This window comes from Roseivivax sp., assembly GCF_054552075.1.
In genome coordinates, this window is the sequence record NZ_JBTOLZ010000015.1 from 55079 (window position 1) to 107995 (window position 52917).

The following is a 52917-nucleotide window of genomic DNA, read 5'->3' on the forward strand; positions in this document are numbered from 1 at the left end:
AAGCGCTCGAGACCAAGCAGGCCGAGATCATGCAGGTCTGAGACCTGCGCGAGGGTTCCGCTACGGCCGAGGAGGCGACGCGATGTCCAGGACAGACACAAACGACGCTCCGCCGCGGCATGTGGCCATCATCATGGACGGCAACGGCCGCTGGGCCCAGGGCCGCGGGAGGCCGCGGCTTTTCGGGCACCAGGCCGGCGCCCGCCGCGTCCGCGAGATCGTCGAGGCCTGCCCCGATTGCGGCGTCGAATATCTGACCATCTTCGCCTTCTCGACCGAGAACTGGAAACGCACCCAGGACGAGGTGGCGGGGCTGATGAGCCTCTTCCGCCTCTACATCGCGCGCGAGGCGCGGGCCTTGCGCGAAAACGACGTGCGGGTGCGCTTCATCGGCGACCGGCTCCGGCTTGACGCCAAGCTGCGCGGGCTCATGGACGAGCTCGAGACCATGACCGCGCATTGCACCGGCACCAATCTCACCATCGCGCTGAACTACGGCGGCCGCGACGAGGTCGCCCGCGCCACCCGGCGCCTGGCCGAGGACGTGGCCCAGGGCAAGCTCGCCCCCGAGGAGGTCGGCGAGGAGACGCTGCCGCGCTACCTCGACACCTGCCTGCTGCCCGACCCCGACCTGGTGATCCGCACCAGCGGCGAGGCGCGGATCTCGAACTTCCTGCTCTGGCAGTCGGCTTACTCCGAATACGAGTTCGTCGACACGCTCTGGCCGGATTTCACCGCCGAGGAATTCGCCGGGCTGACGCGCTCCTTCGGCAAGCGCGAAAGACGCTACGGCGCGGTGCCTGCATGAGCCCCAGGGCGCGCTGGAACGATCTTGGCGAACGCTTTGTCTCGGGGGTCGTGCTGGTCGCGGTCGGCCTGGCCGCCGTCTGGATCGGCGGCTTCACCTTTCACGTCCTGATCGCCCTGGTCTCCGGGGTGATGATCTGGGAGCTGGTCGGCATGCTCGACAGCGACCGGGTGCGGACCCCGCGCGTCCTGGGCGCCGCGGCGGGCATCGCGGTGCTGGTCGCCGGAGAGGTGCCCGCGACCACCGCCATGCCGCTGCTGCTCGCGCCGGCCATGCTGGGCTTCGGCCAGATGCAGCGCGGCGGGGTGACCTATGCGGTCTTCGCGGCGCTGATCCTGCTGGCGGGCTACGGCATGATGGCCCATCGCGACGACTTCGGGCTGATCTGGATGCTCTGGCTGGTGCTGGTGGTCGTGGCCACCGACATCGCGGGCTATTTCGCCGGGCGGATGATCGGTGGGCCGAAGTTCTGGCCGCGCGTCAGTCCCAAGAAGACCTGGTCGGGCACCGTCGCGGGCTGGATCGCCGCGGGCGCGCTGGGGGCCGTCTTCGCGGCCCTGACCGAGGCGCATTACGGGCTCGTGCCGCTCTCCATCGCGATCTCCATGGCCAGCCAGTTGGGCGACATCGCCGAAAGCGCGATCAAGCGCCGCGCGGGCGTGAAGGACAGCTCCAACCTCATTCCCGGGCACGGCGGGCTTTTCGACCGTTTCGACGGGATGCTCGGGGCGGCGCTCTTCATCCTGCTCGCCGGGCAGATCGTCGATTTCCCGCCGGGGCTGGCGGGGCCCGGCTGAGATGACTGAGCGGCGGCGCATCTCGATCCTGGGCGCGACGGGCTCGATCGGGCAGAACACCATCGACCTGATCGCCCGCGACCCCGAGGCCTACGACGTGGTGGCGCTGACCGGCGGGCGCAACGTCGCGCGGCTGGCCCATGACGCCGCCCGGCTCGGCGCCGAGGTCGCGGTGACCGCGCATGACGACCAGCTGCCCGCGCTGCGCGATGCGCTGGCGGGCACCGGGGTCGAGGCCGCCGCGGGCGAGGCCGCGCTGATCGAGGCCGCGCGCCGGCCCGCCGACTGGGTGATGTCGGCCATCGTCTGTGCCGCCGGGCTCGCGCCGGGGCTCGCGGCCCTCGAGGGCGGGGCGAAACTGGCGCTCGCCAACAAGGAAAGCATGGTCTGCGCGGGCCCCCTGGTCATGGCGACCGCCCGCGCCAGCGGCGGCAGCGTGATCCCGGTCGACAGCGAACACTCCGCGGTGTTCCAGGCGCTCCTGGGCGAGGACATCGCGGCCGTCGAACGGGTGGTCATCACCGCCTCGGGCGGCGCCTTCCGCGACTGGCCGCTGGAGAAGCTGGCCGGTGCCACACCCGAGGAGGCCGCCACCCATCCCAATTGGGACATGGGCCAGCGGATCACCATCGACAGCGCCTCGATGTTCAATAAGGCGCTTGAACTTATTGAAACACGGGAATTTTTCGGCCTGGAGCCGGGGCAGATCGAAACCGTGGTGCATCCTGAGTCGATGATCCATGCGCTGGTGGGCTTCTGCGACGGCGGACTCATGGCCCATGTCGGCCCGCCGGACATGCGCCATGCCATCGGCTTCGCGCTGCATTATCCCGAACGCCGCCCGGTGCCGGTCGAACGGCTCGACCTGGTGCGCCTGGGCCAGCTGACCTTCCGGCCCGCCGACGAGGCGCGCTGGCCCGCGCTCAGGCTCGCGCGCGAGGTGATGGAGACCGGCGGCCTTGCCGGCGCGGTCTTCAACGCCGCCAAGGAACGCGCGCTCGACGCCTTCATCGAACGGCGGATCGGATTTCTCGAGATGGCCGCCGTCGTCGAACGCGTGCTGGAGCGGATGTCGGCGGAGGGCGGGCTACATCTCGACACGGTAACACTTGATAAGGTGCGTCAGGCTGACGATCTCGCCCGTAGAGCGGCGGATGAGGCCATAGGCTGAGGGAGCTCGCGGTTTTGGATTTCTTGACTTTGATTCCGCAGTTCGGCGGGCTGCTCTGGACGCTCCTGGCATTTGTCGTGGCGCTCTCGGTGATCGTGGCGATCCACGAATACGGCCATTACATCGTCGGGCGCTGGTCGGGGATCGACGCCGATGTCTTCTCGCTGGGCTTCGGGCCGGTGATCTACGCGCGCGAGGACAAGCGCGGAACCCGTTGGCAAGTTGCGCTTTTCCCGCTTGGCGGCTATGTGAAGTTCCGCGGTGACGCCAATGCCTCGGGCGGCAAGGACGATGCTGCCATGCAGGAGCTGAGCGAGGCCGAGAAGCGCCGCACCATGAACGGCGCGCCGCTCTGGGCGCGGGCGGCCACGGTGGCGGCGGGGCCGGTCTTCAACTTCATCCTGTCGATCCTGGTCTTCACCGGCGTCTTCATGGCGCGCGGGGTGGTCTCCGAGCCGATCACCGTGGGCGACCTGCGCCCGCTGCCTTCGGTGCAACAGCTCGAACCCGGCGACGAGATCGTCGAGATCGCGGGCAATGTGCCGCCGAGCTTCGACAGCTCCACCACCTTCGAGAGCTTCCTGGACGAACTGCCGCTCGAGCCGGTGCTCGATTACACCGTGCAGCGTGGCGGTGAGCGGCTGGTGGTCGACGGGCCCTACGTCTACCCGCCGATCGCGACCTCGGTGGTGCCGCGCTCGGCCGCTGACGACGCGGGCTTCCGGCAGGGCGACGTGATCCTGACGATCGACGGCACCGAGGTCTTCGCCTTCGAGCAGCTCCGCGAGCGGGTCGAGGGCTCCGAGGGCGCGCCGCTCGACCTCGAGATCTGGCGCGACGGCGAGGTGATCGAGACCACGCTGACCCCGCGCCGCACCGACGAGCCGCAGCCCGACAATTCCTTCCGCACGGTCTACCGCATCGGCATCGTCGGCGGGATGTTCTTCGAGCCCGCGACCGAGGCGCCGGGGCCGGGCACCGCCTTCCTGTCAGGCGTGAGCCAGACCGGCGCGATCATCCAGGGCTCGATCTCGGGGCTCTGGCACATGATCACCGGGGCGATCTCGACCTGCAATCTCTCGGGGCCGATCGGCATCGCCGAGACCAGCGGCTCCATGGCGAGCCAAGGCACCACCAACTTCATCTGGTTCATCGCGGTTCTGTCGACGGCGGTGGGGCTTCTGAACCTCTTCCCGGTGCCGGTGCTCGACGGCGGGCACCTGTGTTTCTACGCCTACGAGGCGGTCGCCGGGAAGCCGCCCTCGGACCGGGCGCTGCGGGTGCTGATGTCGGTGGGGCTCGCGATCATCCTGTCGATCATGGTCCTGGGCATCACCAACGACCTCTTCTGCCCCTGAGCGGGGGCCGGCCGCGGCCCCCGCGGAACGCCCCGCGCGCTTCGCCCAATTTATGCCAAAATGCGCCCCTAGGGTCGGTGCCCGAGTTTCGACCGGCCCGGGGGCCGGCATCACCAAGGGCATCAAGGCGCCGACATGCAGGCCATACACGACGGATATCGCGGATTGGGACTGATCCTGAACCTCAATTGGGACCGGATTCTCTACGTGCTGACCATCGTCGTCGCGCTTGGCTTCGGCACGCTCCTGGGCTCGCTCCTGCAATGACTTTCGAAGCCCGCGCAGGCTTTTGACAAGGCCCGGCAATCCCGATACTGACGATCCGAGGGATGTCTGAAGGGAACGAGGCGGGATGTCGATCACGACGAACGCGCGCTGCTTTGGTGTGGCGCTGAGCGAACTAGCGAGAACCTCGACCGTCGCACTTTTTGCGCTGACCGCCTCGACCGCAATGGTCGCGGTGCCGCAAGTGGCCGTGGCGCAGAGTTTCGTCTTCAATTCTGTGCAGATCGAGGGCGCCCAGAGAATCGAGTCGGGCACGATCCTGAGCTACGCGGGCATTCCCCGCGGTGAGCCGGTGTCGGCTGCCCAGCTCAACAGTGCCTTCCAGAACCTGCAGAACTCGGGGCTTTTCGAAAGCGTCGAGATCGTGCCCCAGGGCAGCACTCTGGTGATCCGGGTGGTGGAATATCCCACGATCAACCGCATCGCCATCGAGGGCAATCGCCGCATCGACGACGAGGACCTGCAGCCGATCCTGCAGTCGCAGTCGCGCCGGGTCTATTCGCCGACCACCGCCGAGGCCGACGCCAACACCATCGCCGATGCCTACCTCGAGCAGGGCCGCATCGCCGCGCGGGTCCAGCCGCGGGTGATCCGCCGCTCCGACAACCGCGTCGACCTTGTCTTCGAGGTCTTCGAAGGCGGCGTCGCCGAGGTCGAGCGCATCGCCTTCGTCGGCAACCAGACCTATTCCGACCGCCGGCTGCGCCGGGTGCTCGAGACCAAGCAGGCGGGCCTCCTGCGGGCGATCATCTCGAGCGACACCTTCATCGAGGACCGTATCCAGTTCGACCGCCAGCTGCTCGAGGATTTCTACGCCTCGCGCGGCTATGTCGACTTCCGCATCACCGGGGTGAACGCCGAGCTCTCGCAGGAGCGCGACGGCTACTTCGTGACCTTCAACGTCGAGGAAGGCCAGAAATTCTCCTTCGGCGAGATCAGCGTGACCTCGGACCTGCCCGAGGTGGACATCGACGCCTTCCGCCGCGCTGTGACCGTGCGCACCGGCAAGACCTATGCGCCGACGCTGGTCGACCGTGACATCGAGCGGCTCGAGCGCCGCGCCGTCGAGGAGGGCCTCGACTTCGTGCGCGTGGAGCCCCGCGTCACCCGTAACGACCGCGACCTGACGCTGGACGTGGAATTCGTGCTGACCCGCGGCCCGCGCGTCTTCGTCGAGCGCATCGACATCGAGGGCAACACCACCACGCTCGACCGCGTGGTGCGCCGCCAGTTCGAGATCGTCGAGGGCGACCCCTTCAACCCGCGCGAGATCCGCAACGCCGCGGAGCGCATCCGCGCGCTGGGGTATTTCGCCGACGCCGATGTCGAGGCGCGGGAAGGCTCCTCGCCGCAGCAGGTCATCGTCGACGTGGACGTCGAAGAGCAGCCCACCGGCTCGATCAGCATCGGCGGCAGCTATTCGACCTCTTCGGGCTTCGGTCTGAACCTCTCCTTCGCCGAGCAGAACTTCCTCGGCCGGGGGCAGCAGCTCAGCCTCGGGGTGACCACCACCGCCGACACCGAACGTTATTTCTTCAACTTCACCGAGCCGGCGCTGCTGGGCCGCGACCTCGCGCTGGGGCTGGGGCTGTCCTACGCCCGCACCACCGAGGACGATTCCGACTACAACACCGAGGTGGCGCGCTTCTCGCCCTCGCTGACCTTCCCGGTGTCGGACAACACCCGGCTGCAGCTCAGCTACGACATCGAGAGCACCGACATCTCGATCCCCGATGCCTCCGAAGTGGGCGGCATCGTCCGCGCCGAGGCGGGCGAAGGGCAGATCCTGAAAAGCTCGCTCGGCTACCGGCTGAGCTACGACACCCGCCGCACCGGGCTGAACCCCGACGCGGGCGTGCTTCTGGAGTTCGGTCAGGACTTCGGCGGCGTCGGCGGCGACGTGGCCTTCGTCGAGACCCGCGCCCGGGCCGTGGCCCAGCGGCTGGCCTTCAGCGAAGAGATCACCCTGCGCGCCACCGTCGAGGCGGGCGCGCTGAACTACCTCGGCGACGACAGCAGCCGGGTGACCGACCGCTTCTTCATGGGCTCCTCGGTGATGCGCGGCTTCGAGCCGGGCGGCATCGGCCCGCGCGAAGTGGGCGCCGGCGTGGATGATGCACTTGGCGGCGATTACTTCGCCGTGGCCCGCTTCGAGGCGGAGTTTCCGCTCGGCCTGCCCGAGGAATACGGGGTCTCCGGCGGTGTCTTCTACGACGTCGGCTCGCTCTGGGGGCTCAGCAACAGCGATGACGCCACCGGCACGGTGCTTTATGAGGACGGTTCGCTGCGCCAGGTGGTCGGCGTCTCGCTCTTCTGGGACACGCCGCTCGGGCCGCTGCGGTTCAACTTCTCCGACGCGCTCCAGCGCGAGGACAAGGACCGCGAGCAGAACTTCGAGCTGACGATCTCCACCGACTTCTGATGCGACGCCGCGGCTTCCTTCTGACGGGGCTGGCCGCGGCGGCGCTTTTGCCCGCAGGTGGGGTCTTCGCGCAGGAGGCTTCGCGCGAAGTGGTGCGCTCGCCCATCCTGACGATCGAATCCGACCGCTTCTTCAACCAAAGCGCCTATGGCCAACGCCTTCTCGACCAGATCGAGGAGGAGGGCCGGGCGCTTGCCGCCGAGAACCGCCGCTTCGAGGCCGAGCTGACCGCCGAGGAGCAGCGCCTGACCGAGATCCGGCCCGAGACCGATCCGGTCGAGTTCCGCGCCATGGCCGATGCCTTCGACGCCCGCGTTGAGGAGCTGCGCCGCCAGCAGGACGCCAAGGCGCGCGAGCTGTCGAACCGCGACGAGACCGCGCGGCGCACCTTCTTCAGCCAGGCCCAGCCGGTTCTCGCCGACATCCTGCGCGAGGCGGGCGCGGCGCTGATCCTCGAACGCGGCAACGTGCTCCTGAGCGCCAATGCCATCGACATCACCGAGCTGGCGATCCGCCGGCTCGACGCGGCGATCGGCGACGGCGCCGAGCTGGAGATGTCCGCGCCCGGCGCCTCCGACGAGGGCGGGGCGGCCCCCGAGGGCGCGCCTGCGCCCGAGGCGCCTGAAGCCGAAGTGCCCGCCCCCGAGCCCGGCTCCGGCACCGCGCCGCTCTTCGACATGGGCGAGGGCGAGCCCACCCCAGTGGAGTGACGCGCTTGCCACCGCGGCGTGGCATTGCTACCGAACGCAGACCCGACAGCTAAGGCGAGGAAGCGCATGTCCGACGATCTCAAGAGCGCCGATATCCAGCTCATCCAGCGGATTCTGCCGCATCGCTATCCCTTCCTCCTGGTCGACCGGGTGGTGGATATCGACGGTTACAGCTCGGCCCTGGGGCTCAAGAACGTCTCCATGAACGAGCCGCATTTCCAGGGGCATTTCCCCGGCACGCCGATCATGCCGGGCGTGACCATCGTCGAGGCCATGGCCCAGACCGCGGGCGTCATGGTGGGCGTGGCGCTCGATCTCGCCGACAAGAACATGCTGATCTATTTCATGGGCATCGACGGCTGCAAGTTCCGCCGCAAGGTGGTCCCGGGCGACCAGTTGCAGATGCGGCTCGAGACGCTGCGCGGCAAGCCCGGCGGCAAGGTCTGGAAGTTCAAGGGCACCGCCACCGTCGAGGGCGAGCTGGCCGCCGAGGCCGAATTCACCGCGATGATGGACCTCTCCGCGTGAGCGAGGCAAAGATCCACCCCAGCGCCGTGATCGAGGAAGGGGCCGTGATCGGCCCCGGCTGCGAGATCGGCCCGTTCTGCCACATCGGCCCCGAGGTACATCTCGGCGCGGACAACGTGCTGAAAAGCCACGTCATCCTCACCGGCGACACAGAGATCGGCCCGGGCAATACCTTCTTCTCCTTCGGTGTGATCGGCGAGATCCCCCAGGATAAGAAGTTCCAGGGCGAGAAGACCCGCCTCGAGATCGGCGCGCGCAACCGCTTCCGCGAACATGTCACCGTGAACGCCGGCACCGAGGGCGGCGGCGGCGTCACAAGGATCGGCGACGACGGGCTTTTCATGGCGGGCTGCCATGTCGCCCACGACGTGCAGATCGGCAATCACGTCATCCTGGTGAACAACTGCGCCGTCGCGGGCCACTGCGTGATCGAGGACGAGGTCATCGTCGGCGGGCTCTCGGGCGTGCACCAGTTCGTCCGCATCGGGCGTGGCGCGATCATCGGCGCGGTGACCATGGTGACGAACGACGTCATTCCCTACGGCCTCGTGCAGGCCCCGCGCGGGGTGCTCGACGGGCTGAACCTCGTCGGGCTGAAGCGCCGGGGCGTGGCGCGCAAGGACATCACCGCGCTGCGGGCCGCCTTCCAGATGCTGGCCCAGGGCGAGGGCGCCTTCCAGGACCGCGCCCGGCGGCTCGGCGAAGAGACGGAGAGCGCCTATGTGCGCGAGATCGTCGACTTCGTGCTGAGCGAGACCGACCGCCACTTCCTGACCCCGGGCTGAGCCGGTGCTGGCGCTGATCGCCGGACGGGGCGCGCTGCCGGGCGCCGTGGTCTCTGCCGCGCAGGGCCCGGTCGTCGTGGCGGCCCTGGCCGACAGCCCGCCCGAGAGCCTCACCCCCGACCTCAGCTTCCGGCTCGAGACGCTGGGCACGCTGATCGCCGATCTGAAGGCGCGCGGCGTGACCGCGCTTTGCCTCTGCGGCGGCATCGACCGGCCAGTGATCGACCCCGCCCGCATCGACGCCGCGACCGCGCCGCTGGTGCCGCGTCTGACGGAGGCCCTGGCGCTTGGCGACGACGGCGCGCTGCGCATCGTGCTGGCGCTCTTCGAAGAGGCGGGCTTTGCCATCCTGCCCGCCCACGAGGCCGCGCCCGAACTGCTCCTGCCCGAGGGCGTGCCGACCACGCGCCACCCCGACGACAGCCATGCCGAGGCGGCGCTCCTTGGGGATGCCGCGCTCTCAGAGATGGCTGAAGCCGACCTCGGCCAGGCCTGCGTGATCGCGGGCGGCAAGGTGATCGCACGCGAGGATGAGGCCGGGACCGACGCGCTGCTGGCGGGGCTCCCCGGGGCGGCGCGCGGCGGGCTCCTCTACAAGGCGCCGAAGCCCGGGCAGGACCGCCGCGCCGATCTGCCCACCGTCGGCCCCGAGACCCTGCGCGGCGCCGCCCGCGCGGGCCTCTCCGGGCTGATCCTCGAGGCGGGCGGCGTTCTCGTCCTCGATCAGCCGCGGACCATGGCCGAGGCCGAGGCGGCGGGGCTCTTCCTCTGGTCGCGCCGGAGGCCCGGCTGATGCGCGTCTTCCTTATTGCGGGCGAGGCCTCGGGCGACCGCCTGGGCGCGGCGCTCATGCGCGGGCTTTCCGAGGCGTCCCCCGAACCGGTGAGCTTCACCGGCATCGGCGGCACCGGCATGACCGCCGCGGGGCTCGAGAGCCTGTTTCCCATGGACGAGATTTCGATCATGGGCATCGGCGAGATCCTGAAGGAATACCGCGCCCTCAAGCGCCGCATCCGCGAGACCGCCGAGGCGATCCTGGCCCAGAAGCCCGACGTGGTGGTCACCATCGACCTGCCCGAGTTCAACCTGCGGGTGGCCGAACTGGTCAAGGCCCGGAGCGACATCCGCATCGTGCATTACGTGGCCCCCACGGTCTGGGCCTGGCGGCCGAAGCGGGCGGTGAAGATGGCGCGCCACATCGACCAGGTGCTGGCGCTCTTGCCCTTCGAGCCGCCCTACATGGAGGCCGCGGGCATGCGCTGCGACTTCGTCGGCCACCCGGTGGTGACCGATGCGCAGGCGGATGCCGCCGAGGTCGCGGCCTTCCGCGAGGCGCGCGGGCTGGGCGATGCGCCGCTCTGCCTGGTGCTGCCGGGCTCGCGCCGCTCCGAGATCGCGCGGCTCCTGCCGGTCTTCGGCGAGGTCGTCGCCCGGATGGCCGAGAAGCGGCCCGATCTGCGTTTCGTGCTGCCCGCCGCGCACGGCGTCGCGGGCGCGGTGGAGGCGGCTGTGGCCGATTGGCCGGTGGCGCCGCTGGTGCTCGATCCCCGGGCCGAGGACGGCAGCGGCGGGCCCGAGGCCAAGCGCGCGGCCTTCGCGGCGGCCGATGTGGCGCTGGCGGCCTCGGGCACGGTCTCGCTGGAGCTGGCGGCTTCGGCGACGCCCATGGTGATCGCCTACGACATGAACTGGCTCTCGCGGCAGATCATCGGACGGATGCTGCTGACCGACACGGTGACGCTGGTGAACCTGGTCTCCGAGACCCGCAGCGTGCCCGAGTTCATCGGCAAGGACTGCCGCCCGGGCCCGGTCGCCGAGGCCGCGCTGGCGGTGCTGGAGGCGCCCAAGGCGCAGGATGCCGCCATGGCGCTGACGATGGAGCGGCTCGGCAAGGGCGGGGCGCACCCGGGCCTGCGCGCCGCGCGCGCGGTGCTCGACGGTCTGGGGCAGGCGGCGCGCTGAGGCGCGGGGCAGGGCGTTTGCAGAACGGGGCGTGATGCGCCTTTACGCGAAAGCTGGGCTCGGCAGATGCACCAACCGGGTTTTTCCTTAGAAAAGACAATCGGCGAAGCGGCACACTCTAAGGCCTCGCGCCCATTAACTCTCGCGCCCCGCCGTCAAACCCAGACCACCCCACGAAAAACGCCGCCGGACAAACCCGACGGCGCTTCTCAAATCCAGCCGATCCGCAGCGCTTACTGCGCCGGGGTCACCGAGTCGTAGCTGTCGGTGAAGCCCGAGAGCGACATGCCCACGGTCACCTCCTGCTCGGGCGCCGCGGCGGGCACGATGGTCACATTCGCCACCCGGCCGCGCTTGAAGCTCGCGATGTCGTCACCGGTGAAGCCGACCCGCGCCACGCAGCCCAGCTGCGCGCAGAAGGCGAAGTCATAGCGCTTGGCCTGGCCGCCATCGACCGAGATGGTCAGCTTCTGCGTCAGGAGCGTCTCGAGCGGCACGATGAAATTCGCGCCGGCCACCGCCTGGCCCTGGCCCTCGACCTTGAAGAGGCTGACCTCGGCGACGGAATTGCCGTCCTCGTCCTGCAGCAGCTGATAGAGCTGGCAGGGGTCTTCGCCCTCCTGCGCGCGCAGGCACTGGATGTCCCAGTCGCCGATCGTCTCGCGCACGTAGCTCGAGGAATCCTCGCCGCCTTGCCCGGTTGCATCGCCCACCGCTTCGCCGGTGTCGAAAAGCTCGCTCGCGGCGCCGCCCGAGGGCGCGGTCTCGGCCTCGCTCTGGGTCTCGGCCTCGGTGCCCTCGGAGGAGGTCTCTGCCTCGCCCTCGGTCGCCGTGGCGTCGTCCTGCGCCAGCGCGGGGGTCGCGGCAAGCAGGGCGATCAGGGAAAGATGGGTCAGCGATGTCTTCATGTCCAAAGCTCCATGGAACTGGCCTAAAGTCTGTTCGAACACGCGCTTAACACGAGGGCGCGGGACTGTCAGGGGGAAACCGGAGGCCCATTGGGCGGTTCCTGGCCACCGGGGCGGCCGGGAGAGAAAAGAAAAGAGAGCCCGCAGGCTCTCTTTTCAGATCTCTCCCTGTCGGACTGGCCGACTTTGTCATTGGTTGGGACGCTACGATGCGAATCCGGACCCGTCAACAGCCAATATCGCGGGTTTCCGCCCATTTATCCTTTTGTAATCTCCGCACAAAAATTACCGCGCCAGGGGCGCGGCCAGTTTGACAGGGAGGATGTCCGTCCCACGCCGGAGATGAGCCCCGGCAGGGACGAAATTCACACTGACAGCAAATAGTTAAGCAAGTATGGTCAGCCCGAACGGTGCAGTGCGAGGGCAGGGACATGGGCGAGGGCGTGTTCGTCGGCGACGGCGGTGAAGGCTACGGGGAGAAGCAGGTCCTCGATCTCGGCTACGCCAACCGGCACGGGTTGATCGCGGGGGCCACGGGCACCGGCAAGACCGTGACCCTGCAGATCCTGGCCGAGGGCTTTTCCAAGGCCGGCGTGCCGGTCTTTCTGTCCGATGTGAAGGGCGATCTTTCCGGCCTCGCCGAGCCCGGCAGCGCCGCCTTCAAGTTGCACGAGCCATTCACCAGCCGCGCCGCGACCATCGGGTTCACGGACTACGCCTACGAGGGATTTCCCGTCACCTTCTGGGATCTCTTCGGCGACCAGGGCCACCCGGTGCGCACCACCGTGGCCGAGATGGGGCCGCTTCTGATCTCGCGCATGCTCGAGCTGACCGAGGCGCAGGAGGGCATCGTCAACATCGCCTTCAGGGTCGCCGACGAAGAGGGGCTGCCGCTGCTCGACCTCAAGGACCTGCAGGCGCTCCTGGTCTGGGTCGGGCAGAACCGCGAGGCGCTGTCGCTGCGCTATGGCAATATCGCGGTGCAATCGGTGGGCGCGATCCAGCGGCGGCTCCTGGTGCTCGACAACCAGGGCGGCACGCGGCTTTTCGGAGAGCCGGCGCTGATGCTTGCGGACCTCATGCGCCTGCGTGAGGGCGGGCGCGGACAGATCAACATCCTGGCCGCCGACAAGCTCATGGCGGCGCCCCGGCTCTACGCGACCTTCCTGCTGTGGCTGCTTTCCGAGCTTTTCGAGGAGCTGCCCGAGGTCGGCGACCCCGAGAAGCCGCGGCTGGTCTTCTTCTTCGACGAGGCGCACCTGTTGTTCGAGGACGCCCCCAAGGCGCTGATCGAAAAGGTCGAACAGGTCGCCCGGCTGATCCGCTCCAAGGGGGTGGGCGTCTATTTCATCACCCAGAACCCCGACGACGTGCCCGAGGACATCCTCGGCCAGCTCGGCAACCGGGTGCAGCACGCGCTGCGCGCCTTCACTGCGCGCGACCGCAAGGCCCTGCGCATGGCCGCCGAGACCTACCGCGAGAACCCGCGCTTCGACATCGAAAGCGCGATCCGCGAGGTCGGCGTCGGCGAGGCGGTGACCTCCATGCTCGAGAAGAAGGGCGTGCCGGGCGTGGCCGAGCGCACGCTGATCCGCCCGCCGTCCTCGCGGCTGGGGCCGATTTCTCCCGAGGCGCGCCGTGCCGTGCTGGATGCCAGCGACCTGGGGCTCAAATACGACAAGGCGATCGACCGCGCCTCGGCCTACGAGATGCTGACGGCCCGCGCCGAACGCGCCGCGGCGGAAGCCGAGGCCGAGGAACGCCAGGCCGAGGAGGCCGCGCCCGCGCGCCGCGACTACAGCGCCGGGCGGCGCTACACCGGGCCCCGCGTCGGCCGCTCCAGCGCGCGCAGTGTGCCGCGTCCCTCCAAGGGGGACAGCATCGGCGGCGCGCTGGCGCAGGCAGTGGTCAAGGAGCTGAAGGGCACCACGGGGCGGCGCATCGTGCGCGGCATCCTCGGGGGTCTCTTCAAGGGCCGCTGATGCTGAGCCTCGATCATATCGCGGTGCTGGGCGAGACGCTGGAGGCGGCCCATGCCCATGCCGAGGCCGCCCTGGGGGAGCCCCTGGGCCCCGGCGGGGCGCATGCCGCTTTCGCCACCCACAACCGGCTCCTGGGGCTGGAAGAGGGCCTCTACCTCGAGGCCATCGCCGCCGACCCCGAGGCCCCGCCGCCCGGGCGGGCGCGCTGGTTCGGGCTCGATGCCTTCGCGGGGCCGCCGCGGCTCGACAAGTGGATTTGCCGGGTGCCCGACATGGATGCGGCGCTGGCGGCCTTCCCCGAGGCCGGGCGCCCGGTGCCGATCACGCGCGGCGATCTTCACTGGATCATGGCGGTGCCCGAGGACGGGATGCTGCCCTACGACGGGCTCTTCCCGGCCTTCATCGAGTGGAAAAGCCCGGTGCCCGCGGGGGATCGGCTGACCTCCTCCGGCTGGCGGCTGACCGAGCTGGTCATCGCCCACCCCGATGCCGAGGCGCTGGCGGCAAGGCTCGCGGGCGTCCTCGACAGCCCGCTGCCGCGCTTCACGCCCGCCGCGCAGGCCGGGCTTTCGGCGCGGCTCGAACGCTCCGGGGTTACGCGATGGCTGAGCTGACCCTGCGGCCCGCCAGCGCCGGTGACGCCGAGGCGATCGCAGCGATCTGGAACCCCTTCGTGCGCGACAGCACCATCACCTTCACCACCGAGGAGAAGACCCCCGAGGCCGTAGCGCACATGATCGCCGAGCGGGGCCGCGCCTTCCTCGTGGCCGAAGCCGCAAACGAGCTCTCTGGCTTCGCCACCTACGGCGCCTTCCGGGGCGGGCCGGGCTATGCCCGCACGCAGGAGCACAGCGTCTTCACCGCGCCGGGGACCGCCGGGCAGGGCCTGGGCCGGGCGCTCATGCAGGCGCTCGAAGGTGAGGCCCGGCAGGCGGGCCATCATTCGCTGATCGGCGGCATCAGCGCCGAGAACACCGGCGCGCTGGCCTTCCACGCGCGGCTCGGCTTTGCCGAGGTCGGCCGCATCCGCGAGGCCGGGCGCAAGTTCGATCGGTGGATTGACCTTGTGCTCGTGCAAAAAATGCTGTTCCCGGCAGCCTGACACCTTGAAAGGATTGCCCTAGGTTCCCGTCCATGTCGATCTGGTCCCGCATCTCCCAGGCGCTCGCGGCGCTTCGTCAGGGCGAAAGCCTGGCGACGGTCTTCGAGCATCTGCGCGCCCCGCCCGAGCGTTCGGTCGCCTTCACAATCGCGGTCATCGCGCTGGCGGCGAAGATGGCCAAGGCCGACGGGCAGGTAACGCGCTCGGAGGTGGCCGCCTTCCGCGAGGTCTTCCACATCGCCCCCGAGGACGAGCCCGGCGCGGCGCGGGTCTTCAACCTCGCGCGGACCGACGTGGCGGGCTACGAGGTCTACGCCGGGCGCATCGCGGCGATGTTCCGCTCGGACAAGACGGTGCTTTGCGACCTGATGGAGGGGCTCTTCCACATCGCCATCGCCGACGGCACCTATCACCCGAAGGAAGACGCCTTCCTGAACGACGTGGCGCGGATCTTCGGGATCGAGGGCACGCGCTTCCGGGCGCTGCGGACCCGCTACGTGCCCGATGCCGAGCCCGACCCCTACGCGGTGCTGGGCGTCGCTCCCGAGACGCCGCTGCCGGAGATCCGCAAGGCCTGGCGGGCGCTGGTGCGCGACAGCCATCCCGACCGCATGGTCGCGCGCGGCCTGCCGGAAGAGGCGGTGAAGATGAGCGAGAAGCGCTTGATTGCGATCAACCGCGCCTGGGAAGAGATCCAGGGCAAGGCCCCGGCCTGAGCCCCTGCGCCCGGGCCTTGGGCGCGGGGTCTGAGGGGGCTATATTTGGCCTCATGAGACTCACGCCCACCGCCGCCGCCCTCTGCCTGTTTCTCAGCCCCGCCGCCGCGCAGGATACGGACGGGGAGGAGGAAGGCTTTTCCCTGATGGAACGCGGGATGCAGCTTTTCTTCGACGGGCTGATGGACGAGGCCGAACCCGCCTTCGAAGAGCTGCGCCGGATCATGGAGGGCATCGAGCCGGCGCTGTCGGACTTCGTGGCCGAGATGGGCCCGGCGCTGCGCGAGGTGCTGGAAGAGGTCGAGGACTGGTCGGATTACCACCCGCCCGAGATCCTGGAGAACGGCGACATCATCATCCGCCGGAAAGCGCCGCTGGAGCCGGAGACCGGGCCGGAGACGGACCCGGAGACCCCCGCGCCCGAGGGCTCGATCGACCTTTAAGCGGCGTGGCCTGCGCGGGGCTCGGTCATCGCCGCGCCGTGTGCAGGTCAGGATAAGTGCTGCGCTGTGCGGTGGTTCGGGAAAGCGCCACGCCGCGCGCGGGCCCGGGTTTTTGCGGCGGCGTGCGCTGGCACCCGGACGGCGCCACACTCTGCGCGGGCCCGGGCCAGCACCACGCCACGCGCCCCACCTCAGCCGATCTTCACCTCGAACTCCGCGCCCAGCGATTTCACCAGGCTCTCGAAGCGCGCCGCGGCGACCTCGCCGTAGAGCGGCGCGGCGGCTTCGGTCAGACGCAGGATCAGGAGCCGCTTGCGCGGATGCCAGGTCAGCCGCGCGCCCAGGTCGCCCTCTGACATCCAGAGCATCGCGCCGAAGCGCATGGCCTTGCCGAGGATCTCGGCCTCCTGCACCTCGGCGGCGCTGAGGATCGGCGCCAGCGCCTCGAAGCGGGTGCCCTCGCGCTTGTTGCGGTAGCGATGCAGGAGCGCGAGGCCCAGGAAGACCCGTTCCTCGTGCTTCAGCCCGCCGAGGTTGGCGCGGGTGGCATTGTCGAAGACCGTCTCGGCCCGGTAGTCGGGATGCGCGCGCCAGCTCACGTCGTGCAGAAGGCAGGCCGCCTTGACGATGCGGATGCGCGCCGGGCGCGCGCCGTTGAAGAGCGGCTCGACGAAATGGAAGAGCTTGCGCCCGAAGCCGGGCAGGCGGGCGTCCTTGGCCTCGGCGTAGCGGCAGCTTTCGATCAGCGGGTCGCGGTCGCGCAGCTTCTGGGGCATCTGCTCGAAGAGCATCCCCTCGCGGATGCCGTAGCTCGAGACGGCGATGTCCTTGGGCTTGAAGGTCTGCACCATGCGCTTCAAGACCTCGGCCGCATAGGGCACCAGCGACATCCGCGCCGAGGAGATGCCGCAGCGGCCGCGCAGCTCCTCGAGGTCGGCCTTCAGGATGAATTTCACCGTGTCGCGCACCGCCTGGGCGTCCATGCGGTATTCGTGCAGGACGTGCAGCGGGTAGCCGCGCCGCTCCATGTCGATCCGCGCGATGGCGCGCCAGGAGCCGCCGACCAGGAACAGCCGGTCGCGCTGCGCGCCCATCTTCTCGGTCAGGGCGGCGAGGGTCTCCTTGATGACCGCCTCGCGGCCCTTCTTGCCGCCCTTGACGTCGCGCAGCTTCAGGGGCCCGAGGTCCGAGGTCACGCGCCGCCCGACCTGGCCGCCGGAGATCTCCGCAAGCTCCATCGAGGAGCCGCCGATGTCGCAGACCAGCCCGTAGGAGCCCGGCCAGCCCAGAAGCACGCCCTGGGCCGAGAGCCGGGCCTCTTCCTCGCCGTCGACCACGTAGATCTCGAGCCCGGTCTCGCGGCGCACGTCCTCGCGGAAGGCATCGCCGTCCGAGGCGGCGCGCACGGCCGCGGTGGCCACCGCTGTCAGCTCGGTGCCCATGCCGTCGGCCAGGAGCTTGAAGCGCTTCAGCGCCGCCAGCGCACGGGCGCGGCCCTCGGGGTTCAGCTCGCCGGTCTCAGCGAGCCCCGCGCCGAGCGCACACATGATCTTCTCGTTGTAGAAATAGGCCGGCGAGCGCGCCGCGCCGTCGAAGACCACCAGCCGGACCGAGTTCGACCCGATGTCGACCACGCCCACACGGCGAAGCGCGCGCACGTCGGGATCGGCAAACAGCGGTCTTCCGAACGGGCCCCAATCGGGGTGATCGGGGTCGTGGGTTCCATCCATGTCGCGCTCGTATCCTGGCCTCGGCCTCTGCGCGGGAAACTGGCGCAGCAGGCGGCTTGCGTCAAATGTTTAACCTGCGGGATCAGTGGTGGGTGAGCTTCGGCACATCCGCCGCCCCGGCGGAGCCCCGCCCCGAGAGCGAGGGGTTCTCCATGAAGAAGGTGTGGCAATTGAAGGCGAACCCGTCGTCGGCGGGCAGCTCGGCGCGGGCGAAATGCCCGTCGGGCTGCATGATCCAGCTCTGCGCCACATCGGCGAGATTGGCCGCCACGATCTGGCTGGTGATCTGCGCCTTCACGGTGGGGTTGTGGATCTCGATCATGGTCTCGACCCGGCGGTTGAGGTTGCGGCCCATCCAGTCAGCCGAGGACATGAAGACCCGGCTCTTCTCGTGCGGCAGCCCGTGGCCGTTGCCGAAACAGGCGATGCGGCTGTGTTCGAGAAAACGCCCGACGATGGATTTCACCCGGATGTTCTCCGAAAGGCCCTCGACCCCGGGGCGCAGCCCGCAGATGCCGCGGATCACCAGGTCGATCTTCACCCCCGCCTGGCTCGCCCGGTAGAGCGTGTCGATCATCTCGGATTCGATCAGCGAGTTCATCTTGGCCCATATCTGCGCCGGCCGCCCGGCCTGGGCATGGGCGATCTCGGCCTCGATCATCTCGAGGAGCTTGGGCTTCAGCGTATGCGGCGAGATCGAGAGGTTCTCGAGCCCCTCGGGGCTGGCGTAGCCCGAGAGGTAGTTGAAGACCTTGGCCGCGTCGCGCCCCAAGACCGGGTCGCAGGTGAAGAAGCTGAGGTCGGTGTAGATCTTGGCGGTGATCGGGTGGTAGTTGCCGGTCCCCCAGTGGGTATAGGTCACCAGCCGGTCGCCCTCGCGGCGGACCACGGTGGCGATCTTGGCGTGGGTCTTCCAGTCGAGGAAGCCGTAGACCACATGCGCGCCCGCCCGTTCCAGCCGCCGCGACTGGCGGATGTTGGCGGCCTCGTCGAAGCGCGCCTTCAGTTCGACCAGCGCGGTGACCGACTTGCCGTCCTCGGCGGCCTCGCAGAGCGCCTCGACGATGGGCGAGTTCTTAGAGGTCCGGTAAAGCGTGTTCTTGATCGCCACGACATCCGGGTCGCGCGCCGCCTGATTGAGGAAGCGCACCACCATGTCGAAGGTCTCATAGGGGTGGTGCAGCAGCATGTCCTTCTGCCGGATCGCCGAGAACATGTCCCCGTCGTGGTCCTGCACCCGTTCCGGCACCCGCGGCGTGAAGGAGGGCCAGAGGAGGTCCGGCCGGGCGTCCAGCACCAGTTCCTTGGTGTCGCCGACGCCGATCATGCCGTCGAGCTCGATCACCTCGTCCTCTTTCACGTGCAGCTCGCGCATGACGATGTCGCGCAGCCCCTTGGGCGCGCCCGCGCTGACCGTGAGCCGCACCACCTCGCCCCGGCGGCGGCGCTTCAGCGCCACCTCGAACTCGCGCACGAGGTCCTCGGCCTCTTCCTCGACCTCGAGGTCGCTGTCGCGCAGCACCCGGAAGCCGAAGTGGTCGCGCAGCGTGTAGCCGGGGAAGAGGCTGTCGATATGCAGAAGCAGCACGTCCTCGACGAAGGCGAAGCGGTGGTCGCCGTTCTCGGCCGGGAGCCGCACGAAGCGGTCGATCTGCGCCGGGATCGGCAGCAGCGCCTTCAAGACGTTACCGTCCTTGCGGCGCACCAGTTCGACCGCGAGGCAGTAGCCCATGTTGGCGATGAAGGGGAAGGGATGCGCCGGGTCGATGGCCAGCGGCGAGAGCACCGGGAAGATGTTCTCGAGAAAGGTCACCGCCAGCGCCTCCTTGTCGGAGCCGCTGAGCTGGCCGCGCGAGAGGATCGAGATGCCCTGCGCCTCGATCATCTGGCGCAGCTTCTGCAGCACCTCCTGCTGGCGGGCCATGAGGCGGCGGGCGTCCTCGTTGATTTTCACCAGCTGCTGGGCCGGGGTCAGCCCGTCGGCGGCGGGCGTGGTGTTGCCGGCCTGGGCCAGCTCGCGCAGGCCCGCGACGCGGACGGTGTAGAACTCGTCAAGGTTCGAGGCCGAGATCGACAGGAAGCGCACCCGCTCCAGAAGCGGCACGCGGGTGTTCTCGGCCTCTTCGAGGACGCGCCAGTTGAAACCAAGCCAGCTCAATTCCCGGTTGAAATACCGATCCGGCCCGGTGGCGTCGAACCCCTCGATGCGGGTGGGCGCGGGGCGGTCGGACTTCAGGAAATCGGCTGTGTTCATGGCGCCTCGCTTAGGGGGATCTTGTATCACTCCGATGACAGGCCCGCCTCGAAGCTTTCCTCGCTGTCAGAGAACTCCCTGATGAGGTCGATGGCAAGGGCACGGGTCACGCCGCGCTTCTCGCCGAGGGCCCGGGCGTCCATGGCATCGACGATGGCGCCGGCGGCGGCGAAGCTGCGCGGCATATGGGTCAGCAGATAGGGAATGACCGTGGGCGCCGGGGTGATCTGCCGGTCGGCGAAGAGCTTGGCGATGACCCCTGCGAGCAGGAGCTCGTCCGGGGCGTTCAGCTTGGCGATCTCGGCGCCCTGCATACGGCTGGCCAGATCGGGCAGGCAGAGGCCCCAGCGCGCCGGGGGCCGGGAGGCGGTGACCATGAGCGGCTGGCCCTCGGCGCGGGCGAGGTTGTGCAGGTGGAAGAGCACCTCCTCCTGGGCGCGGTCGCCGGCGATGCGGTCGGCGTCCTCGACGCAGATCGGCCCGTCGACGAGGTCGGGCACGGCCTCCTCGGTCAGTTCGGCGGCCTCGAGGATGCGCGCGCCGCTTTCCGCCGACCAGACATGCGCCAGATGCGTCTTGCCCGAGCCGCGCGGGCCCGAGAGCACCAGCTTGCCGCTCGGCCAGGCGCGCCAGTGGTCGATCTGCGCAACCGCCAGGGCATTGGCCTCGGTCACGAAGAAATCGCCGCGCCCGAGGGCCGGTCTAGAGGGCAGGTTCAGGGGAAGCTGCCGCGCCATGGCTCAGCCCTCCGCGTCGTTCCGGCGCTCGGGTCCGCCGAGGTAGAGCCGGCTCGACTTGTAGCGCCCGACGAGGAACCGCGCGACGACCCCGATCGCGGCGGCCACCGGCACGGCGACCAGGAGCCCCACGAAGCCGAAGAGCGAGCCGAAGACCGACATCGCCAGCAGGAGCCAGACCGGGTGCAGCCCGACCGAATTGCCGACGAGCTTGGGGGTGAGGAAGTTGCCCTCGATGAACTGGCCGGACTGGAAGATCGCCCAGACCGCCACGATCCAGAGCCAGTCGCCCCAGAACTGGAAGAGCGCCAGCCCGATCGCCAGCACCCCGCCGACGATGGCGCCGACATAGGGAATGAAGGTCAGGACCCCCGCGACCACCCCCACGACCAGGCCGAACTGCAGCCCCACGAGCATCAGCGCCACGGCGTAATAGACCCCGAGGATCAGCGAGACCGTGCCCATGCCGCGCACGAAGGAAGACAGCACGTGGTCGATGTCCGCCGCCAGCGCGCGGATCACCGGGGCATGTTCGCGCGGCAGGAGCTCGTCGACGCGGGCCACCATGTTGTCCCAGTCAAGGAGCAGGTAGACCGCCACCACCGGCACGATCACGAAAAGCAGCACGACGTTCAGCAGCGAGGCCGCCGAGGTCAGCGCCGTCTGCAAAAGCTGCCCGCCGCGGTCGCGCACCGTCTGCCCGATCTGGGTGAGCGTGTCGCGGACCACGCTGTCCTCGGCCAGAAGGTCCGGGAAGCGGGTGGCGAGGAAGCTCTGGAGGTTGCGCGCCAGCTCCGGGGCGACCTCGATCAGCTGTCCGGTCTGGCGCACCAGCGTCGGCACCACCAGGAGCGCCATGAGCACGAAGATCAGGAGCGCGCAGATGGTGATGATCGCGGTCGCCAGCGCGCGCGAGCAACCCGCGGACTCGAGCCGGTCTGCGACGGGATCGAGGAAATAGGCGATGGCCGCGCCCAGGACGAAGGGCAGGAGCACATCGCCCAGGAACCACAGGAGCACCGCGATGACCGCCGCGGCGATGCCCCAGTATTTGAGCTGTTCGCGGACCGGCAGGTTCATGCGGGCTCTCCCTGGCTTGGACCTCTGTTTTGCTGCGTCGCGGCAGGTGATGCAAGCGGCGCGGGTGGTGGGAGCGGGGAGTTTCTTGGCGGAGCGGGGGTGAGAGCCTGCCTTTGGGCCGGGAAGGAGGTTCAGGTTTTGGCTGCGCAACGGCCGCAAAGGGCCTTTGCGCCAACATTGCACCCGAGGGCGCGCGCCGGACCGGGGGCCGGCGCTTCCGACAGGAGAGCTATGCGCTTAATCCCAAAAAGGTCAGGACTAGAGGCGAGCTAAACACGCCACCCGAAGGAGCGCCGGCCCAAGGGGCCGGTCCGGCGCGCGTCCGGCACCTTCGGTGCTATTCGGGCGCAAGGGCGCACTGCTTGGGTTTCGTAGCGCGTCAGGCAATCGAGGGGCTGGTTGAGGGGCAGGGGGCTAGGTCCCTTCCAGAGCCTGAGCCAGGGTCAGTACTACGACCAATGCCAAGCCCAAACCCCACGCACACCCCCCCAAACCGCCCCCAGCGTCACCCATCCCCCAACCCCTTCGGGGCATTGCACTTGTCGCGCGCTTTCGCCTACACCGGCTCGGACAGACATGACCCTTGACCGACCGGAGCCGCCATGCGCCTCAGCCGCTATTTCCTGCCCGTCCTGAAGGAAACGCCCTCGGAGGCGCAGATCGTCTCGCACCGGCTCATGCTGCGCGCGGGCATGATCAAACAGGCCTCCGCCGGGATCTATTCCTGGCTGCCGATGGGCTACAAGGTCCTGCGCAACATCGAGCGCATCGTGCACGAGGAACAGATCCGCGCGGGTCATATCCCGATGCTGATGCCGACGCTGCAATCGGCCGATCTCTGGCGGGAATCGGGGCGCTACGACGCCTATGGCCCCGAGATGCTGCGCATCCGCGACCGCCACGAGCGCGACATGCTCTTCGGGCCGACCAACGAGGAGATGATCACCGACATCTTCCGCAGCCACGTCTCGAGCTACAAAGACCTGCCGATGACGCTCTACCACATCCAGTGGAAGTTCCGCGACGAGCGCCGTCCGCGCTTCGGCGTCATGCGCGGCCGCGAGTTCCTGATGAAGGACGGCTACAACTTCGACCTCACCCGCGAGGACGCGCTGCACGCCTACAACCGCCACCTGGTCAGCTACCTGCGCACCTACGAGCGCATGGGCCTCCAGGCGATCCCGATGCGCGCCGACAGCGGCCCGATCGGCGGCGACGACACGCATGAATTCCTGGTCCTGGCCGAGACCGGCGAGAGCGAGGTTTTCTACGACAGCGAGATCACCGACCTGAGCTTCGGTGCGCGCGAGATCGACTACGACGACCACGCCCAGTGCCGCGCCGTGCTCGAGGAGTTCACCTCGCGCTATGCCCGCACCGACGAGACCCATGATCCCGAGCTCTTCGCCCAGGTCCCCGAGGCGCGCCAGCGCCAGGCCCGCGGCATCGAGGTCGGGCAGATCTTCTACTTCGGCACCAAGTATTCCGAGCCCATGGGCGCCACGGTGGTCGACCAGGAGGGCAACCACGTGCCGGTGCATATGGGCAGCCACGGCATCGGCGTCAGCCGCCTCGTCGGCGCGATCATCGAGGCCAGCCACGACGACAACGGCATCATCTGGCCTGAAGGCGTGACGCCCTTCCACGCCGGCATCGTGAACCTCAAGCAGGGCGACGCCGAGGCGGATGGCGCCTGCCAGGCGCTCTACGACAGCCTCCTGGCGCTGGGGCTCGAGCCGCTCTACGACGACCGCGAAGAGCGCGCGGGCGCGAAATTCGCCACCATGGACCTGATCGGTCTGCCCTGGCGCATCACCGTCGGCCCGCGCGGGCTGAAGAACGGCGTGGTGGAGCTGACCTCGCGCCGCACCGGCGAAAGCGAGGAGCTGCCCCCCGAACAGGCGGTCGAGCGCATTGCGCAGATCTACGGCAAGGCGGCCTGAGGATTCGGGAGCGCCGGGTTGGCCTTGGCCGCCCCGGCTGGTCCGCGCAAAAGCCGCCGTGCCACGTTCGCGCTGGCCGGCCCCTCTGGTCCGCGCAAAAGCCGCCGTGCCGGTTTGGCGTCGGATGACCCGGTTAGGACCTGCAAAACCGCTGTGCCGGGTTTGCGTCGGCTGACCCGGTTGGGCCCTGCAAAACCGCCGGGCCCGCGCGCCGCATCGCCGATCGGAGGGGCGGCGCCACGCGCCACTGGGCCTTGTGCCGACCGGCTGCTAGGCTTCCCCGCAGAAAATCCGCGCCGGAGGGCCGGGGCAGTGGCCCCGTGCCCCCGAACACGCCCCGCCAAGAGGGCCGCGCGGAGGGGTGAGGAGGCAGAGCGATGCTCACACGGGTGGTGGCCCTGACGGCGGGGCTCGCGGGCGCTGCGGGCCTCTCGCAATTCCCGGAGTTTTCCCAGCAATATCAGCAGCGTCTGGGCGGCGCGGTGGATGAGCTCTCGCGCGTGGTGGCGGAGTTCGACGCCGATGCCGCGGCCTATGGGCTCTCCCGCGAAGCGGCGCTGGCCCAGTTGGCCACCGGCGGGGATTTCGGAGCCGGGCGGGCAGAGACCATGCGCGCCACGGTGGCCCGCTACGACCGGCTGCGCGCCGATCTGGCTGCGCTCGAGGCCGCGGGGCCTTTCGCCCGCGCCCGCATGGCCACGCGCCTCACCGACCGCGAGATTGCGGCGCGCACCTTCCAGGCTTACAAGCCCGCGTTGCCGCTGACCCCGCAGGGGCTGAGCTTCGCCCTCGCGGGCTTTGCGTTTTTCGGAGGGCTGGCGGGCCTCGCCGGACGGATGGCGCGGCGGCTTTTCACCCGCCGCGCGTTCAGTCGCGGAGCCTAAACGGCAGCCCCTCAGGCCGCGCTTTCGACCTCGGCGACGATGCCGTCGACCACCTGGGTCAGCAACGCCTCGTCCTCGCATTCGGCCATGACGCGGATCAGCGGCTCGGTGCCCGACTTGCGGATCAACAGCCGGCCCTTGCCGCCAAGCGTCGCCTCGGCGCTTTCGATCGCGCTTTTCACCGCCGCGCGTTCGAGCGGCGTCGCCCCGGGCGCGTAGCGGACGTTCTTCAGAAGCTGCGGCACCCGTTCGAAATTGCGCACCAGCTCATGCGCGGGCTCGCCGGTGCGCACCATCTCCGAGAGGAACTGCAGCGCCGCCATGAGCCCGTCGCCGGTGGTGGCGTAATCGGTCATCACGATATGGCCCGACTGCTCGCCGCCGAGGTTCCAGCCGCCGCGCCGCATGGCCTCGACCACGTAGCGGTCGCCGACGCCGGTGCGCTCGAGGCGCAGGCCCCGGTCGGTCAGGAAATGCTCGAGCCCGAGGTTCGACATGACGGTTGCGACCAGCGTGCCGTCGCTCAGGCGGTCCTCCTCGGCCCAGCGGGCGGCCATGAGCGCCATGATCTGGTCGCCGTCGGCGATCTGGCCCTTGTCGTCGATCAGGATCACCCGGTCGGCGTCGCCGTCCAGGCAGATGCCCACGTCGGCGCCCTCGTCCAGCACCCGGCGGGCGGCGGCCTCGGGATGGGTCGAGCCGCAGCCGTCGTTGATGTTGTGGCCGTCGGGATTGACGCCCATGGCGATCACCTCGGCGCCCAGCTCCCAGAGGACCTCGGGCGCGGCGCGGTGGGCGGCGCCATTGGCGCAGTCGATCACGATCTTCACCCCGTCGAGCCGCATGCCGGTCGGGAAGGTGGATTTCACCCGCTCCTGGTAGCGGAAGCGGCCGTCGTCGATGCGCTTGGCGCGGCCGATGTTGGCGGGTTTCGCCGGGGCGACGCCCGCGTCGAGCAGGGCCTCGATTTCCATTTCGGCCTCGTCCGAGAGCTTGAAGCCGTCGGGGCCGAAGAACTTGATGCCGTTGTCGGCCGCCGGGTTGTGGCTGGCCGAGATCATGATGCCCAGGTCCGCCCGCATCGAGGGCGTCAGCAGCCCCACCGCGGGCGTCGGCACCGGGCCGAGCAGCAGCACGTTCATGCCCGTCGAGGTCAGCCCCGCGGTCAGCGCGTTCTCGAACATGTAGCCCGAGCGGCGCGTGTCCTTGCCGATCACCACCCGGTGCACGCCGGAGTGTTCGCGGCGGAAATACCGCCCCGCCGCGGCGCCGATCATCAGCGCCATCTCGGCGGTCATAGGATACAGGTTGGCCGTCCCCCGGACGCCGTCTGTGCCGAAATACTTACGTGTCATGTCTCTGTCCCGTTACCGACTGCCAGAGCTTGAATGCCTGAACCGTCTCGGCGACGTCATGGACCCGGAAAATCTGCACCCCTTGCCCGAGCGCGGCCAGTGCGACCGCGATCGACCCCGGGGCGCGGGCCCGCGCCTCCGTTTCTCCTGAAATATGCCCAATGAAACCCTTTCGCGAGACGCCAAGCAAGACCGGACATCCCAGGTTGTGGAAAACGGCGATATTCCGCAGCAGTTCAAGGTTGTGTTCGACCGTCTTGCCGAAGCCGATGCCGGGGTCCACCACGACCTTGTCGCGGGGCAGGCCGGCGGCTTCGAGGCGCGTCAGGCGCTCTTCGAGGAAGCCCAGCACGTCGAGGGTGACGTTCTCATAGGCCGGGTCGTTCTGCATGGTCTCGGGGCGGCCCTGGGCGTGCATCACGCAGATCGGCGCGCCCGTCTCGGCGGCAAGCGCCGCCATGCCGGGGTCGAAGTCGAGGCCCGAGACGTCGTTCAGCATCACCGCGCCCGCCGAGAGCCCCGCGCGGCCCACCTCCGCCTTGCGGGTGTCGACCGAGATCGGCGCGCCGAGGCGCGGGGCCAGTTCCTCGATCAGCGGCAGGATGCGGGCGGCTTCGTCCTCGGCAGCCACTTCCGTCGCACCGGGGCGGGTGGATTCGCCGCCGATATCGAGGATCTCGGCGCCCGCGGCGACCATGGCGCGGGCCTGGGCCAGCGCCGCCTCGCGGGCCTCGAAAAGCCCGCCGTCCGAGAAGGAATCCGGCGTGGCGTTGAGGATGCCCATGACCCGGGGCGCGCCGCCCGTCATCTCGACCCCGGCCAGGGGTGCGCGGGGCGCGGTCAAGGCCTGCAGGCTGGCCTCGGGGATCTCCTCGGCGGGGATGCGGTGGGCAGGCGCACCGCGGGCGATCACCTCGGCATGGGTGAACCAGAGCGGCCCGCCGGCCAGCCGTTGCGCGCCGGGCACGGGGACCGGGTCGGCAGAGAGGATCGGGCGGTAGCAGATATCCATGGGCGCGCGAGTGCCACGGGAGCGCCGGGCTGGCAAGCCAGCTCAGAACAGCCGGTCGGCGGGCTCCTTCAGGATCAGCGGCACGGGCGCGCCCTCGGGCGCGGTGCCGCCGACGACCACCAGTTCGCGCGCGGTGATCTGGCCCGCGAACCAGGCCGCGAGGCTCTCCGCGTCGCGCGGCGCCGCGCTTGGCCCCTGTGTCGCGTCGAGCACGATCTTCGAGGGCGCCCAGACGCTGACCTGGCCGTTCTTCATCGCCCAGTCGAGCTCGGTCCGGGTGGCCACCACCTTGGCGCGGGCGTCGCGCGCGGCGAGGATCCAGCCGTTCTGCTCGATCGCCAGGAGGTCGATCCGGCGCTGCACCAGCCGGTGCTCGACCCGGGGCAGGGCGCAGTCATGCGGCCCCACGCAAAGGATCAGCGGCGCGCCGTCGGCCTGGGCCTGGTCGATCCATTCAGACAGGCGCGGATCGGTGATCGCGGCGTTCGACAGGAAGACCACGCGGGGATGCGGCTGCTCGGTGGCCCGCTCGGAAGAGGCGGCCTCCACCTCGGCGCGCGAGCGCACGATCTCGACCCCGAGCGCGCCGGGGCCGCGGTCGAGCTTCTCGATCCGCACGAAGACGCGCAGCGCCTGGGGTTCGTGCAGGATGCGCTCGGCGATATGTTCGGCCAGCGTCTCCAGGAGGTTCAGCCGCTCGGACTGCAGCTCGGCCTCGATCGCCTCGGTCACCCGGTCGTAGGACAGGATCCGGTCGACGTCGTCCTCGATCGGGCGGGCCAGGGGGCGCACCTCGACGACGACGTTGAAGCAGATGCGCTGGGTGGTGCCGCGTTCGGCCTGGAAGGCGCCGATCTCGACCTCGCGGACATGGTCCCGCAGGGAGATACGGTCGCGCGGGTCCTCGCCCGCCGTGGCGATGGCGCGCTCGGCGGGATGCGCGAAGGCTAGTCGGATTTCAGAGGCCATCCCCGGCTCCCCTTGGCGGCATTGCCCACCCGCAATAGCGAAGCGCGCCGCCATGTGCCACCGGAACCCGGCGCATCCGGGCCCGGGAGCGACATTGCCGCGCTCAGCGCTGCGAGAGGCGCAGCGGCTGGCGGTAGAAGCGATGCACGCCGATCTGCGCGGTCATCGGGAAGCTGCGCGCCCAGGAGGGCGACACGGCGGTGGTGTGGTAATGCGTGGCGCCCGCGGTCAGCCGGCGCGGCGCGCCCTCGAGCATCAGCCGGGCGACCTTGCCGACGCGGCGGTAGGCGGCGGCCTCGTGGATCGCCTCGGGGGCACCGTCGCATTTGAAGGTGAACTGGCAGCCGTATTTCCGGCCCGAGGCAGTGCCCTGGTGCACGACGCCGCAGACCGAGCTGGGGAAGCGCGGGGAATCGGCGCGGTTGAGGATCACCTCGGCCACGGCGAACTGGCCTTTCACGGTCTCGCCGCGGGCCTCGAAATACAGCGCCTCGGCCAGGCACTCCCATTCCGCGCCGCCGGTGCGGAAGTTCTGCTGGTCGAGCCAGCCGCGGCTGTACTGCAGGTCGCGCAGCCCGCTTTCCGGCGCCGGCGTTACCAGGCGTTGCAGATGCGCCGAGGCGGCGGCGTTCAGGCCGCGGCTTTCCTGGCGCAGGACCTTCTCCATGTTGGTCTCTTCGACCTCGGCGGAGGCAGGCGCGGCCAGAGCCAGAGCCGCCAGCGTCATCTTGAGAAAGCGTTGCATTGCAGACACCCCTTGGGAACAAATGCACCGGGGGCAGGGAACCCCCGGTTTTCGGTCCGCGGCGTCCTAGGGAAAAATGGTCAAGGCGTCCAGCTTGCAGGCTGACCTATGGGCACATTTCCGCCGCTTTTCAGACTCGGGCGTGTCGTTTTCCGCGCAAAACCCTAGGATCGCTCGATTTTGTCGAGGATCGCCGCCTGTGCGGCAGCAAGTCGCGCCACCGGAACCCGAAAGGGTGAGCAGCTTGCATAGTTCATCCCGAGCGACCGGCAGACGTGAATCGATTCGGGATTGCCGCCGTGTTCGCCGCAGATCGAGACGATGATCTCGGGTTTGGCGGCGCGCGCCCGATCGAGGCCGATCTTCAGAAGTTCGCCCACGCCCAGCACGTCGAGCCGGTGAAAGGGGTCCTCGTCGAAGACGCCCTGCTGCACGTAGTCCGACATGAAGCGGCCCGCGTCGTCGCGGCTGAGCCCATAGGTCATCTGGGTCAGGTCGTTGGTGCCGAAGCTCAGGAAATCGACATGCGGGGCGATCTCTCCGGCCAGGAGGCAGGCGCGCGGGGTCTCGACCATGACGCCGAGCCGGTAGGTGAAGTCGCGCCCGCTTTCGGTGCGGACGGCGGCGGCCACCGCGTCGACGCGCTTGCGCACCAGTTCGACCTCGCGCCGGGCCGAGACCAGCGGGATCATGATCTCGGGCACCACCGGGTCGTCCTTGCGCGAGGCCTCGAGCGTCGCCTCGAAGATCGCCCGGGCCTGCATGTCGTAGATCTCGGGCACGGTGATCCCGAGCCGCACGCCGCGCAGGCCCAGCATGGGGTTGTATTCGCCCATGGCGTCGACCCGGCGGGTGACATCCGAGACCGGCAGGTTCAGCGCCTCGGCCAGATCGCGCAGGCCCGCGCGGTCAGTCGGCAGGAACTCGTGCAAGGGCGGGTCGAAGAGCCGGATGCAGACCGGCTTGCCGCTCATGATCGAGAAGAGCGCCTTGAAGTCGGCGCGCTGGATCGGCAGCAGCCGCGCCAGCGCCGCGCGCCGGTCTTCGGGGGTGGCGGCGAAGATCATCTCCTGCATGACGGTGAGGCGGCCGGGCTCGAAGAACATATGCTCGGTCCGGCAAAGCCCGATGCCGCCGGCGTCGAACATCCGCGCCTTCTCGGCGTCCTCGGGGGTGTCGGCGTTGACCCGGATGCGCAGGTCGCGGTCGGCGTCGGCCCAGCCGAGGAGCGTGCGGAAGGCATCGTCGAGCATCGCCCCCAGCATCGCGGGTGCCCCGGCCAGGACCTCGCCGCTGGTGCCGTCGACGGTGATCACCTCGCCCTCGCGGAAGCTGCGGCCGTCCTCGGCGACGAGCGTCTCGCGCTTGACCTGGAAGCGCATGTTGCGCGCGCCAACGACGCAGGGGCGGCCCATGCCGCGGCCGATCACCGCCGCATGCGAGGACATGCCGCCCTTCTCGGTCAGGATCGCCACGGCGGCATGCATGCCGCGCACGTCCTCGGGCGAGGTCTCGCGGCGGACCAGGATGCAGGGCTCCTCGCGGGCGGCCAGCGCCTGGGCGGCGGCGGCGGTGAAGACGATGCGGCCGGTGGCGGCGCCGGGGCTGGCGCCAATGCCATGGCCGATCACGTCACGCTCGGCGCGCGGGTCGACCTGGGGGTGCAGCAGGGCCGAGAGGGCGCTCGGATGCACCCGCATCACCGCCTCGCGCGGGGTGATGATCCCGTCCTCGGCCAGCCGCACCGCGATGCGGATGGCGGCGGCATCCGAAGCCGGCACGACCACCCCGTCGAGGATGAAGAGCCGCCCGTTCTCGATGGTGAACTCGACCTGCATCTCGGCGCGCAGGCGCTGGCGCATCAGCGCGGCGTGGTCCTTTAGTTCGGCGAAGAGCTCGGGCAGGCGCTCCTCGAAGGAGGGCCCGCGCGGGTCGCGCACCAGGAACAGCGCCTTCTTGCCCGCCGCCAGCGCATCGCGGCCCTGGCTCTGGCTGAGGTAACGCCCGGTGACCTGCGGCAGGCCGGTCTCGGGGTTCACCAGTTGAAGCACGCCCGAGCCGCTTTCGCCGCGCCCGAGCCCCAGGGCCATCTCCTGCACCACGAGGCCGAGGCCCGCGTCCACCGGCGCGCCCTTGGCCTCGCGCAGGAGCCGCGCCGAGACGCTTTCCCAGGCCCGCGCCATGGAGCGCAGCACCTCGGCGAGCTGTTTCGCGGGGTCCTGGGGGAAAGGCTCCTCGGCCTCGTCCTCATAGGCGCGCAGGGCGCGGGCCAGTGCCTCGGGGTCGTCGGGGTCGATCTCTTCGAAGGCGTCGGGATCGAGACGGGCGACATGCACCGCGTAGCTTTGCACCCAGCGGCGATAGAGCGCCTCGGCGGCCTCCTGGCCCAGCGTCTCGGAGAGCCGCGCGCAGACGGCGTCGTTCATGCCGATGTTGAGGATCGTCGTCGGCCCGCCCCAGTCGGGATCCTGCGAGGAGGGCCGCACGCAGAGGAGCGCCTCGCTGTCGAAGACCGACAGAAGCTGCCGGGTGTCGGGGATGCGCCCCAGCGGGATCGCCTTCACCGTGTCGAAGGACAGGGCCACCGTGCGCGGCACCGGCAGCTTCAGCCGCACCAGCCGTTGCAGACATTTCGCCCGACCGCCGTGGGTATCCGGCGCGATGGGCGCCGTCGGCGTGACCAGCGTGACGTGCCGGTCGAGGGTGAACGAGACCTCCGTGAGGTATTTCTGCACCGCGGCAATCCTTCTCCTGGCCGCAGGATACGCCTCAGGCGCCGCCTGGCAAGGGCGGCGCGGGGCGCGGGCGGATCAGCCTTCCAGACGCGTCAGATCGGCCACCTGCAGGCAGACCGTGCGGATCCGCGACAGGAGGTTCAGACGGTTGCGGCGCAGGATCTCGTTGTCGGTATTGACCTGCACCGCCTCGAAGAAGGCGTCGAGCTCGGGCCGGATCGCGGCCATGGCGCCCATGGCGGCGGGGAAGTCCTCGGAGCCCATGGCCGGGCCGATCTTGGCGTCGGCGGCGTCGAGCGCGTCGAAGAGCGCGGTCTCGGCCTCGGTCTCGGCGAACTTGCGGTCGGCGCCGAAGCTGTATTCGACGCCGTCCTTCTCCTCGGCCTGGGTGAGGATGTTGTTGGCGCGCTTGAAGCCCTGCACGAGGTTCTCGCCGTCCTCGGTGGACAGCACCGCCTGTAGCGCGCGGGCGCGTTTCACTAGCAGCGTGAGGTCGTCGGCCTGCGGCATGGCGAGGCAGGCGTCGATGACGTCGTGGCGCACGCCTTCGCCCTTGAGGTGAACCTTCAGGCGGTCGTGGAAGAAGGCGAGGAGGTCGGCGTCGATGCGCGCGCGCTCGCCCTCGGGGATCTTGTCGGCATCGCCGAAGCGGGTCGCGAGGATCTCGGCCAGCGCGGTGTTCTTGCCGAAGACCTCAAGAAGGGCCAGGCGCTTGTCGTTGTCCGTCAGAAGCCGGATCACCCCCAAGGCCGCGCGGCGCAGCGCAAAGGGGTCCTTCGACCCGGTGGGCTTCTCGTCGATCGCCCAGAAGCCGGTCAGCGTGTCGAGCTTGTCGGCCAGCGCCACGGCCACCGAGACCGGCGCCGAGGGCACCGCATCCGAGGGGCCGAGCGGCGAGTAATGCTCTTCGCAGGCCGCCGCGACCTCGGGCGAAAGCCCTGCGGCCTCGCTGTAATAGCGGCCCATAAGCCCCTGAAGTTCTGGAAACTCTCCGACCATCTCGGAGGAAAGATCCGCCTTGACCGTGCGCGCGGCCTGTTCGGCCAGATCGGCATCCGCACCGACCTCGGGCGCGATCTCGCGGGCGAGCGCCGCGATCCGCTCGATCCGGGCCTTCTGGTTGCCGAGCTTGTTGTGGAAGGTCACATGGGCGAGCTGGTCGAGCCAGGGTGCCATGGCCAGATCCTTGGCGATGCGCAGGTCGTTCTCCCAGAAGAACTTCGCGTCCGAGAGCCGCGCGGCCAGCACCTTCTGGTTGCCCGCTAGGATCGTCGCGCCATTGTCCGCGGTCTCGCGGTTGGCGACGGTCACGAAGCGCTCGATGCGGCCGGTCTTGGGGTTGCGCAGCGAGAAGAACTTCTGGTGCTCCTTCATCGAGGTCATCAGCACCTCGGGCGGCAGCTCGAGGAACTCCGCGCCGATCTCGCCCATGAGCACCACCGGCCATTCGACCAGCCCCGCAACCTCGGCCAGGAGGCCCCGATCCTCGACCACCTCGAGCCCGGCGGCGAAGGCGGCATTGGTGGCGTCGTTCCAGATCGCCTCGGCGCGCTCCTCGGGATCGAGCATGACCTTGGCGCGCTTCAGCTTCGCGGCGTAATCCTCGAAGGAGGTGACGGAAAACGACTCTGGCGCCATGAAGCGGTGGCCCTCGGTCACATCGCCCGCGGTGATCCCGTCGACGTCCAGCGGCACCACCTCGGTCTCGCCCGTGTCATTGGTCAGGATGCAGAGGATGCGGTGCAGCGGGCGCACCCAGCGCAGGCTGCCCGCGCCCCAGCGCATGGACTTCGGCCAGGGGAAGTTGCGGATCGTCGCCTCGAGCACCTCACCCACGATCTCGGGCGCCGGGCGGCCCGGCTTCTCGATCACCGCGTAGAAGGTGCGGCCCTTCTTGTCCTCGCGCTCCTCGAGATCCTCGCGCGCGACGCCCGCGCCGCGAAGGAAGCCCTCGATGGCCTTCTCGGGCGCGTCGACCTTGGGGCCCTTGCGCTCTTCGCGGGTGGTGGGGCTGTGGGCGAGCAGACCCTCCAGCGTCAGCACCAGCCGCCGGGGCGTCGCGAAGGCGCCGGCATGGGCATAGGTCAGCCCTGCCTCGACAAGGCCGTCGGTGACCTTCGCTTTCAGATCCTGCGCCGCGCGCGCCTGCATCCGCGCCGGGATCTCTTCGGAGAAGAGTTCGATCAGAAGGTCGGGCATCGGGCCTCTCTGCTATCGCCAATCCGTTCAGTCAGTCGGGCGCGGGATAGCGGGGCGGGGCGGCAAGGTCCAGCGGGAAGCGTCAGGAGGCCTTGGCCGCCTGGCGCCGCGCCTCGGCCTTGGCGCGCGAGGCCAGGGTCTGGACGTCCGGCCCCGCGCGGGCGGGCACGATGCGGTATTTCGCCTCGACCAGGTTCTCGAGCGCGAAGCCCAGGAGCCCCAGCGCCACCACGCCCAGGAGGATCCGCCCGAAGGGGGCCGCGCGGAGCTCGCCCAGCGCGGCGCCGATGCCGCCGGCGTTTTCGGGCGAGGTGGTGAAGCCCGCGCTGATGATCAGCGCGCCGATGATCGCGATGAGCGCGCCTTGGGCCAAGAAGCCCGCCTGCAGCGCCGGGTCGAGCTTGCGGGTCAAGGGTGCCACGCGGATGTGCCGTTTGTAGGTCTGCCGCCAACCCTTCTGCATGTAGTAAAGCCCCGCGCCGATGGTGCCGAGCCCGATTGCCGCGACGATCCAGGGGCCGTAGGGCAGGGTGAGGATCTGCGCGGTCCAGTCCTGCGCCGCGCCGCCGCCGCCACCTGAACCCGAGCCCGAGCCGCCGCGCGCCAGCCCCAGGACCGAGAGGCCGAGGCCCGCGTGGATCGCCCCGGTGACAACCAGGCCGCCGCGTTCGAAGAGCCCCGAGCCGTCGCCGCCCCGGCGTTCGAGGTCGTACCAGGCGGCCAGGAAGCGCCAGAGCGCATAGGCCAGGAGCCCCAGTGCCACGGCCCAGAGCGCGGCGCTGCCGAAGGGCGCCCGGCGCAGCTCGGCCAGCGCGTTGGTGGTGCCCTCGGCGGCCCCGCCGGTCAGAGCGGCGGTGAGGGCCAGACCGCCCACCAGCGCGTAGACGACGGCGCGGGCGGAATAGCCCGCGCGCATGACGGGGACGACCCAGGCGGGGGCGCTGTCTTGCGGCATCTCGGAACCTCCTCGGCGCGTGCTGTGCTCGATGCCACAGCGCGCGGAGGGCGGATGCGGTTCCGTTGGGGATTGGGGGCGAAGGGGGCCGGGCTTGGGATGCGGCGCGCGGATGGACGCAGACGCTCTCCTTCTCAGCCCTTGGCCGCGCCGTTCACTCCCGCGTCGGGCAGTCGTCGCCGAGCGGCGTGCCGTCGTAGGCCTTCTCGCCGCAGTCGTTGACCTCCTGCCAGACGTAGCCGCGGCCCGCCTCGGTCAGCGCCACCACCCGGTCGATGCCGAACTCGATGTTGCGCGCCACGGTCAGCACCCGCGCCTCGCCCGAGGCGATCTGCGCGCCGATTTCCTCGGCGTCGAAGCAGGAGAACCAGAACGGCGCGTTGCGCGGCACGGCGCCCTCGTAGGGCACGCCCTCGACGGCCTCGGGTGCGGTCTCCAGGTCGAAGCAGGCGCGGTAGCGCAGGGGCGAGCTGTCCGCGTCGATGCCCTGGTAGTTCGCGATGGCGATCTCCTGCAGGCTCGCTTCGGTCGCCAAAAGCTCCAGCGCCGCCTGATCGGGCGTGCGCTCGTAATAGGCAAAGACCTGCAGGTAATACATCGCCGCCCCGCCGATCGCGGCGCAGGCGAGGATCACCAGGGCGACGAGCTTGCCGCTCATGCCGCGCCCGTCGCGGCCGGCGTGGTCACGAAGGCATCGGCGCACATCTTCGCCAGGGCCCGCACGCGACCGATATAGGCCTGCCGCTCGGTGACCGAGATCACCCCGCGCGCGTCGAGCAGGTTGAAGAGGTGGCTGGCCTTGATGCATTGGTCATAGGCGGGGTGCGCCATGACGATGCGCCGCTGCATCTTGGGGTCCTCGGCGGGGGCCTCGAGCAGCTTCTGGCATTCGGCCTCGGCGTCCTCGAAGTGGCGCAGCAGCATCTCGGTCGAGGCGTGGTCGAAGTTGTGGCGGCTGTATTCCTCCTCGGTCTGGCGGAAGACGTCGCCGTAGCTCAGCGGGATCGGCGCGGAGGGATCGTTGAAGGGCATTTCCATCACGTGGTCGATGCCCAGGACATACATCGCCAGCCGCTCGAGCCCGTAGGTCAGCTCGCCCGAGACCGGCGCGCAATCGTGCCCGCCGACCTGCTGGAAATAGGTGAACTGCGAGACCTCCATGCCGTCGCACCAGACCTCCCAGCCGAGCCCCCAGGCGCCGAGCGTCGGGCTTTCCCAGTCGTCCTCGACAAAGCGCACGTCGTGCAGCTCGAGGTCGATGCCGATGGCGCGCAGCGAGCCGAGATAAAGCTCCTGCAGGTCTGGCGGGCTCGGTTTGATGATCACCTGGTACTGGTAGTAGTGCTGCAGGCGGTTGGGGTTCTCGCCGTAGCGCCCGTCGGTGGGCCGGCGCGAGGGCTGCACATAGGCCGCCGCCCAGGGCTGCGAGCCCAGCGCGCGCAGCGTGGTGGCCGGGTGGAAGGTGCCCGCGCCGACCTCCATGTCGTAGGGCTGCAAGACCGCGCAGCCCTTCGAGGCCCAGTAGGCCTGGAGGCGCAGGATGATCTCCTGGAAGCTCTGCGGCGTGTCGCGATTGTCCATGGGCAGCCCGTCCTTTCTGTCGGCGCTTGATTAGGACGCCACATTCATGGGGTCAATTGCGGCGCTGACCAATATTTGACGTGCAGCGGCCTTGCATTCTGCGGCAAGATCCCGCCGCAACCACAAGAGGCAGAAAGGGACAGCCGCAGCATGACACGGTCGGGACTATTGGCGGGCAGCGCGCTTTGGATCATGGCCTCCGCGGCCGCCGCGCAGGAGGCGTATTTCATCCAGATCGAGGCGCATCCGGCCCTGACCGTGGCAGAGGACCGCGCAAGGGCCTTTGCCGCGCGGCTTTCGGATGTGAACGGCTTCTCGCTGGGCGGCGGCTGGTATGGCATCGCGCTCGGGCCCTTCACCGAGGACGAGGCCAATGCCCAGCGGCTGGCGCTGCGGCGGCAGGGGCTGATCCCGTCGGACAGTTTCGTCGAGGAGGCCGAGGAATACGCCCAGCGCTTCTGGCCGGTGGGCGCCGGCGCGATCCGCACGCCCGAGCCCGCGCCCCAGGGGGACGGGGCCGAGGAGGCGCAGGTCGTGCCGGAACCCGAAGCCGCACCCGAGCCGCAGATCGAGGAGCCGCAGGAGACCGTCGCCGAGGCGCGCCGCTCCGAGCAGGCGCTGACCCGCGAGGACCGTGAGGCGCTGCAGGTCGCGCTGCAATGGGCGGGCTTCTACCAGGGCCGCATCGACGCCGCCTTCGGGCGCGGCACCCGCGGCGCCATGGCCGCCTTCCAGGAGGCCAACAACTTCGAGGTCACCGGCGTGTTGACCACCCGCCAGCGGGCCGAGCTTTTCCGCCAGTATAACGCCGTGCTTGACGGCATGGGGCTCGAGCGCGTGACCGACCGCCGCGCCGGCATCGCCATGGAGATCCCCACGGGCGTCGTGGCCTTCGACCGCGCGGAATCGCCTTTCGTGCATTACGCCCCCACCGGCGCGGTGCCCGAGGCGCAGGTCCTGCTGATCTCCGAGCCCGGCGACCGGCGCACGCTTTATGGTCTTTACGAGATCATGCAGACGCTGGAGATCGTGCCCGTCGAGGGCGCGCGCGAGCGCTCCGGCGACAGCTTCACCCTGACCGGCGAGAACGGCCGCATCGTCAGCCACACCGAGGCGCGCGTCGCGGATGGCGCGATCAAGGGATTCACCCTGGTCTGGCCCGCCGGCGACGAGGAGCGCCGCAGCCGCGTGCTGGCCCGGATGCAGGAGAGCTTCGAGCGGCTCGAGGGTGTGGTCCTCGACCCCGCAACGCTCTCCGAGGAGGAGCAGGCCATCGACCTCGTCGCGGGTCTGCAGGTGCGCCAGCCCAAGAACGTGGCCTCGGGCTTCTTCGCCGATGCGCGCGGGCGGGTGCTGACCGCCGAGCGCGCGGTCGAGGCCTGCGGGCGGATCACGCTTGACGAGCTGACCGAGGCGCAGGTGGTGGCGCGCGAGAACGGCATGGCGCTGCTCGAGCCGCAGTCGCCGCTGGCGCCACGTGACGTGCCGGTGTTCCGCACCGAGGCGCCGCGGCTGCAGTCCGAGGTGGCGATCTCGGGCTTCTCCTACGGCGGCGTTCTGGGCGCCCCGACGCTGACTTTCGGCACGCTCGCCGACATCCGTGGGCTCGACGGCGAAGAGGGCATCAAGCGCCTCGCCGTCGCCTCGCGCCCCGGTGACGCGGGCGGCCCGGTGCTCGACGGCGGCGGCGCGGTGGTCGGCATGGTGACGCCGGTGACCGACGCGGGCCGGCAGCTGCCCGAGGACGTGAGCTTCGCCACCGCCTCGGCGCGGCTGGTGGCCTTCTCCGAGGGCGCCGGCGTGGCCGTGTCGCGCGGGGAGGGGGAGCTGTCCATGGCCCCCGAGGACCTGACCCAGATCGCCCGCAGCATCACGGTGCTGGTGGAGTGCTGGGAGTAGGTTTGCGGGCTGGGGGGGCGGTTTGGTTGGTGGGGCCGTGAGGCGCAGCTGGGCCTAGCTTACTTCGGCGTGGTTTGGACTGCGAAAGGGCGGTGAGCATGTGACCCGCCCGTCAGCGGTTTGGACCGCGTGAGGGCGGTGACCGTGTACGCCGTCCTTGAACGGATTAGCGCGCGTGAAGCCGGTGACAGCATGGGCCGTCCTTGAGCGGTTCAGACGACGTGTGTGCGGTGGCGATCTGCGCCGGACCGGTGTGGTGACGCTTGGCACACTTTGTGACTGACGCTCTAGAAGGCATGAAGCCCGCCCATTCCCTCGCGCAACACCCACCACCCGCAGACCAACCTGCGCCCGAACAGCACCGAAGGTGCCGGGCGCGCGCCGGACCGGCCCCTTGGGCCGGCGCTCCTTGGGGTGGCGTGCATAGCTCACAGTGAGCAATGACCTTGCTGCCATAAAGCGCATAGCCCCGAGGTCAGCAGCGCCGGCCCCCGGTCCGGCGCGCGCCCTCTGGTGTGAGGGGTGTCGAGGGGGTTGGGGTGCTTGGGTTGAGCGGGTGTGCTCCAACGGCCCAGGTTCTGTCGTCTCAGCCGTGGGCGTGCGAACCGGCGCACATCGCGCCAGCTTAGATGAGGCGGAGCCAAGCGGTGAGGCCGTGGCGTCTCTGGCGTGGCGGAGCCAACCGGCGCAGACCCAACATTTCAGGCGGGCGCCCTCAACCGCGCAGATCACAGCTCTCGACCGACGCGGCGTGACCCGCTGGTGACGCGCTCCAAGCCGAGGCTTCACCAACCGCCGGACGTCTCGCTATCCTAGCGGAGCAGTGGCTCACCGGAAGGCGCACCTCACCCCCGCCCCCCGAACAGCCGCTTCAACGCCCCCCATTGGCTCACGAAGACCCCCGCGAGGATCAGCGCCAGGGCGGCGAGCAGCGAGCTGTGGAAGGGCTCGTCCAGGATCGCGATGCCCAGCACCACCGACCAGACCGGCACCTGGTAGTTCGTCAGGCTCATGAAGACCGGCCCGGCGCTGCGGATCACCAGGACCCGCAGGAGGTTCGCCCCGGCGGTGGGCACCAGCCCCAGGAGCGCCAGCCAGAAGAGCGTCTCCTGCGCGGGCAGGGGCGGCGGGCCCTCGAGGCCCCAGGCGACCGAGACGATGGCCACGGCCCCGATCAAAAGCGGCACCGCGGCAAGCCCGATCGGATCGACCGGCGGCAGCCGCCGCATCAGGACCGAGGCGGTCGCGTAACAGGCCGCGGCGCCGAGGCAGGCCAGCCGCCCGAAGGGCTCGAGCGGATCGCCGGTGGACTTCAGCGCCGAAGGGCCGATCAGCACCACCACGCCCAGGAAGCCCACCAGGAAGCCGATCAGCCGGCGCAAGGACATGCGCTCGCCCGGCACGAAGAAATGCGCCAAGGGCAGCACCATGAGCGCCACGGCGGCCATGGAGACCCCGGCAAACCCCGAGGTCACGCGCAGCTGGCCCCAGCTCAGAAGCAGGAAAGGCAGGGCGCTGTTGCAGATGCCGATCACCACCACGTTGCCCCAGGGGCGCTCGGGCCCGCGGAAGAAGCGCCCGCCGAGCGCCAGCCAGACCGCCGAGGTCAGAAGCGCCGCAAAGGCGATGCGATAGGCGGCCAGCCAGGCCGGGGTGATCCCGGGCAGCGCCAGCTCGATGATCAGGAAGGTCGCGCCCCAGACGAGGCCCAGCGCGCCGACCATCAGCCAGGAGAGGCCGGTGATCTCCGGGGTGGCGGGGGTGGAGGATGTGCTCATCTGCCTCTTTCCGTCTCATTCGCCGGCGCATTCGCGGGGCGACAGGCGGGCTTTGCCGCGCTCCGCCTTTGCGCCAGCCCCTCGGCGCGCTAGTCTTCCCGGCAATCGACCAAGAGAGGAGCGAATGCCATGGACATCTTTTTCATTCTCGTCGTGCTGATCCTGCTCGGCCTGCTGGCCTTCTGCGTGATCCAGCTCAAGGACTGAGGCCCGTCGCCCGAGGCGAGGGGTCAGGCACCGCCCGCCCGCGCATGGGCTTCGCGCCCGGCACGGCCCCGAGACGAAGACGCCCCCGCCTCGCGGCAGGGGCGCTTTCGCGGTTGAGGCAGGGCCTCAGTTCTTGGCGCGGTCGACCATCTTGCCGGCCGAGATCCAGGGCATCATGCCGCGCAGCTTCTCGCCGACTTCCTCGATCTGGTGGGCGTCGTTGAGGCGGCGCGTTCCCTTGAAGAAGGGCTGGCCGACCTGGTTCTCCTGCATGAAGTCGCGCACGAAGCGGCCGGACTGGATGTCGTTCAGGACCTCCTTCATGCGCTTCTTGGTCTCCTCGTAGGGCAGGATCCGCGGGCCCGAGACATATTCGCCGTATTCGGCGGTGTTCGAGATCGAGTAGTTCATGTTGGCGATGCCGCCTTCGTAGATCAGGTCCACGATCAGCTTCACCTCGTGCAGGCACTCGAAATAGGCCATCTCGGGGGCGTAGCCGGCCTCGACCAGGGTCTCGAAGCCCATGCGGATGAGCTCGACCAGGCCGCCGCAGAGCACCGCCTGCTCGCCGAAGAGGTCGGTTTCGCATTCCTCGCGGAAGTTGGTCTCGATGATGCCCGAGCGGCCGCCGCCGATCGCCGCGCAGTAGCTGAGGCCCAGCTCCAGCGCCTTGCCGGTCGCGTCATTGTCGACCGCGACAAGGCAGGGCACGCCGCCGCCCTTGGTGTATTCGCCGCGCACCGTGTGGCCGGGGCCCTTGGGCGCCATCATGATCACGTCGACGCCGGGCTTCGGCTCGATCAGGCCGAAATGCACGTTGAGGCCGTGGGCGAAGGCGATGGCCGCGCCTTCCTTGAGGTTGTCATGCACGTATTTCTTGTAGGTCTCGGCCTGCAGCTCGTCGGGCATGGTGAACATGATCAGGTCGCACCAGGCCGCGGCCTCGGCGATCTCCATGACCTTCAGGCCCTCGCCTTCGGCCTTCTTGGCCGAGGCCGAGCCCTCGCGCAGGGCGACGACGACGTTCTTGGCGCCCGAATCGCGCAGGTTCAGCGCATGGGCGTGGCCCTGGCTGCCGTAGCCGAGGATCGCCACCTTCTTGTCCTTGATCAGATTGATGTCGCAGTCGCGATCGTAATAGACGCGCATGTCCCGTCTCCTGTGGGTCGTTGGTTGCTGAGGCAGAGACTAGCCATGCCAGGCCGAGCATGTTTGCGTTTTTCGAGGAAATGCGCATAAAGGCGGAAATGTCATGCGTCTGATTTCTGGAATGCGGTAAGATCATGCTCGACGACACGGATCGGCGCATCCTGCGCCAATACCAGGCCGCGCCCGAGATGACCGGGCAGGAGCTGGCCGACCGCGCGGGGGTGACCGCCTCGACCCTGGCGCGCCGGCTCGAGCGGATGCGCGCGGCGGGCGTCCTGAAAGGCACGCGGGGGGTGATCGACTGGCACGCCCTGGGCTACGCGGTCGAGGTCAGCCTGCGGGTGACGCTCGACAAGTCCCAGGCCAATGCCTTCGAGGAGTTCGCCGCCGCCGCCCGCGAGGTGCCCGAGGTCTTGGAGATCCAGACCTTCCTCGGCCAGGTCGACGTGCGGCTCGCGGTGATCGCGCGGGATCTGGCGCATTACCAGCAGCTCTATCGCGAGCGGCTCCTGGCGCTGCCGCATATCACCGATCTCGAGGCGCTGATGCATGTCGCCCGGGTGAAGTATGATGAGACGCTGCCGTTGTGAGGGGGGGGTGCGGGGACGAGCCGGGCGTTTGGCCCGCGCATTCATTTTGCATGAAGCACGCCATCTCAACCCGCCCCAAAGGCGCGGGGCGACCAGCCCCGGGCCGCGCCCGACCCTCCCCCCGGGAGGGCGCTTTTTCCCTGTCAGCCTTAATCCGACCCCGCCAATGGGGTTGCGAGATAAAGCGCCCGGCGCGGGGCGGTCGCCTGCGCCCACCCAGGGTCGGGCGCGGCCCTCTGTTTCTGAGGTGGCGCGGGGTGGCATCGGGCTGGGTGATAGGTCGCGCCTTAGCCAAGCCGACATGAGCACCCACCCTGGCCTCAGCGCCTGCCTCTTCACGCTGATCATGGCCGACCTAACCACCCGCATCACGCCCCACCTCGCTACCACGCCCACGCCGCCTGCACCCGAAAACCCGCCTAACCTCGCCACCCCCCCAACACCAAGCCTCTCCCGAAAGCCCGCCCCATGATCGACCTCGACGACACCGACCGCGCCATCCTGCGCGCGCTGCAGGACCAGGCGGATCTCTCCGCCGGTGCGCTCGGGCGGCGGCTCGGGCTCTCCCAGCCCGCGGCCTGGCGGCGGATCAAGCGGCTGCGCGAGGCCGGGGCCTTCCGGGGCGCGCGGCTCGATCTCGACGCCGAGAAGCTGGGCTTCGGGGTCACCGTCTTCCTGGGCGTGAAGCTCGGCACCAAGGGGCAGGCCTCGCTCGGGGATTTCGAACGCGCGGTCTCGGCCATCCCCGAGGTGCAGACGGTCGAGCATATCCTCGGGATGTATGACTACCGCCTCCGGGTCGTGGCCCGCGACCTGTCGGACTTCGAACGGGTGCTGCGGCGGCGCATCATGACCCTGCCGGGGGTGGCGAGCCTCGATGCCAATGTCCTGCTTTCCGAAGAGCGACGCCCGGGTCCGATCGGCTGACGCCCGTGCCCCTCGTGCGGGCCCGTGCCCGCAGATTGGCTTTGCGCCGCGCGCCGCGAGGCGCTACCCGAACGGGCAAGACCTGCACAGGAGACGAGCTTATGGCATTGCGCGACGACATCGACCCCGAGGGGCTGGACGAGTTCTCGGTGGTCTTCACCGACCGTTCGCTGAACCACATGAGCCAGGGTTTCCAGCAGGTGATGCGCGACATCTCCGAGACCCTGCGCGAGGTCTACAAGGCCCATGCGGTTGCCGTGGTGCCCGGCGGCGGCACCTTCGCCATGGAGGCCGTCGCCCGCCAGTTCGGTCAGGGTGCCGAGACGGTGATCGTGCGCAACGGCTGGTTCTCCTACCGCTGGAGCCAGATCTTCGAGGCCGGCGGCTTCGGCGGCGCGACCCATGTGATGAAGGCCCGCCGCACCGGCAACGAGGTGCAATCGCCCTTCGCCCCCGCGCCCATCGAGGAGGTCCAGGCCAAGATCCGCGAGACCCGGCCCGACCTGGTCTTCGCCCCGCATGTGGAGACCTCGGCAGGGATCATCCTGCCCGACGCCTACCTCAAAGGGTTGGCCGAGGCCGCTCATGAGGTCGGCGCGCTTCTGGTCCTGGACTGCATCGCCTCGGGCTGCGCCTGGGTCGACATGGCGGCGACCGGCGTCGACGTGCTGATCTCGGCGCCGCAGAAGGGCTGGTCGGCGACCCCCTCGGCGGGGCTCGTGATGCTCTCCGAACGCGCCGCGGCGCGGATGGAGGAGACCACGGCCGACACATTCGCGGTCGATCTGAAGAAATGGCGCGCGATCATGGCGGCCTACGAGGGTGGCGGCCATGCCTATCACGCCACCATGCCCACCGACGGGCTGCGCGGCTTCCGCGATGCCATGCTGGAGACCCGCGAGCACGGGCTCGACCGGCTGAAGGAGGCACAGTTCGAGCTGGGCCGCCGGGTGCGCGAGAGCCTCGCCGCGCGCGGCATCGCCTCGGTCGCCGCCGAGGGCTACGGCGCGCCGGGCGTGGTGGTCAGCTACACCTCCGACCCCGAGGTGCAATCGGGCCGGGCCTTCGCCAAGAACGGCACCCAGATCGCCGCCGGCGTGCCGCTGGCCTGCGACGAGCCCGAGGGCTTCGCGACCTTCCGGCTGGGGCTCTTCGGGCTCGACAAGCTCTATGACGTCGACGCCACGGTGGCGCGGCTCGACAAGGCGCTGGACGCAGCGCTCTGAGATCGGGACAGGGCGCGCGGGCAGGGTTTGTCCGCGCGCTTTGGTTTTGCAAGGAGGGTGGGCTTTGGCGGTCCCGTCGGTGCCCGATCCCACGCCGGGCCACTGCGGGGCGGGCGTAAGACCTTGGGCGCATCCGGTCCGGGAGGCGCAGCCCCAGCTTCCCAAGAAAAGTGCGGCTGACCACGCATCCAATGCAGGCCACTCGCCGCGCACCGCGCCTGCCGCGCACTCCCAGCCACAGCGATAACACGCGCCCCGCGCGCCTTGCCGGTTGCCATGGCCCCTTCCTCCTGTTGTGATCGGAAGGAACATGATTGACCGACGGCGGAACGGTCGGCACCGGCGGCACGCCCCATGGCAAAAGGTCTAATATCGGGGCCGCCGCACGATGCCTAACCTCGCCGCAAAAGGAGAGGACATTCCATGCAGATGAGCGATTCCCGCGAGGTGGATGCACCGCGCGAGGTGGTCTGGGCGGCAATCCTTAACCCCGAGGTGCTGAAGGAATGCGTGCCCGGCTGCACCGAGATGACCGGCACCCCGGAAGACGGCTTCCAGGCCACCGTGGTGCAGAAGGTCGGCCCGGTGAAAGCCACCTTCAAGGGAAACGTCGTCGTCTCCGAGCGGGACGAGCCCAACTCGCTGAAGCTCAGCGGCGAGGGCAAGGGCGGCGCCGCGGGCTTCGCCAAGGGCGGCGCGACGGTTCGCCTCGAGGAGAACGGCGCGGGCACGCTTCTGCATTACGACGTCGAGGCCAATGTCGGCGGCAAGCTCGCCCAGCTCGGCTCGCGCATCATCGACGGCTTCGCCAAGAAGATGGCCGACCAGTTCTTCACCCGCCTGCAGGAGGCCATCGAGGGCCCGCAGGACCCCGAGGAGGCCGCCGAGACCGAGGCCACCCCGGGCGACAAGAAGAAGGGCTGGTTCAAGCGCCTCGTCACCTGAGCCGCGGGCGGGCCCGCCCGCCCCGGACACCGGACCCTCCGGGCGCGCATCCGGAGGACAGACCATAAGGACATGAAGGTCCAAGGGAGGATTGAATGACCAAAGTATCCATGACCGTGAACGGCAAATCCGTCTCGGGCGAGGTCGAGGGCCGCACCCTGCTGGTGCAGTTCCTGCGCGAGAACCTGCGCCTGACCGGCACCCATGTGGGCTGCGACACCTCGCAGTGCGGCGCCTGCGTGGTGCATGTCGACGGCGAGGCGGTGAAGGCCTGCACGATGTTCGCCGGCGAGGCCGAGGGCGCCCAGGTCACCACCATCGAGGGCATGGCCAATGCCGACGGCTCGCTGAACACCATCCAGCAGGCCTTCCAGGATCACCACGGGCTGCAATGCGGCTTCTGCACCCCGGGCATGGTGATGTCGGCGGCGGCGCTTCTGAAGGAGAACCCGCAGCCCTCCGAGGCCGAGGTGCGCGACTACCTCGAAGGCAACATCTGCCGCTGCACCGGCTACCACAACATCGTCAAGGCGATCATGGCCGCCAGCGGCCAGGACGTGGGCAAGATCGCCGCCGAATGACGCCGCGCGGGCGGGGGAGGAGCCCCGCGCGCGTCCCAGATCGCGACAAGGCGGGCGCGACCCGCCGATCCAAGGGAGGATTGGAGACATGCCGAAGGACAATGGCATCGGAGCCAGCACGAAGCGCCGCGAGGACGTGCGCTTCCTGACGGGCGCCGGCAATTACACCGACGACGTGAACGTATACGGCCAGGCCTATGTGCATTTCCTGCGCTCCGACGTGGCGCATGGCCGGATCAGCAAGATCGACACATCCGCCGCCGAGGCCATGCCCGGCGTGGTGCGGATCTTCACCGGCAAGGACTTCGAAGGCATCGGCGGGCTGCCCTGCGGCTGGCAGGTGACCGACCGCCACGGCGCGGCCATGAAGGAGCCGGGCCACCCGGTCCTGGCCCAGGGCAAGGTGCGCCATGTCGGCGATCCGATCGCCGCGGTGGTGGCCGAGAGCCTCGCCGAGGCGCGCGACGCCGCCGAGGCCATCGAGGTCGAGATCGAGGATCTGCCCGCGGTCGTGGACATGAAGGCGGCGCTCGAGAGCGGCGCGGCCAAGGTGCACGACGATCTCGACGACAACCTCTGTTACGACTGGGGCTTCGTCGAGGAGAACAAGGAGGCCGTCGACAAGGCGATCTCCGAGGCGGCGCATGTCACCACGCTGGAGCTGAAGAACAACCGGCTGGTGGCCAACCCGATGGAGCCCCGCGTGGCCGTCGGCGACTACAGCGCGGCGAACGACGAATCGACGCTCTTCACCACCAGCCAGAACCCGCATGTGATCCGGCTCCTGATGGGCGCCTTCGTCCTCGGCATCCCCGAGCACAAGCTGCGCGTGGTGGCCCCGGACGTGGGCGGCGGCTTCGGCACCAAGATCTTCCACTACGCCGAAGAGGCCTTCTGCACCTTCGCCGCCCGGCAGCTCAAGCGCGCGGTGAAATGGACCTCGACCCGCTCCGAGGCCTTCATGTCCGACGCCCATGGCCGCGACCATGTGACGAAGATCGAACTGGCGCTCGACGCGGAGCACAACTTCACCGCGATCCGCACCGAGACCTACGCCAACATGGGCGCCTATCTCTCGACCTTCGCGCCCTCGGTGCCGACCTGGCTGCACGGCACGCTGATGGCGGGCAACTACAAGACGCCGCTGATCTACGTGAACGTGAAGGCGGTCTTCACCAACACCGTGCCGGTCGATGCCTACCGCGGCGCGGGCCGGCCCGAGGCGACCTACCAGCTCGAACGGGTGATCGACAAAGCCGCCCGCGAGCTGGGCGTCGATCCGATCGCGCTCCGGCGGCAGAACTTCATCACCGAGTTCCCCTATGCCACGCCGGTCGCGGTGGAATACGACACCGGCGACTACCCCGCCACGATGGACAAGCTCGAGGAGATCGCGGACATCAAGGGATTCGCCGCCCGCCGCGCCGAGAGCGAGAAACGCGGCAAGCTGCGCGGGCTCGGGGTGAACTGCTACATCGAGGCCTGCGGCATCGCGCCCTCGAACCTGGTCGGCCAGCTCGGCGCCCGGGCGGGGCTTTATGACGCCGCGACCGTGCGGGTGAACGCCACCGGCTCGATCAGCGTCATGGTCGGCGCGCACAGCCACGGGCAGGGGCACGAGACCTCCTTCCCGCAGGTGGTCGCCGAGATGCTGGGCATCGACGAGAGCATGGTCGACATCGTGCATGGCGACAGCTCGAAGATCCCCTTCGGCATGGGCACCTACGGCTCGCGCTCGATCGCGGTCTGCGGCTCGGCCATGGTCCGGGCGACCGAGAAGATCATCAACAAGGCCAAGAAGATCGCCGCCCATCTGCTCGAGGCCTCCGAGGCCGACATCGAGCTGAAGGACGGCCAGTTCTCGGTCGCGGGCACCGACAAGTCGGTCGCCTGGGGGGATGTGACGCTGGCCGCCTATGTGCCGCACAACTACCCGCTCGAGGACATCGAGCCGGGCCTCGAGGAGACCGCCTTCTACGATCCTGCGAACTTCACCTATCCCTCGGGCGCCTATGCCTGCGAGGTGGAGCTGGATCCCGAGACCGGCAAGGTCACTATCGAGCGCTTCGCCGCGGCGGACGACTTCGGCAATATCATCAACCCGATGATCGTCTCGGGGCAGGTGCACGGCGGTCTGGCGCAGGGCATCGGGCAGGCGCTGCTCGAGGATTGCGCCTACGACGAGACCGGGCAGCTGATCTCGGCCTCCTACATGGACTACGCCATGCCGCGCGCCGACGACGTGCCCTTCTACGCGGTGGACCACTCCTGCCAGACGCCCTGCACCCACAACCCGCTGGGGGTGAAGGGCTGCGGCGAGGCCGGGGCCATCGGCTCGCCGCCCTCGGTGATCAACGCGGTGATCGACGCGCTGCACTCGGGCGGACACAGCCATGTGACGCATATCGACATGCCGGCCTCGCCCTCGCGGGTCTGGGCGGCGATGCACGGATGAGCGGCTGCCGCCCCGGCCTTTGTGCCGGGGCGGTGTGTCTGGGAATTTCGCAAGGGCCCGCCGATCCGTCGGTCGCGGTCCGGGAGGACTGAAGATGTATAATTTCGAACTGGTCACCCCCAGCTCCGTCGACGAGGCGGTCGCGGCGCTCGGGGAAGAGGACGCCCAGCCGCTCGGCGGCGGGCAGACGCTGATCCCGACGCTGAAACAGCGGCTCGCCATGCCGACCAAGCTGGTGAGCCTGTCGCGGATCGACGCGCTGAAGGGCGTGAAATCCGAGGGCGGCGCACTGGTCGTGGGCGGCGCCACCACGCATGGCACCGTCGCGCGCGAGGCTGCGGGGCAGTTCCCGGGGCTCGCCGATCTTGCCGCCCATATCGGCGATCCGGCGGTGCGCAACCGCGGCACCATCGGCGGCAGCCTCGCCAACAACGACCCCTCGGCCTGCTACCCGGCGGCCGCACTTGGCACCGGGGCAACCATCGTGACCAACAGCCGCGAGATCGCCGCCGACGACTACTTCCAGGGCATGTTCGCCACCGCGCTGGAAGAGGGCGAAATCATCACCGAGGTGCGCCTGCCGATCCCGGAGACGTCGAACTACCAGAAGTTCGAACAGCCGGCCTCGCGCTTCGCGCTGGTCGGGGTCTTCGTCGCGAAATACGCCGACGGCGTGCGCGTGGCGGTCACCGGGGCCTCGAATGACGGCGTCTTCCGCTGGTCCGAGGCCGAGGCGGCGCTGGCATCGAATTTTGCCGCCGATGCGGTCGAGGGGCTCTCCGCGCCGGACGGCTCTGGCATGATCTCGGACCTGCACGGCTCGGGCGCCTATCGTGCGCATCTGGTGAAAGTGCTGACAAAACGGGCGGTTGCGGCCGCCTCCTGAGGTTCTGCCTGAACTGAGAAGACCCCCGCCGGACCCCGCGCCGGCGGGGGTTTCCTTTGGCACCCCAAGCCCCATTGCCCCCGCCGGCCGATCGCGCCAGTCTGCCGCCCAAGCAGCCGCAGAAGGACGAGGCCCGCGCCCCATGGATTACCTGTTCGACCCCCGCCCGCAGCCCAGCCTGCCCGTCAAAGGTGAGGCCGCGCGCTTCCCCGTGGGCCGCATCTTCTGCGTCGGGCGCAACTACGCCGCCCATGCCGCCGAGATGGGCAATGAGATCGACCGCGAGGCGCCCTTCTACTTCACCAAGTCCGCGCATCATCTGGTCGGCCCGGGCAGCCACCCCGTGCCGCCGCGCACCGGGGATTATCACCACGAGGTCGAGTTCGTCCTGGCGCTCTGGCGCGCGGTCGACCCCGCCGATCCCATGGCATCGGTCCTGGGCTATGCCGTCGGGCTCGACATGACCCGCCGCGACCTGCAGGCGGCGGCCAAGGCGAAGGGCCGGCCCTGGTCGACCGCCAAGGACGTGGAGGCCAGCGCCGTGATCGGCCCGCTGACCCGCGCGGAGGACTTCGGCGCTCTGGACGACCAGCGGCTGGCACTCTCCGTGAACGGGACGCTCCGGCAGGAGGGGCGGCTCTCCGAGATGGTCTGGTCGGTGCCCGAGATCCTCGCCGACCTGGCCACGCTCTACACACTGGCCCCCGGCGACCTGGTGATGACCGGCACGCCCTCGGGCGTCGGGCCGGTGGGGCGCGGCGATGTGCTCGAGGGCAGCTGCGACGGCCTCGACCCGGTGGCGCTGACGCTCACCTGAGGCCCACCAAAAATCACGCCGGGGCAGGGCGCCCGGCCCCCCTTGGGCCAAAAATCCACACAACGCAGGAATGATCTGGCCCAGGTTGATCGGTCACCGGCGCCATGACACTTTAAAGTGCGGGTGGCGCTGCGAAGGGTTGCGCGCATAGTCAGGACCAAGCGCGGAACCTCGATTGCCCTGCAATGCCAAAAGCCCCGCCGCAGGCTATGCCTGGCCCCCCAAGGGGCAGGTGCCGCCCTACCTGAGGCTGACCCGCGCGGGCCCCGGCGTCAGCTTCGCGGGGCTCGCGGAATGCACCCTGGGCCGCCCGCTCTACAATCCCGCGACAGGCCAGGACGAGGGCGTCTTCGCCCGCTGGGCCTGGGACGGCAGCCAGCTCACCGCCGAGGTCGATCCGCTGGGCTTCTTCAGCCTCTTCGTCTGGCACGACGGAGAGAGCGTGATGATCTCGCCCTCGGTCCTGCAGCTGATCGCCCAGGGCGCCGATCCGACGCCCGACGCGCGGGCGCTGTCGGTCTTCTACCGGATGGGCATGTTCATCAACGAGGACACGCCCTTTGCGGCGATCAAGGTGCTGCCGCCGGGCGGGCGTCTGACCTGGTCCGAGGGGCGGCTCTCGATCACCCGGCATGACATGCCCATAGCAGAGCAGAGCCTCACCCGCGACGCGGCGGTCGAGGGGATCATCGACCTGACCCGCGCCTCGCTGCGGAACATATCCGAGGCGAGCCCCGAGAAACTGGTCCTGCCGCTCAGCGGCGGGCGCGACTCGCGGCACATCCTGCTGGGGCTCGACCACCTGGGCGCCCGGCCCGAGCGCTGCGTGACCTACCAGCACTGCGGCGCGGAGCTGAACAGCGAGGCCCGCGCCGCCCGGGCGATCTGCGAACGGCTGGGCGTCCGCCACGAGGTGCTGGGCCAGCCGCGACCGATGACCGGGGACATCCTGCGCAGCCTGACGCTCACCAGCCTCTGTTCGGACGAACACGCGCAGATGCTGCCGATGCACGACTACCTCGCCCGGCAGTCCGGCGCGGCGCTCGACGGGATCGGCGGGGACATCCTGACCAACCCCGACAGCTCCGCCGCCGAGCAATACGCCCGCGCCCAGCGGGGCGATTACGCCGGCATCGCGCGGGCCATGATGGCGGGTCACGCGAAGGTCCTGCGCCGGCCCGGCAGCGCCGAGGGGCCGGGCGAGGTCTACGCGGGCCTGCCCGAAGAGGAGACCGTCGCCTATGTCGCCGAGGCCATCGCGCGGTTCCGCGACGCGCCGGACCCCTACCAGTGCTTCTGGTTCTGGCACCGGACCCGGCGCGAGATCGGCTTTGTCTCCTCGGCGCTTTTTGCCAGCGGCAAGGGCGTCTTCTGCCCCTATCTCGACACCCGCTTCGTGCAGTTCTGCCTGACCCTGCCCTGGGCGGTAACGCAGGACCGGATGCTGCACGACGATGCGCTGACGCGCGGCTACCCGGAGACCCGCGACGTGGCCTTCGGCGATTCCTTCGCGCCCGCTGCCGCCGCCAGGGCGACGCTGTCGTCGCGGATGCGGAAGGTCAGCATGGGGCTCGGCACGCTGCGGGTTCTACAGCCGCAGAGCCCGCTGGCCGAGGGGCGGCAGTTCCTTCTGGGCTCGCCCGCGCTCCGCCGTCAGCCGGGCGAGGTCTACCAGTTCCACAACCTCGCCGTGACCGGCATGGATGCGGGCCTTGCGCAAAGGCTGCTCGACCGGGCCGCCGGGCTTTATGCGACGGCCCCGCAGGCGCTCGTCTCGGATGTCTTCGATCCCCGGGAGGCGGCATGAAGCTCAATCCCCTGAGGCTCCTCGCCGGGCGCACCGCGCGGTACATGCACCAGAAGCGCCGCTCCGCCCGGGCGCGCTTTCACAGCCGCGCCTTCAGCCGCACGACCGAGCGGCGGGTGCTGCTGCTGACCCTCGACGAGCGCATCCCGCAAAGCCAGGTGCATCCCTTCCACCACTACGCCCGCGCCATCCGCGACGGGCATGACGCCGAGGTCCGCGAGGTCACCACCGCGGCCTATCTCGAGGGCCACTGGCCGGGGCTTGATGGCGCGACAACCGTCTGTTTCCAGACGAATTTCGACGTCTCCGAGGGGGAGTTGCAGCGCCTTCTCGACACCATCCGCGCCCGCAACCCCGAGGCGCAGCTGGTCTACCTCGACTGGTTCGCGCCGACCGACCTGCGGCTGGCGGAGCGGCTCTCCGATCACGTCGCGCTTTACGTGAAGAAACACGTCTTCGCGGACCTGTCGCGCTACGGCGAGGTGACGCTCGGCGACACGAACCTGACCGACTATTATGGGCGCCGCTTCGGGCTGGAGATGCCCGAAACCCGCTTTGCCGTCCCACCCGGGTTTCTCGACAAGCTTCTGGTCGGGCCGTCCTTCGCCACGGCGGATTTCATGATCGGCACCTTTGCGGGGCCCGCACCCCTGGGCGGGAGCGACCGGCCGATCGACATTCACGCCCGTTTGGCCGTGCAAGGCACCGATTGGTACCAGAGCATGCGCGCGGAAAGCGTGGCGGCGGTCACGGCGCTTAAGGACGTGAATAGCCTGACCGAGACCGGCGTCGGGCAGGTGCAATACCTGCGCGAGCTGCAGCATGCGAAGCTCTGTTTCAGCCCCTTCGGCTACGGCGAGGTTTGCTGGCGCGACTTCGAGGCCGTGGCCAATGGCGCGGTGCTTCTGAAGCCCGACATGTCCCATATCCGCACCGAGCCCGACATTTTCCGGCCCGGCGAGACCTATATGCCGCTCGCCTGGGACCTGAGCGACTTCGAGGAGAAGGTGAGGTGGCTCCTAGCGGATGAACCCCTGCGCGCGCGGCTCGCCCGGAACGCCTTCGCGGTGCTGCATGACTACGTGGCCAAGGGGCGCTTCGTGGAGCAACTGGCGCCGGTGTTTCGGTGAGCGGTGGGGGGCGGTTGAGTGCCGTCCGCGACGCATGGTTGTTTGGCTGCAGCAATGGACCTGCTCGCCTGAAAATCTGCAAGCGGGGCTCGATCGCACCCTGCCTTCGAGCAGCCAGCATCAGTCGCCTGCGGTCTCCTTTGTGGGTTCGGGCAGCAATACGCTGCCCGAAGCCGGTATTACTCAGCTGCAACGGCGGCGCCAGCACCCGTGTCGAAGCGTCCGGTGACCTGCTCCCCGTAGAGTCCGCGTTCTTTAGTTCGCTCTGTTCAGGTTTTGGTCCCCTTTCGACCGTTGGTGATATTCCCACGGGGTGAGCCCGTCGAGGCTCGTGTGGGGGCGGTGGTGATTATAGTCGGTGCGC

At 69.4% G+C, this 52917-nt stretch carries 46 protein-coding genes (1 of these 46 running past the window's edge); 30 read left to right on the forward strand and 16 right to left on the reverse strand.

What is annotated here, in order from left to right; all coding sequences use genetic code 11:
• The 12 genes from frr to lpxB all read left to right on the forward strand — a co-directional run.
• On the forward strand, positions 1–41 hold the 3' portion of the coding sequence (gene frr, locus ACX938_RS12450) for a ribosome recycling factor (RefSeq protein WP_459431298.1). Its footprint begins 523 nt before the window's first position; the window shows 41 of its 564 coding nt (coding positions 524–564); the start codon falls outside the window, past its left edge; its stop codon occupies positions 39–41.
• A gap of 41 nt (positions 42–82) precedes the next feature.
• Entirely contained in the window at positions 83–808 is a 726-nt protein-coding gene (uppS, locus tag ACX938_RS12455; RefSeq protein ID WP_232753114.1) for a polyprenyl diphosphate synthase, read from the forward strand.
• Positions 805–1605: a phosphatidate cytidylyltransferase gene (locus ACX938_RS12460; protein ID WP_232753113.1), complete on the forward strand. Its 801-nt coding sequence runs from the start codon at positions 805–807 to the stop codon at positions 1603–1605. Before uppS ends, ACX938_RS12460 begins: the two co-directional genes overlap by 4 nt.
• Position 1606: 1 nt before the next feature.
• Positions 1607–2776 (forward strand): 1-deoxy-D-xylulose-5-phosphate reductoisomerase, encoded by a 1170-nt coding sequence (dxr, locus tag ACX938_RS12465; RefSeq protein WP_459431299.1) that lies wholly within the window; start codon positions 1607–1609, stop codon positions 2774–2776.
• Positions 2777–2790: 14 nt separating this feature from the next.
• Complete coding sequence (gene rseP, locus ACX938_RS12470) at positions 2791–4134, forward strand: RIP metalloprotease RseP (protein WP_459431300.1); 1344 nt, start codon at positions 2791–2793, stop codon at positions 4132–4134.
• Positions 4135–4269: 135 nt separating this feature from the next.
• On the forward strand, positions 4270–4401 hold the full coding sequence (locus ACX938_RS12475) for a hypothetical protein (RefSeq protein WP_255702812.1): 132 nt from the start codon (positions 4270–4272) through the stop codon (positions 4399–4401).
• Positions 4402–4486: 85 nt separating this feature from the next.
• Positions 4487–6841 (forward strand): outer membrane protein assembly factor BamA, encoded by a 2355-nt coding sequence (gene bamA, locus ACX938_RS12480; protein ID WP_459431301.1) that lies wholly within the window; start codon positions 4487–4489, stop codon positions 6839–6841.
• Positions 6841–7551 (forward strand): OmpH/Skp family outer membrane protein, encoded by a 711-nt coding sequence (locus ACX938_RS12485; protein ID WP_459431302.1) that lies wholly within the window; start codon positions 6841–6843, stop codon positions 7549–7551. Before bamA ends, ACX938_RS12485 begins: the two co-directional genes overlap by 1 nt.
• 66 nt (positions 7552–7617) lie before the next feature.
• The gene (gene fabZ / locus ACX938_RS12490; protein ID WP_232753108.1) at positions 7618–8079 is read left to right on the forward strand and encodes a 3-hydroxyacyl-ACP dehydratase FabZ; all 462 of its coding nucleotides are present in this window, start codon (positions 7618–7620) and stop codon (positions 8077–8079) included.
• Positions 8076–8864, forward strand: coding sequence for an acyl-ACP--UDP-N-acetylglucosamine O-acyltransferase (gene lpxA, locus ACX938_RS12495; RefSeq protein ID WP_459431303.1), 789 nt, complete (start codon positions 8076–8078; stop codon positions 8862–8864). The genes fabZ and lpxA overlap by 4 nt, the downstream gene beginning before the upstream one ends.
• A 4-nt stretch (positions 8865–8868) precedes the next feature.
• Positions 8869–9657, forward strand: a complete 789-nt coding sequence (locus ACX938_RS12500; RefSeq protein WP_459431304.1) for an LpxI family protein — start codon at positions 8869–8871, stop codon at positions 9655–9657.
• Positions 9657–10826 carry a lipid-A-disaccharide synthase gene (gene lpxB, locus ACX938_RS12505; RefSeq protein WP_459431305.1) on the forward strand — a complete coding sequence of 390 codons (1170 nt, stop codon included), beginning with the start codon at positions 9657–9659 and terminating at the stop codon, positions 10824–10826. Before ACX938_RS12500 ends, lpxB begins: the two co-directional genes overlap by 1 nt.
• A gap of 233 nt (positions 10827–11059) precedes the next feature.
• Here lpxB and ACX938_RS12510 read toward each other — a convergent pair whose 3' ends face one another.
• Positions 11060–11734: an invasion associated locus B family protein gene (locus ACX938_RS12510; protein ID WP_459431306.1), complete on the reverse strand. Its 675-nt coding sequence runs from the start codon at positions 11732–11734 to the stop codon at positions 11060–11062.
• 431 nt (positions 11735–12165) lie between these two features.
• On the opposite strand from ACX938_RS12510, the gene ACX938_RS12515 reads away from it, so the two are divergent.
• The 5 genes from ACX938_RS12515 to ACX938_RS12535 are packed head-to-tail and all read left to right on the forward strand — an operon-like array spanning position 12166 to position 15977.
• Positions 12166–13716, forward strand: a complete 1551-nt coding sequence (locus ACX938_RS12515) for a helicase HerA-like domain-containing protein (protein ID WP_459431307.1) — start codon at positions 12166–12168, stop codon at positions 13714–13716.
• Positions 13716–14330 (forward strand): VOC family protein, encoded by a 615-nt coding sequence (locus ACX938_RS12520; RefSeq protein WP_459431308.1) that lies wholly within the window; start codon positions 13716–13718, stop codon positions 14328–14330. The genes ACX938_RS12515 and ACX938_RS12520 overlap by 1 nt, the downstream gene beginning before the upstream one ends.
• Positions 14318–14818 (forward strand): GNAT family N-acetyltransferase, encoded by a 501-nt coding sequence (locus tag ACX938_RS12525; protein ID WP_459431309.1) that lies wholly within the window; start codon positions 14318–14320, stop codon positions 14816–14818. Before ACX938_RS12520 ends, ACX938_RS12525 begins: the two co-directional genes overlap by 13 nt.
• A gap of 32 nt (positions 14819–14850) precedes the next feature.
• Complete coding sequence (locus tag ACX938_RS12530) at positions 14851–15534, forward strand: TerB family tellurite resistance protein (protein WP_459431310.1); 684 nt, start codon at positions 14851–14853, stop codon at positions 15532–15534.
• Positions 15535–15587: 53 nt separating this feature from the next.
• Complete coding sequence (locus ACX938_RS12535; protein ID WP_459431311.1) at positions 15588–15977, forward strand: hypothetical protein; 390 nt, start codon at positions 15588–15590, stop codon at positions 15975–15977.
• Positions 15978–16168: 191 nt separating this feature from the next.
• Here the strand turns inward: ACX938_RS12535 and ACX938_RS12540 are convergent, their stop codons facing one another.
• The 4 genes from ACX938_RS12540 to ACX938_RS12555 form a co-directional block, all read right to left on the reverse strand.
• Positions 16169–17707 (reverse strand): Ppx/GppA family phosphatase, encoded by a 1539-nt coding sequence (locus tag ACX938_RS12540; RefSeq protein WP_232753099.1) that lies wholly within the window; start codon positions 17705–17707, stop codon positions 16169–16171.
• Positions 17708–17789: 82 nt separating this feature from the next.
• Complete coding sequence (locus tag ACX938_RS12545; RefSeq protein WP_232753098.1) at positions 17790–19961, reverse strand: RNA degradosome polyphosphate kinase; 2172 nt, start codon at positions 19959–19961, stop codon at positions 17790–17792.
• Positions 19962–19987: 26 nt separating this feature from the next.
• Positions 19988–20698 (reverse strand): P-loop NTPase family protein, encoded by a 711-nt coding sequence (locus tag ACX938_RS12550; RefSeq protein ID WP_232753097.1) that lies wholly within the window; start codon positions 20696–20698, stop codon positions 19988–19990.
• Between the two features lie 3 nt (positions 20699–20701).
• Positions 20702–21778: an AI-2E family transporter gene (locus ACX938_RS12555; RefSeq protein WP_459431312.1), complete on the reverse strand. Its 1077-nt coding sequence runs from the start codon at positions 21776–21778 to the stop codon at positions 20702–20704.
• Positions 21779–22380: 602 nt separating this feature from the next.
• On the opposite strand from ACX938_RS12555, the gene proS reads away from it, so the two are divergent.
• Together proS and ACX938_RS12565 are read left to right on the forward strand one after the other, a co-directional pair.
• The gene (gene proS / locus ACX938_RS12560) at positions 22381–23721 is read left to right on the forward strand and encodes a proline--tRNA ligase (RefSeq protein ID WP_459431313.1); all 1341 of its coding nucleotides are present in this window, start codon (positions 22381–22383) and stop codon (positions 23719–23721) included.
• A gap of 377 nt (positions 23722–24098) precedes the next feature.
• On the forward strand, positions 24099–24605 hold the full coding sequence (locus tag ACX938_RS12565; RefSeq protein ID WP_459431314.1) for a DUF2937 family protein: 507 nt from the start codon (positions 24099–24101) through the stop codon (positions 24603–24605).
• 11 nt (positions 24606–24616) lie between these two features.
• On the opposite strand, the gene glmM is transcribed toward ACX938_RS12565, so the two are convergent.
• From glmM to ACX938_RS12610, 9 genes are all read right to left on the reverse strand, one after another.
• Complete coding sequence (glmM, locus tag ACX938_RS12570; protein ID WP_232753093.1) at positions 24617–25960, reverse strand: phosphoglucosamine mutase; 1344 nt, start codon at positions 25958–25960, stop codon at positions 24617–24619.
• The gene (folP, locus tag ACX938_RS12575; RefSeq protein ID WP_459431315.1) at positions 25950–26972 is read right to left on the reverse strand and encodes a dihydropteroate synthase; all 1023 of its coding nucleotides are present in this window, start codon (positions 26970–26972) and stop codon (positions 25950–25952) included. The genes glmM and folP overlap by 11 nt, the downstream gene beginning before the upstream one ends.
• 42 nt (positions 26973–27014) lie before the next feature.
• Positions 27015–27941 carry a dihydroneopterin aldolase gene (locus ACX938_RS12580; protein WP_459431316.1) on the reverse strand — a complete coding sequence of 309 codons (927 nt, stop codon included), beginning with the start codon at positions 27939–27941 and terminating at the stop codon, positions 27015–27017.
• Positions 27942–28044: 103 nt separating this feature from the next.
• Positions 28045–28686 carry a cell wall hydrolase gene (locus ACX938_RS12585; protein ID WP_232753090.1) on the reverse strand — a complete coding sequence of 214 codons (642 nt, stop codon included), beginning with the start codon at positions 28684–28686 and terminating at the stop codon, positions 28045–28047.
• A 164-nt stretch (positions 28687–28850) separates the two neighbouring features.
• Entirely contained in the window at positions 28851–31421 is a 2571-nt protein-coding gene (locus tag ACX938_RS12590; RefSeq protein ID WP_232753089.1) for a putative PEP-binding protein, read from the reverse strand.
• A 75-nt stretch (positions 31422–31496) separates the two neighbouring features.
• Entirely contained in the window at positions 31497–33620 is a 2124-nt protein-coding gene (gene glyS, locus ACX938_RS12595; protein ID WP_459431317.1) for a glycine--tRNA ligase subunit beta, read from the reverse strand.
• A gap of 82 nt (positions 33621–33702) precedes the next feature.
• Entirely contained in the window at positions 33703–34575 is an 873-nt protein-coding gene (locus tag ACX938_RS12600; RefSeq protein ID WP_459431318.1) for a DUF1206 domain-containing protein, read from the reverse strand.
• A 154-nt stretch (positions 34576–34729) separates the two neighbouring features.
• Positions 34730–35233: a DUF6446 family protein gene (locus ACX938_RS12605; RefSeq protein WP_459431319.1), complete on the reverse strand. Its 504-nt coding sequence runs from the start codon at positions 35231–35233 to the stop codon at positions 34730–34732.
• Positions 35230–36156, reverse strand: coding sequence for a glycine--tRNA ligase subunit alpha (locus ACX938_RS12610; RefSeq protein WP_459431320.1), 927 nt, complete (start codon positions 36154–36156; stop codon positions 35230–35232). The genes ACX938_RS12605 and ACX938_RS12610 overlap by 4 nt, the downstream gene beginning before the upstream one ends.
• Positions 36157–36306: 150 nt before the next feature.
• On the opposite strand from ACX938_RS12610, the gene ACX938_RS12615 reads away from it, so the two are divergent.
• Complete coding sequence (locus ACX938_RS12615) at positions 36307–38055, forward strand: peptidoglycan-binding protein (RefSeq protein WP_459431321.1); 1749 nt, start codon at positions 36307–36309, stop codon at positions 38053–38055.
• 845 nt (positions 38056–38900) lie between these two features.
• Here the strand turns inward: ACX938_RS12615 and ACX938_RS12620 are convergent.
• Together ACX938_RS12620 and ilvC are read right to left on the reverse strand one after the other, a co-directional pair.
• On the reverse strand, positions 38901–39833 hold the full coding sequence (locus tag ACX938_RS12620; RefSeq protein ID WP_232753083.1) for a DMT family transporter: 933 nt from the start codon (positions 39831–39833) through the stop codon (positions 38901–38903).
• Between the two features lie 333 nt (positions 39834–40166).
• Positions 40167–41189: a ketol-acid reductoisomerase gene (gene ilvC / locus ACX938_RS12625; RefSeq protein ID WP_232753082.1), complete on the reverse strand. Its 1023-nt coding sequence runs from the start codon at positions 41187–41189 to the stop codon at positions 40167–40169.
• A 134-nt stretch (positions 41190–41323) separates the two neighbouring features.
• Between ilvC and ACX938_RS12630 the strand changes: the two genes are divergently transcribed.
• From ACX938_RS12630 to ACX938_RS12675, 10 genes are all read left to right on the forward strand, one after another.
• Positions 41324–41779: an Lrp/AsnC family transcriptional regulator gene (locus tag ACX938_RS12630; protein ID WP_232753081.1), complete on the forward strand. Its 456-nt coding sequence runs from the start codon at positions 41324–41326 to the stop codon at positions 41777–41779.
• Between the two features lie 468 nt (positions 41780–42247).
• Positions 42248–42706 carry an Lrp/AsnC family transcriptional regulator gene (locus ACX938_RS12635; protein WP_459431322.1) on the forward strand — a complete coding sequence of 153 codons (459 nt, stop codon included), beginning with the start codon at positions 42248–42250 and terminating at the stop codon, positions 42704–42706.
• Positions 42707–42807: 101 nt separating this feature from the next.
• Entirely contained in the window at positions 42808–43932 is a 1125-nt protein-coding gene (locus ACX938_RS12640) for an aminotransferase class V-fold PLP-dependent enzyme (RefSeq protein WP_459431323.1), read from the forward strand.
• Positions 43933–44355: 423 nt separating this feature from the next.
• Complete coding sequence (locus ACX938_RS12645) at positions 44356–44877, forward strand: CoxG family protein (RefSeq protein ID WP_232753078.1); 522 nt, start codon at positions 44356–44358, stop codon at positions 44875–44877.
• A 95-nt stretch (positions 44878–44972) separates the two neighbouring features.
• Positions 44973–45458, forward strand: coding sequence for a (2Fe-2S)-binding protein (locus ACX938_RS12650; protein ID WP_232753077.1), 486 nt, complete (start codon positions 44973–44975; stop codon positions 45456–45458).
• A gap of 88 nt (positions 45459–45546) precedes the next feature.
• A complete protein-coding gene (locus ACX938_RS12655) occupies positions 45547–47913 on the forward strand; it encodes a xanthine dehydrogenase family protein molybdopterin-binding subunit (protein WP_459431324.1) in 2367 nt (788 codons plus the stop codon).
• Between the two features lie 94 nt (positions 47914–48007).
• Positions 48008–48799, forward strand: coding sequence for an FAD binding domain-containing protein (locus ACX938_RS12660; RefSeq protein ID WP_459431325.1), 792 nt, complete (start codon positions 48008–48010; stop codon positions 48797–48799).
• A gap of 142 nt (positions 48800–48941) precedes the next feature.
• On the forward strand, positions 48942–49616 hold the full coding sequence (locus ACX938_RS12665; protein ID WP_459431326.1) for a fumarylacetoacetate hydrolase family protein: 675 nt from the start codon (positions 48942–48944) through the stop codon (positions 49614–49616).
• Between the two features lie 232 nt (positions 49617–49848).
• Complete coding sequence (locus ACX938_RS12670) at positions 49849–51423, forward strand: asparagine synthase-related protein (RefSeq protein WP_459431327.1); 1575 nt, start codon at positions 49849–49851, stop codon at positions 51421–51423.
• Positions 51420–52553, forward strand: a complete 1134-nt coding sequence (locus ACX938_RS12675) for a glycosyltransferase (protein WP_459431328.1) — start codon at positions 51420–51422, stop codon at positions 52551–52553. The genes ACX938_RS12670 and ACX938_RS12675 overlap by 4 nt, the downstream gene beginning before the upstream one ends.
• Positions 52554–52917 lie beyond the last annotated feature (364 nt).

Bases quoted from the DNA above. Each gene is read 5' to 3' on its own strand.
- ACX938_RS12630 (WP_232753081.1), top strand. From the start codon at position 41,324: ATGCTCGACGACACGGATCGGCGCATCCTGCGCCAATACCAGGCCGCG.
- ACX938_RS12620 (WP_232753083.1), bottom strand. From the start codon at position 39,833: ATGAGCACATCCTCCACCCCCGCCACCCCGGAGATCACCGGCCTCTCC.
- bamA (WP_459431301.1), top strand. From the start codon at position 4,487: ATGTCGATCACGACGAACGCGCGCTGCTTTGGTGTGGCGCTGAGCGAA.
- ACX938_RS12615 (WP_459431321.1), top strand. From the start codon at position 36,307: ATGACACGGTCGGGACTATTGGCGGGCAGCGCGCTTTGGATCATGGCC.
- uppS (WP_232753114.1), top strand. From the start codon at position 83: ATGTCCAGGACAGACACAAACGACGCTCCGCCGCGGCATGTGGCCATC.
- ACX938_RS12610 (WP_459431320.1), bottom strand. From the start codon at position 36,156: ATGGACAATCGCGACACGCCGCAGAGCTTCCAGGAGATCATCCTGCGC.
- ACX938_RS12555 (WP_459431312.1), bottom strand. From the start codon at position 21,778: ATGAACCTGCCGGTCCGCGAACAGCTCAAATACTGGGGCATCGCCGCG.
- glyS (WP_459431317.1), bottom strand. From the start codon at position 33,620: ATGCCCGACCTTCTGATCGAACTCTTCTCCGAAGAGATCCCGGCGCGG.
- glmM (WP_232753093.1), bottom strand. From the start codon at position 25,960: ATGACACGTAAGTATTTCGGCACAGACGGCGTCCGGGGGACGGCCAAC.
- ACX938_RS12550 (WP_232753097.1), bottom strand. From the start codon at position 20,698: ATGGCGCGGCAGCTTCCCCTGAACCTGCCCTCTAGACCGGCCCTCGGG.
- ACX938_RS12485 (WP_459431302.1), top strand. From the start codon at position 6,841: ATGCGACGCCGCGGCTTCCTTCTGACGGGGCTGGCCGCGGCGGCGCTT.
- ACX938_RS12515 (WP_459431307.1), top strand. From the start codon at position 12,166: ATGGGCGAGGGCGTGTTCGTCGGCGACGGCGGTGAAGGCTACGGGGAG.
- ilvC (WP_232753082.1), bottom strand. From the start codon at position 41,189: ATGCGCGTCTATTACGATCGCGACTGCGACATCAATCTGATCAAGGAC.
- ACX938_RS12665 (WP_459431326.1), top strand. From the start codon at position 48,942: ATGGATTACCTGTTCGACCCCCGCCCGCAGCCCAGCCTGCCCGTCAAA.
- ACX938_RS12600 (WP_459431318.1), bottom strand. From the start codon at position 34,575: ATGCCGCAAGACAGCGCCCCCGCCTGGGTCGTCCCCGTCATGCGCGCG.
- ACX938_RS12640 (WP_459431323.1), top strand. From the start codon at position 42,808: ATGGCATTGCGCGACGACATCGACCCCGAGGGGCTGGACGAGTTCTCG.
- ACX938_RS12475 (WP_255702812.1), top strand. From the start codon at position 4,270: ATGCAGGCCATACACGACGGATATCGCGGATTGGGACTGATCCTGAAC.
- ACX938_RS12510 (WP_459431306.1), bottom strand. From the start codon at position 11,734: ATGAAGACATCGCTGACCCATCTTTCCCTGATCGCCCTGCTTGCCGCG.
- proS (WP_459431313.1), top strand. From the start codon at position 22,381: ATGCGCCTCAGCCGCTATTTCCTGCCCGTCCTGAAGGAAACGCCCTCG.
- ACX938_RS12525 (WP_459431309.1), top strand. From the start codon at position 14,318: ATGGCTGAGCTGACCCTGCGGCCCGCCAGCGCCGGTGACGCCGAGGCG.
- ACX938_RS12530 (WP_459431310.1), top strand. From the start codon at position 14,851: ATGTCGATCTGGTCCCGCATCTCCCAGGCGCTCGCGGCGCTTCGTCAG.
- dxr (WP_459431299.1), top strand. From the start codon at position 1,607: ATGACTGAGCGGCGGCGCATCTCGATCCTGGGCGCGACGGGCTCGATC.
- ACX938_RS12565 (WP_459431314.1), top strand. From the start codon at position 24,099: ATGCTCACACGGGTGGTGGCCCTGACGGCGGGGCTCGCGGGCGCTGCG.
- fabZ (WP_232753108.1), top strand. From the start codon at position 7,618: ATGTCCGACGATCTCAAGAGCGCCGATATCCAGCTCATCCAGCGGATT.
- ACX938_RS12635 (WP_459431322.1), top strand. From the start codon at position 42,248: ATGATCGACCTCGACGACACCGACCGCGCCATCCTGCGCGCGCTGCAG.
- ACX938_RS12650 (WP_232753077.1), top strand. From the start codon at position 44,973: ATGACCAAAGTATCCATGACCGTGAACGGCAAATCCGTCTCGGGCGAG.
- ACX938_RS12535 (WP_459431311.1), top strand. From the start codon at position 15,588: ATGAGACTCACGCCCACCGCCGCCGCCCTCTGCCTGTTTCTCAGCCCC.
- ACX938_RS12540 (WP_232753099.1), bottom strand. From the start codon at position 17,707: ATGGATGGAACCCACGACCCCGATCACCCCGATTGGGGCCCGTTCGGA.
- ACX938_RS12580 (WP_459431316.1), bottom strand. From the start codon at position 27,941: ATGGCCTCTGAAATCCGACTAGCCTTCGCGCATCCCGCCGAGCGCGCC.
- lpxB (WP_459431305.1), top strand. From the start codon at position 9,657: ATGCGCGTCTTCCTTATTGCGGGCGAGGCCTCGGGCGACCGCCTGGGC.
- ACX938_RS12520 (WP_459431308.1), top strand. From the start codon at position 13,716: ATGCTGAGCCTCGATCATATCGCGGTGCTGGGCGAGACGCTGGAGGCG.
- ACX938_RS12645 (WP_232753078.1), top strand. From the start codon at position 44,356: ATGCAGATGAGCGATTCCCGCGAGGTGGATGCACCGCGCGAGGTGGTC.
- ACX938_RS12545 (WP_232753098.1), bottom strand. From the start codon at position 19,961: ATGAACACAGCCGATTTCCTGAAGTCCGACCGCCCCGCGCCCACCCGC.
- ACX938_RS12655 (WP_459431324.1), top strand. From the start codon at position 45,547: ATGCCGAAGGACAATGGCATCGGAGCCAGCACGAAGCGCCGCGAGGAC.
- folP (WP_459431315.1), bottom strand. From the start codon at position 26,972: ATGGATATCTGCTACCGCCCGATCCTCTCTGCCGACCCGGTCCCCGTG.
- ACX938_RS12675 (WP_459431328.1), top strand. From the start codon at position 51,420: ATGAAGCTCAATCCCCTGAGGCTCCTCGCCGGGCGCACCGCGCGGTAC.
- ACX938_RS12460 (WP_232753113.1), top strand. From the start codon at position 805: ATGAGCCCCAGGGCGCGCTGGAACGATCTTGGCGAACGCTTTGTCTCG.
- ACX938_RS12605 (WP_459431319.1), bottom strand. From the start codon at position 35,233: ATGAGCGGCAAGCTCGTCGCCCTGGTGATCCTCGCCTGCGCCGCGATC.
- ACX938_RS12660 (WP_459431325.1), top strand. From the start codon at position 48,008: ATGTATAATTTCGAACTGGTCACCCCCAGCTCCGTCGACGAGGCGGTC.
- ACX938_RS12585 (WP_232753090.1), bottom strand. From the start codon at position 28,686: ATGCAACGCTTTCTCAAGATGACGCTGGCGGCTCTGGCTCTGGCCGCG.